Genomic DNA, 56,850 nt, shown 5'->3' on the forward strand with positions numbered 1-56,850 from the left:
GTGCTCCTGCGGTCCGCGGGCGGTGAGCCGCTTGGCTTCTGCAGCAATGTCGTGGTCACCCGCGACGGCACGATCTACGTCAGCGACGCCAGTCGGCGGTTCGGCATCGACCACTGGCTGGGCGACCTGCTCGAACACTCCGGAACCGGCCGGCTCATCCGCATCGCGCCCGGTGCCGTCGAGCCCGAAGTCGTCCTGGACGGGCTGTACTTCGCCAACGGCCTCGCGCTCCCGGCCGACGAGTCGTTCGTCACCGTCGCGGAGACCGGAGCGTACCGACTGACCCGGCTCTGGCTGACCGGCCCGCGCGCCGGGCATCGAGACACCTTCCTCGAAGATCTGCCGGGCTTCCCCGACAACCTGACCACCGGGCCCGGCGGGCTCATCTGGATCGCCTACGCCGCACCGCGCGACCCCCTGATGGACTGGCTGCACCGCACGCCCCCGGTGCTGCGACGGGCGCTGTGGAAGCTGCCCGAGTCGATGCGGCCGGGACCGCGCCGCACGCTGCGGGTCACGGCGGTGGACAGCGCGGGACGCACCGCCCACGACCTGCGATGGCCACGCGCTCGCTACCGGACGGCCACCAGTGCGTGCGAGCACGGCGGGCGGCTCTATCTGGGCAGCCTCGTGGAGGACGCCATCGCCGTGCTGGAGCTGCCGGAACGCTGACGACACGGCCGCCCGGTCAGCTGAACCGGGCGGCCAAGTGGCGGAACAGCGATGGGGCGGCGCCTCTCAGGCGGGCCGGGAACCACAGCCATCCGGGTACGAAGGCCTCGCTGCGGTCGTGCGCCACGGCGTCCCAGACGGCGTCGGCGACCCGCATCGGCTCGACCGGCCGGGGGTGGGAGCGCTGGTAGAGGCTCCCGCGACGGGCGAAGAACGGGGTCTTCACGGCCCCCGGCACCACCATGGAGATCCGTACCCGGCTGCCCATGAGTTCGTAGCGCAGGCTGTCCGCGAACGTGGTCAGCGCGGCTTTGGCGGCCGAGTAGACGGCTTCCTCCCGCACCCCCACGGATCCGGCGATCGATCCCACCAGCACCAGGTGCCCGGTGTTGCGGTGCATCATCTGCGGCAGCACCAGACGGACCAGGTGCACGACGGCGGCCAGGTCGACGGCGAGGATCTCGTCGATCGCCGCGTCGGGCATCTCCGCGAAGGGACCGGCCCAGCCGATGCCCGCCGCGGCGACCAGCAGATCCACCCGTCCGCTCACGCCGACGGCGGCCTCCACCAACCGCCTGCATCCGTCCCGGTCACTGAGGTCGCCGGGTACGGGATGGCCGCCGATGGCCGCGGCGACCTGGTCCAGGCGGGTGTGGTCACGGCCGTTGAGCACCACGCGCCAGGTTCCCTCGGTGGCGAACCGGGCGGCGACCGCGGCACCGATCCCCGACGACGCCCCGGTGATCAGCGCCACGGGTGTGCTGGCAGGGTCGGTCATGGAACGTTCCGTGGTCCGCCGGGCCACCGGGTTCCCGCCGTGCGGCAGCGCACTGCCCGCAGACGCTCGGGCGGCTTCCATCAGGAGCCCTCCTCGGATATGCGATCAACAGCAGGCTCTTGTGCTGCCAGGCAGAGGGTCGTCCGGCCATCGTCCGTGTTCCGGCACGTGCCACGGTCATTCTTCCCCAGGCGTGTCATAACGGACAGTTGGGCGGGCCGTCAGGGTTCAACCCTTCTGTTCTGTGCCACCGACACCGGACGACGGGTCCGCCGAGCGGATGAGTGGACTGCGCGCGACGGGTGCTGACGTCGTGCTGACGTCGTCACCCAGGACCGCCCGGCACCCGGTCGCGCACCGGCGCGCCCTCCCGCGCGGCCGTCGCGACGATGTCCACGGCGTCCGCGGTGAACAGCGCCCGTCCCGCGTCGATCCGCGCCTGCCGGACCGGCCCGTCGCACCCCAGGTCACTCAGCGCCTGGAGCAGCTCCCGTGGCGAACGGGCGTAGGCACACAGCCCGGCCTCGGCCATGCCGCGGGCGCTGTGCACGCCGTGCCCCGCGATCGGCCGGTAGCTCACCACCGGCACCCCGGCCGCCAGCGCCTGCGCCGCGGTCTGTCCGGCGGCGTTCATCACCAGCACACCGACGGCGGACATCAGCGCCGGCACATCGCTCACCCAGCCGAGCGCGACCGCACCGGACACCCGCTGGAGCCGCCGCCGCAGTGCCCGCCCGCGGCCGCACATGACGACCGGCAACCAGCCGTGGCCGCTGAGCAGGGCGGCGGTCTCCGCCAGCTGCGACCCCAGCCCCCACGCACCGGTGGAGAGCAGCACCGGGACGCGGCCGGGTCCCCGCGCCGCGAACTCACGGGCGAAGGCACCGACCCGCGCCGGTCGCGACGGGGTGTGGAAGGCCTCGGGCACCACCGGTCCGACCGCCAGAGCGCGTCGGCCACCGCCGCGCCGGACGTCCTCGGCGGTCTGAGGGGTCGGGCACAGATGGATGTCGTTGCCAGGGTGGAGCCACTGCCGGTGCACGGCGAAGTCGGTGATCACCACGACACTGGGCACCCGCAGCGCCCCCTCGTCCCGCAACCGGCCGCCGATCTGCGCGCCCAGGTGGAACGTGGAGACCAGCGCGTCCGGCGGATCGGCGGCCAGGCGGCGTCGCAGCGCCCGGGCCGCGGGCACCACAACGGGGCTGGTGTCCAGGTTCGGCCGCCCCTGGCCAGGCGGCGACGACATGAAGTACGCCTGGTAGATCGCGTCGTAGACGAACGGGGCATGGCGGATGGTCGCGGCGTAGCAGCCGCGCAGCGCGGTCCCCAGACGGACCGGCAGCAGGTCGAGCACGTCGATGGTCTGCGTCAGATGCCCGCGATCCGACAGCCGCCGCGCCAGCTCGGCGGCCACCGTGTCATGCCCGGCCCCCATGGCTGCGCTCAGGATCACGAATCGCCGGCCCACACTCTCACCGCCCTTTCGGGAAAACCCTTCACGCTGCGGCGGACTTCCGCCAGTGCTGCGGCGACCTTCCCGCTCAGGGAGACGCGGCGCGTCCCGCGCTACCGGTGTCCGCCATCCGGGCCGCCACTACCTCCTGTCAGGTGACCGATCCGGATCGGCTCCGGTCGCAGGTGGCCGCCGCGGCGCGGGAGACTGGTCACCGTGCGTGCCGACCGCCCACCATCCACGTTCCCGGCCCGGTGCGCGCTGTCAACGTGCGCGCTCGCCGGGGCGGCCGCGCACATCGGCCCGGCCGGCACCTGGCTGGCGCCGGTGCGCCGGGTGCTGTTCCCAGCACTGGACGGCCGCGGTCACCCGGAGCACATCGCCCTCACCTTCGACGACGGCCCCGACCGAGCCAGCACGCCGTACTTCCTGGACGCCTTGGACCGGCTCGCGGTCCGCGCCACGTTCTTCGTCCTCGGCCGCGCCCTGCTGGAGGCCCCCGAAACCGGCCGGGAACTGGCCGCCCGGGGACACGAGGTCGCCGTGCACGGCTGGGACCACCGCCGCCCCTGGTGCCCCACGCCGCTGCGCGATCTGCGTGAGCTGCGGCGCACCGCCGAGGCCGTCACCGTCGTGTGCGGCAGCCGGCCCCGGTGGTACCGGCCGCCGTACGGCGTCCTCACCGGCGGCCGGTGGGCCGCGGCCCGTCATGTGGGGCTGCGGCCGGTGCTGTGGTCCGCGTGGGGCCGGGAGTGGGAGGCCGGGGCCACCGCCCGCACCGTCGTCGGCAACGTGGGTCGCGACCTGCGTGGTGGTGGCACCGTCCTGCTGCACGACACGGATCGCGCGGCCGCCCCCGGCTCATGGCGGGTCACCCTCCAGGCCCTGCCGGAACTGGTGGAACGCTGCCGCCGCCAGGGCCTCACTGTGGGACCGCTGCGCGATCACGGCATCGCGGGGTAGCGCGGGGGCCCGTCAGATCCGCTGCCCTACCGGGCCCCGCGACGGCAGCCTCGCCCCAGGGCCACCCTGCGGACGGCGCGCAGGCGTAGGCGCGCGTTTGACCTGGGCGGTTTCCTGGGACTGGTGGTAGCGGCGGAATCCGGCAACGGGGACACCAACGGGCAGGAAGCAGTTGATCAAGGTGAGCATCGCTCGCCCCGCGGGCGTGTTCGGGAGCGAATGGGACCCTCGTGCTGACATATGTGTTGGCCGTCCTCGCTGCCTGTGCCAATGCGGCGGCGTCTGTGCTGCAGCGTTGGGCCAGCATCGGACTTCCCGCGCAGGACAGTCTGAGTCTGCGGCTGATCAAGGGGCTGTTGCGACGCCCGGTGTGGTTCGCGGGGGTCCTTGGCGTGACGGCGGGCTTTGTGCTGCAGGCCGCGGCGCTGTCCGTCGGTGAGCTGTCGGTCGTGGAGCCGATCCTGGTCTTCGAACTCCCGCTGACCCTGATCCTCGCCGCACGGGTGTTCCACGCCCCGCTGCACCGGCGTGAATGGCTCTCGGTCGGCGGGATGACCCTCGGCCTCGCCGTGATGCTGTTCTCCCTCGCGCCGTCGGGCGGCGACCCGCGGGCGGCCGACTGGATCGTCTGGTCGACCGGCATCGGCGTGAATCTGGCGGTGGTGGTGGCAGCGGTGCTGTGGGGGCGCACCGGAAAGGTGGCGCCGCGGGCGGAGCTCGGGGGACGGCGAGCGGCGTGCCTCGGTGCGGCGGCGGGCTGCCAGTTCGGGCTGACCGCCGCGTTGATGAAAGGTGCGGTGTCCGAAAGCCCACACGGCATCGCTGCCGTCTGCACCTCCTGGCAGCTCTACGCCATGATCGCCGCCGGTATCACGGCGATGTTCCTGCTGCAGTCGGCGATGCATGCCGGAAGACTGCTCGCCGCCCAGCCGGGCCTGACGTTGTCCGATCCGCTGATCTCCGTCCTGTGGGGCGTGCTCGCCTTCCACGAACAGGTCCGGGACGGCCTGTGGTTGCTGCCCGCACTCGCCGGTGCTGCCGCCGTCACCGTCTGTGTGGCCCTACTGGCTCGCTCCCCGTTGCCGGGAACCGAAGACCGTTCCGCGGCGCCCAGCCGACCGGGCGAGTCAGCGAGCCGGGGGTGTTGAACCCGCCCCAACACACCGTCAACCACTGGCTGAGAAGGCGTAGATCCAGTATCCCCGCGCGGGGCCATGCCGGTCACCGTTCCGCGGAATGATCTTTGTGGCGGCTTGCGGCCCTACCGTTGCGGGGACAGCGCAACGCACCGATCTGACCCCTGGAGTACGAACAGTGGCGCACGACATGGCCGTTGCCGCACTGGCAGCGGAACTGGTGAGCATGGCGGCGGCGGACCACCAGACCTCGCCCCGCGCGAACAGTTCAGACCCGGCAGAGCAGTTGGCGTGGCGTCGGCTGACCGCACGACACGGTGACCGGCTCAACGAGATCATGGATGAGTACGGCTGGCCGACGACGGAACTGGTCGGGGCCGAGGCGGCGCGCGGCGCATGGCTGATCGCACAGCACGCCGACCGGCAGCTCGATGTGCAGCGGCGCGCGGTCCAGCTGCTGCGACAGGCGGTGGAGGCGGGCTCGGCCAGCCCCCGCGAGCTGGCCTTCCTGCGCGACCGGGTGCTGGTGAACGAGGGGCGCGAGCAGATCTACGGCACGCAGATCGCCGGGGTGCGGGACGGCTCGCCCGTGCCCTGGCCCTGTCAGGATCCCGAGCGCGTGAACGAACTGCGGGCGGAAGTCGGCATCGAGCCGTTCGCCGCGTACGTCGCCAAGTTCCCCCTGACCTGACGGCGGCAGCTGACCTGACGGCGGCAGCGGGACCCGCAGCGGAAAGCCGCACAGGGGGTGAACGGTAGAATATGGGGCAGCGTGTGAGGGAGATCCCGCACGTCCAGCGCTGAGCTTCGTGCCTGCGGCTGTGGCGGAGGCCGACATGAAACGGCACAGCATCTCGTACCGGCGGCAGAGTCCCGGTGGGTCCGGTCGGACGATCCCGCGTGCCGCCAGCCCTGGAAGCGTCCGGGCGACCCTGGCCCTGAACGGCATGGGCAGCTTCGAGTGGGATCTGGATGCCGAAGCCTTCATCCTCGATGCTGGCGGACTCGCCGTGATGGGGCTGCGCGCCGGTGAGTACGACGGCCGTACCCGCACCCTCGGCCGCCGGATCCTGCCCGACGACCTGCCCGGCCTGGAGGCGGCCATCGGGCGTGCCCTGGCATCCCACCCGAGCTACGGCGGCTACTTCCGCGTACGTCACCCCGACGGAACGGTTCGCTGGACCCATGTCCAGGGCCGCATCCTGCGTGATGCCAGCGGGCGGGCCCGGCGCGTGGTGGGAATCGTCCGGGACGCAAGCGAAGAACTTCAGCACTTCGCCGAACAGACGGCGCTCAGAGTCGACCGGCAACGCCAGGCCGACGTCGTCCAGGGACTCACCTACGCACTGTCCCAGGCGCTCAGCGTCGAGGACGTCACCATGGCCGTGACCAGCGAGGAAACCCGCAGACGCATCGGCGCCACGGCCATCGCCCTCGGCATCGTCGAGCAGGGCCACACCCGGGTGGTCGGCGCGGCCGGCCTGCCCGAGGGGCTCGTCCGCGACATGTCCGTGTCCCGGCTGAACGCCGCCACGCCCTTCGCCGAAGCCGTGCGCAGCCGCACCCCGCGCTTCCTGAGCCGCCACGAGCTACGCGACCGCTACCCGAGGATGTGGCCCTATCTGAAGGCCACGGCCTTCACCAGGGCCGCCATCCTGCCGCTGGTCGCCCAGGCGCAGCCGAACGGCGCCCTCGCGATCGCCTTCCAGGACCGCCCCGGATTCACCTCCGGAGAGCGCAACCTACTCCTTGCCCTGAGCTCCACCATCGCCCAGTCGCTCCAGCGTTCCGTGCTGTACGACCATGAACACGAACTGGCCGTCGGCCTGCAGCACGCCATGCTGCCCGCCCGTATCCCCGACTGCCTGGGTGCCCGGATCGCCGTCCGGTACCGACCCTCGCAAAGGGGCCGGGAGATCGGAGGCGACTGGTACGACGTCATCTCGCTGGCCGCCAACCGCATCGGCATCGTGGTGGGCGACGTCGAAGGCCATGACGTCCATGCGGCCGCCATCATGGGACAGTTGCGTATCGTCCTGCGCGCATACGCCGCCGAAGGCCACTCGCCGTCCACCGTGATCGCCCGCGTATCCGCGTTCCTGCGCGATCTCGACACCGAGCGCTTCGCCACCTGCATCTACGCGGACCTCGACACCGCCACCGGAAACGCCAGCATCGTACGAGCCGGGCATCTGGGGCCGCTCGTCAGACGTGCGGACGGCACCTGCGGCCGTCCCCCTGTCCCCGGCGGTCCACCGCTCGGACTGCTCGACAACGCCGACACCTCCCCGTACCCGACCGTCCCGTTGCAGATGCGGCCCTGGGACATGCTCCTGTTGTGCACCGACGGACTGGTGGAGTTCCACGGCATGGACCTCGACGAGGGCGTGCAGCAACTCGAAACCGTCGTCCTCGACGGGCCGAGTTCGTTGGAGGATCTCGCAGACCACATCATCGACACCATCGAAGCCCGGTCGGAACTGCTCGATGACGCGGCCCTGCTCCTCGCCGAACTCGGATCGCCGGGCCAGGGCCTGACCGGCCGCTTGCCGAACTGCTGATCGCGGAAGTCCCGGAACCACATGGGCCTGTTGCGATGTCCCGATGGGCAAGATCTTGGTCGTTGTGTGAAGGAGAAGCCGATCGTGGATGCGCGCCGAGCCCGTCCGACCCGTCGTAGGATCCTTGGCATCGGAGCCGGGACCACGCTGGCAGCCTGTGTTCCCGCGGGTGGCACGGCATTCGCGGCCTCGCCGGTCGGTGAGGGGATCCGTCGACGGCTGAGAGAGCTGGAGCGCGCGCACTCGGCCCGTCTGGGAGTCTTCGCGCGCAACCTGGCCACCGGCGCAACGGTGTTGCATCGTGCCGATGAGCTCTTCCCGATCTGCTCGGTATGGAAGCCGCTTGCCGCGGCGGCCGTGCTGAGAGACCTTGACCGGCACGGAGAGTTCCTTGCCAGGAGGGTTCACTACACCACAGCGGATCTGGTGGCCTACTCCCCGATCACGGGGACGGCCGAGCACCTCGCGGACGGGATGACCGTGTCGGAACTGTGCGCCGCCGCCATCTGCTACAGCGACAACACCGCGGGAAATCTGCTGCTGCGCGAAATCGGCGGCCCCTCGGGGATCACCCGCTTCTGCCGCTCCATCGGGGACCCGGTCACCCGGCTCGACCGCTGGGAGACCGAGTTGAACTCGGCGGAACCATGGCGGCTCACGGACACCACCAGCCCCCGCCACATCGCGCAGACCTTCACGAAGCTCACCGTCGGCAATGCGCTGGGACAACAGGACCGGCGGCGGTTGACCGAGTGGCTGCTGCACAACACCACCAGCGGCAAGCAGTTCCGCGCCGGACTCCCCAAGGACTGGACCGTCGCCGACAAGACCGGCGCCGGGGACTACGGAACCGACAACAACGTGGGCATCGCCTGGCCCCCGGACCAATCACCGATCACATTGGCCGTTCTCACGACCAAGCCGGATCACCCCAAGGCACCGGCGGACAACCCGCTGGTCGCACAGACCGCCGCACTACTGGCGACGGCACTCACCTGACCGGTACCGGTAGCTGGTGGTCAAGGCCCGGTTACCACCTCGGGCCTTGACCCGCGCATCACATCACGGACTTACGAGATCGAAGCCCGGGAGCGGTCGCTCGGCATTTCCTGTTGCGCTATGCGCTGGGTGTCAACGACCTGGCGCTGTTGCTGAACCGCGGGGGCGGCCTTTCCGCAGAACACTGGTTCCAGAGCCTTTCGTTCGGCGCTGAAGATGTCGCTGTTGTTGGAGGCGTTGGCGGAGATGGTGACCTGTCGTGTGCCGTCCTTGGTGGTGTAGGTGTAGGTCTGGTAGCCCTCGATGATGCCGTCGTGGCCGATGACGCTGGTGCCGCAGGAGAGGTCGTACTGGCGTAGGCCCAGGCCATAGTGGGACGTCGGGCTCACCGACTCCATGGTCTCCATCTCGGCGAGCTGTGCCGGTGGCAGCAGATGACCGGTGGCGAGCGCACGGAGGAAGCGGTTGAGGTCCGAAGTGCTGGAGATCGCGGCGCCAGCGGTCCAGATCCATGAGGCGGTCTGGTTGGTCGCGTCGAACAGCGGCTTGGACCGGTCGTCGTTGGTGAGATAGCCGATGGCGTGCGGGCTGTCGATCGTCGTGTGCGGCACGACGAAACGGGTGTGGGTCATCCCGAGCGGCGCGATGATGCGCTGGTTGAGCACCTGCGCGTACGGCTTGCCGGTGATGTGCTCGATCAGCATGCCGAGGACGACGAAGTTGGTGTTGGAATAGCTGTACCGGGCGCCCGGCGGGAACTGCTGCCCGTGCTTGAGGGCGTCCGCGACGAGGGCCTGTGGCCGGAACGTCTGGTACCGGAACTTCTGGTAGCCGGTGACGGTGTCGCCGGTCAGCAGGTCGTTCGTGTAGTCGTAGAGGCCGCTGGTGTGGTTCAGCAGCTGGCGTACGGTGATGGTGGAGTTGGCGGGCAGCACGCCGGACGGCAGGTAGTGGATCGCCGCGGTGTCCAGGCTGACCTTGTGCTGCGCGACCAGTTGCAGGACGAGCACCGCGCTGAAGGTCTTGGTGATGCTGCCCACCCGGAAGACCCCGTTGGGGTTGACGGGGGCGTGCGTGGCGATGTTGCCCGTGCCCACGCTCACCGTGCTGGCGGAGCGCCCGCTGTTGTCCTCCACTCGTGCGAAGACCCCCGGGGCGCCAGCGGTGACCACACCTTCGAGTGCCTGCTTCAACGCTCCCAGGTTGGGAGCGGGAGCCTGCGCCTGGTTGGCCTGCTGGGTGCTGGCAACGGTGGGCTTGCCGGGGGCCGCGCTGGCTGGCGCGGCTGCGGCGAGCAAGGAACCGAGTGTTCCCGCAACCACCGCCGCTGCCAGTGGGCGTCTGGTGGAGCGGGCGAGAGATCGAGTCATGAAGTCTCCGGTGTTCCTTTCTGCCTGTGTCATGGAGCAATGCCGAGTCGGCAACGGAAAGGCCTCGGGCGACCGTTGAAGTCTCATGCCCACCTCTTTCGGTCACCTGGGCGAGCATATTTCTATCGCACCGGACTGTGCCCTGGCAGCACGGCCCGCGCCAGGGGCCGGGCTCACTCTCGTGGAGCAGGCGCGTCGCGTCCCGGACGGCTCAGTCGCGTGGGCTGCCGCGCCGAGCCGCCGAATAAGTCGGTTGTCCCTCGGGGCACCATCTGTTGCACTTCCCAGCTACAGCCCGTCGATCAGGGGAGACCGTAATGCGCAAGGCGTTCATGTCCGCCCAGCAGGAAATCACCACCTCTCCAAAGGACATGACGCTCAGTGCACACGTTGAACCTGGGAATTTTGGCGCACATCGACGCCGGTAGGACCAGCCTGACCGAGCGGCTGCTCCACACCGCCGTCAACAAGATCGACCGCAGCAGAGCGCGGATCGAACACGTGCTGCGCGGCATGGCTGAGAAACTCACCCCGGCGACGCCGCGATCAGACCACGTTTCTCCACTTCGGCGAACAGCTGGGCGGCCTTCGCCTGGGCGTCCAACAACCGTGCCGCGCGTGTGGATTCGTCAGACATACCGCCGACCGTATGGACCAACTCGATTGTGGGCAACCGGAATTGATCTCTTTCGGTCCGCTGTCAGCAGACATGGAGTTCGGGCGGGAAGCCGGTGTGGGACCTCTTCGCGCCAACTCGGGTCCGTCTTCGGGGGATTCGGCCGAGAGGCTGGGCCAGGCGGTCGAGCATGGCCTCGGCCTACTGCGAAGGCAGCTCATGTCTTCGCGGTAGACAGGGCACGTAATCTCCGGCCAGTTCAGACGATTGCAGGGGAACGCCGTCGAGTTGGTCGCAGATCAGCCGGGCGGTTTGCTCCGCTCGCGGGAGCGGGCCGTGGTAGATCGCCGAGAGGGGACTGCGCTTGAGCCGCTCACCAAGCAACATGGCCTGACGGCGACCATTGTCCGTCAGCGTGCTCTCGTCTGGTGAAGCCTCACCATGCCGCGTGAGGCAGAGGTAGCGGGTAGCAGACTCAGGCATATCCAAGTTCCTCTGCCAGCGTATGTGATCTCCGGACGCTCGGACGGACGCTGACTATTGCCGGGCGGTTCCGCCGGCGACCGGCGCCGGACCGCACCTCAGCGTGAGCGCGGTGCGGCGCAACGCCAGTCAGCATGGGCCGGGTCGCCGGGGTGGCGCCGGGGTGCGAACCTGGTGGGAAGGCTGTGGTGGCTGGCGGTGGGGGTGCCTTTCGGGGGCCGTGCCAGCCGCGAGGGCCTGTCCGGCAGCCTGCTGCGGAGTGTGTCATGCCGACGAGGATCCTGCTTGAGGGGCGCCCTGGCGTGGGCAAGACGACAGCTGTCCGTCGAATGGCCAGCCTGCTGTGTACGCGTGAGGTCGGGGGGTTCACCACGGAGGAGATACGGGACGCCGGCGCGCGAGCCGGTTTCGCGTTGGAGACGTTGGCGGGTCAGCGAGCCGTGCTCGCCCATGTGGACTTTCCGGGGCCGCCGCGGGTCGGGCGCTACGGCGTTGACCTGCAGGTCATGGAACAGCTGGCGCTGCCCTCGCTGAACGCGGCGTCAGCGGGTCCGGCCGCTGGGCGTCTCGTACTCATCGATGAACTCGGGCGGATGGAACTGGCCTGTACGGCGTTCAAGGACGCGGTCCGGTCCCTGTTCCGAGGCGACGTCGATGTCGTCGCCACCGTGCAGGCGCACCACGACCCGTTCACCGACGCCCTCAAGCGGCGTACCGACATCGAACTCATCCACCTGACCGTGGCCAATCGCGATTCCATGCCTTCGGAGCTGGTGGCACGGCTGGAGATGCGTTGAGCCGTAGGCCCTGGTGAGGTCCCAGAACGACCGAATCCGGGCCGGAGAGTTAGTTTGGGAGAAGCAACTGATTCAGCCTCCTCGTTTGAGGACGTGCCCATGAATGCGACGTCTGCCGTGTCCCGTGCGGCGCGGCGGCGGGCCAGGGCCGCCGCCGACGTCTCCCGTCCGCGTTACAAGTGGATCGCGCTGTCCAACACCACGCTGGGCGTGTTGATGGCCACCATCAACGCGTCGATCATGCTGATCGCGCTGCCGGACATCTTCCGGGGAATCCGGATCGACCCGCTGCAGCCAGGGAACACGAGTCTGCTGTTGTGGCTGATCATGGGGTATCTGGTGGTCACCGCCGTACTCGTGGTCAGCTTCGGCCGGATGGGCGACATGTTCGGCCGGGTCCGTATGTACAACGCGGGGTTCGCGATCTTCAGCGTGTTCTCGGTGCTGTTGTCGGTGACATGGATGCACGGCACGGCGGGCGCGCTGTGGTTGATCCTGATGCGGGTGGCCCAGGGAGTCGGCGGCGCGATGCTGATGGCCAACTCCAACGCGATCATCACCGATGCGTTCCCCGTCGACCAGCGCGGCCTGGCGCTGGGGCTCAACCAGGTCGCGGGCATCGCGGGCTCGTTCGTGGGGCTGGTGCTCGGAGGGCTGCTCGCCCCGGTGGAGTGGCGGCTGGTGTTCCTGGTGTCGGTGCCGTTCGGGGTCTTCGGCACGTTCTGGGCGTACCGGAAACTGCACGACACCGGTGTCCGGCGGCCCGCCCGGCTGGACTGGTGGGGCAATGTGACCTTCGCCGTCGGGCTGATCGCGGTGCTGGTGGGCATCACCTACGGCATCCAGCCGTACCGCGGGCACACGATGGGCTGGACCAACCCATGGGTACTGGCCGCCCTGCTCGGCGGTGTGGCCGTGCTGGTGGTCTTCGGCATCGTGGAGACCAGGGTGGCCGAGCCGATGTTCCGGATGAACTTGTTCCGCATCCGGGCGTTCACCGCCGGGAACCTCGCGAGCCTGCTGTCCGGGATGGGCCGCGGCGGGCTGATGTTCATCCTGATCATCTGGCTACAGGGCATCTGGCTGCCCCGGCACGGCTACGGCTTCACCCAGACCCCGCTGTGGGCGGGGATCTACATGCTGCCGCTCACCGTGGGATTCCTGGTCGCCGGACCTGTCTCCGGGTGGCTGTCCGACCGCTTCGGCGCACGGCCGTTCGCCACCGGAGGCATGGTCGTGGCCGCGGGCAGCTTCGTGCTACTCGCGCTCCTGCCGGTCGACTTCCAGTACTGGGCCTTCGCCGCGATCCTGCTGCTCAACGGAGTGGGAATGGGACTGTTCGCCTCGCCGAACCGGGCCGGGATCATGAACAGCCTGCCCGCGGACCAGCGCGGTGTCGGCGGCGGTATGAGCACCACCTTCCAGAACTCGGCGATGGTGCTGTCGATCGGCGTGTTCTTCAGCCTGATGATCCTCGGTCTGGCCGGCACCCTGCCGCACACGCTGTCCAGCGGCCTGGTCGCCCAGGGTGTGCCCGCCGCCGACGCGAACCGGCTCGCGGCCCTGCCGCCGGTCTCGGTGCTGTTCGCCACCCTGCTGGGCTACAACCCGGTCCAGACACTGCTCGGCCCGAACGTGCTGGCCCACCTGCCCGCGAACCACGCCGGCTACTTGACCGGCCGCGCGTTCTTCCCCGCCTTGATCTCCGGTCCGTTCGCGAAGGGCCTTGACGCCGCCTTCGCGTTCGCCATCGCCGCCTGCCTGGTCGCCGCCGTCGCCTCCTGGCTTCGCGGCGGCAAGTACGTGCATACCGATCAGCCGCCCGTCCTGGCCGCCGCGGGTACGGGCACGGCACGCACCAGCGTCGGGGCACCGGAGCCAGCGGCCGTCCCGCTCCGGGCCGACGGCCGTGCCCCGGGCGCCGTACGGTCGTCCGCGCCCTCGGCAGTCGGCCCCGGTATCGCGCGGGCCATTCAGCGCGGCGACCAGCCGCCCGCCACCGGTGACCCGCCTCCCGACGGGTACACGGTGATCGTCACCGCGCACGGCTACCGCCCGGCCAGGTACGCCATGATGATCAGCGGCAACGGCCAACCCACCACCGAGTACCCGGATCCCCGGGGGAACGGGCAGATCAGCGGCGTGGTCTGCGGCCCGAGCCCGGACCGCCCGCTGCCGGGTGCGGTGCTGCGGGCCGTCGATCCGACGGGCAGGGTGCTGGCGGACACCACCACTGACCGCGACGGCCGGTTCCAGCTCACCGCCCTGCCGCCCGGCCTCTCCGCGGTGACCAGGGCCGAAGCCCCGCCGACCGAACCGGACACCCACGGCAGGGCCGGTGCCACCCTGCACCTCACACTGGACGGAATGTGGCCATGACCGGGCCCACGCAGGCAGCGACCGGACAGGCGGCGCCGTCCTCCGGCCGCGACGAGATCGCGGCCCGACTGCGGATGGCGGCCCTGCGCCTGGCCCACGGGCTGCGCGCCCCGGCAGGGCGGTACGACCTGACGCCCAGTCGTCTGACCGCGCTCGGCGTCCTGTCGGTGCACGGCCCGCTGCGAATCGGCAGCCTGGCCCGCCATATGGGCATCAGCATGCCCAGTGCCTCCCGACTGGTCGACATCCTGGTGGCCACCGATCTCGTCGGCCGCCGCCCCGACCCGCAGGACCAGCGCGCCTCCCTCCTCGCCCTCACCCCGAACGGCGCGGCCGTCCTGGACAGCATCCGCCGCGAAAGCCTGCACAGCCTGACGAGCCGCCTCGCCGCGCTCCCCGACGACCAACTCGGCACGCTCGCCGCCGCCCTGCCCCTACTGGAGACACTGGCCCACCAACTGGCCCCCGGTGACCTGCCGCCACCCGAACTCCACGCCCGCCGCGAACCGACCGCATCACCGCGTGGGGAGCGCTGAACCCCACCACGGCGGACAGTTGACGCGTCCGGCTCGCACGCGATCCGTGCGGCCGCCGATCAGCGTCACGAGTGAACCCGGCGGACCCCGAGCGTCCGCGGGGCGCGGCGCACAGGATGCGTCCGCGGGCCGCGGCAGCCATCGTGGAATGACCCGGCCGCTCCGCCCCCGGCCGCACCGCCGGGCACGGCCACGACCGGAGGGAGCGTGCCATGGCACCGTGGCAGCGGCGCCACGGCATCGCGGCGGCCGAGCCCCGATCCACGGGCCTTCCGCGCGCCGCGCGCCGCACCCGGGCGACATCACCCGCCGAGAAAGGCACTACATGACAGATCTGAAGGACGTGGCCCGGATCGCCGCGGCCGACCACAACCTGGCCGTCGTGGCGACGACCCGCGCCGACGGCTCGGTCCAGGCGTCGGTGGTCAACGCCGGGATCACCGACCACCCGGTGACCGGCGAGCCCGTGGTCGCGCTCGTCACCTACGGCCGTGCCAAGCTCGCCAACCTGCGTGCCCGACCGCGTGCCACCCTCACCTTCCGCGCCGGGTGGAACTGGGCCACCGTCGAGGGGCGCGCCGAGATCGTCGGCCCCGACGACCCGTTCGAGGGCATCGACGCCGAACGGCTCCGCCTGCTGCTGCGCGAGATCTTCACCGCCGCGGGCGGCAGCCACGACGACTGGGCGGCGTACGACCGCACGATGGCCGAAGAACGCCGTGCCGCCGTCCTGGTCCACCCGGAGCGCGTCTACAGCAACTGACGCCGAGGACGTCAGGAACGGCACCCCGCGAGCAAGACCAGCACCAGGCCAGCGAGGAGCCCCCCATGGCTGAGCGCACCACATCCCCGCCCGTCGATCTGCCCGCCCTGAAACAGCGACTCGGCCGCACCGGCGTGTGGCTCTCATCGCTGTCCACGGTGGCCGCGGACGAGGAACGGCGCGCCGTCGCCGTCATCGAGGAACTCGGCTACGGGACACTGTGGTTCGGCGAGGGACCCACCGGAAAGGAGGCGCTGACCCATGCGGCCGTGCTGCTGTCCGCAAGTCGGCGCCTGATGATCGCCACCGGCATCGCCAATATCTACGGACGTGACGCGACGGCCGCGGCCAGTGGCGCCAACACCCTGTCCGAAGCGTGGCAGAGCCGATTCCTGCTGGGCCTCGGCGTCAGTCACCTGCCGTTGGTGAGCGGCCGCGGACACGACTACGGCAAGCCGGTCTCCACCATGCGGGCCTACCTCGACGCCATGGACGCCACCCCCTTCGACGCGCCGTTGCCCGAGCCGGTGCCGCGGGTGCTCGCCGCGCTTCGTCCGAAGATGCTGGAGCTCGCCGCCACACGGGCCCAGGGCGCCCACCCCTACTTCGTCACCCCCGAACACACCCGCAGGGCCCGGGAGGTCCTCGGCCCCGATCCCCTCCTCGCCCCCGAGCAGGCCGTGGTGGTGGACACCGACCCCGAGCGGGCGCGGGCCACCGCCCGCGACTACGCGGCCAGCTACCTGGCCCTGCCCAACTACCTGAACAACCTGCGCACGCTGGGCTTCTCCGACGCCGACTTCGAAGACGGAGGCAGCGATGCGCTCATCGACACCGTGGTCGCCTGGGGCGACCTGGCGAGCTTGCGCGAGCGCGTCCAGGAGCACCACCGGGCCGGTGCTGACCATGTCGCCGTGCAGCCCATCGCACAGACACTCGACCGGCAACTCGACGACCTGCGCCTACTCGCTCCCGTTCTGATCCCCTGACCCGTTCGGCTCAGACCCGGCCGCCGGTGCGAGTGCGACGCCGGGCTCGCCCGGCCTGGTGCTCCAACCTGTCGTTGCTCCATCAATTTCCGCGATGACGGCTCACAACGTCATGCCGCCGTCGACCGGCAGGGTCACCCCGGTGACGTAGGAGGCGCGGTCGCTCAGCAGCCAGGCGACGGCCTCGGCGATCTCCTCGGGGTCCGCCACGCGGCGTAGCGCGGTGCGGACGCTGAACTGGTCGGCGGCGCCGGGCTCCTGGGTGATGAACTCCTGGAACATCGCGGTCATGGTGGTGCCGGGGGCGACGGCGTTGACGCGAATGCCCTGCGGCCCGTACTCGACAGCGGCGGTCTCGGTGAGGCTGTTGACCGCCCGCTTGGCCGCGGAGTAGGGCCCGAGCCGCGGATAGGCCGCCAGGCTGGCGCCACTGCTGTTGTTGACGATAGCGCCGGTTCCGGCCGTCGCACGGATGGCACGGACTTCAGCGGCCATGGCCAGCCAGACACCCTTGTAGTCGATCGAGGTGACGCGGTCGAAGGTCTCCTCGGGTACGTCGGCCAGCGGAGCGGGCGGACCGGAGATGCCCGCGTTGTTGAAGGCGACGTCCAGCCGTCCATGGCGCTCCGCCACCGTGTCGACCGCCTTCTGGACGCTCGCGGCGTCGGTCACGTCGGCGACCACGTAGTCCGCGGTGCCGCCCGCCTTCCGGATCCCGTCGGCCACGGTGCTCAGTTCGGACTCGGTCCGCGAGGCCAGGACGACCGTTGCGCCCTCCTGGGCGAACAGCCGAGCCGCGGCGGCGCCGATGCCTCGTCCCGCGCCGGTGATCAGTGCGACCTTGTGCGCTAGCAGCCCGACGGGGGCATGGTCCGGTGAAGTCGCATCGCTCATGCGTACAAGCCTTTGTCAGGTCGCCCACACCCGCCACACGGGGCGCGGTGCGGGCCGCCCCGCCGGACGGTCAGCCGGTCGCGCTCGGCGTTCCGCTACATCGCTGGACCAGCAGGCTTCCCAGAGCGGTGCGCTGGTGCAGGACCGATCGTCCGGCGCGGACCGTGGTGATCAGGCCCGCGCCGCGCAGTGCGGCGGTGTGCGCGGAAGCGGTGGCATTGCTGACCTTCAGCCGACGGGCGAGCTCGCTGGTGGTGTGCTCCGCCGCGAGCAGCAGCAGTGTCTCGACGCGGGTCCGCCCGCGGGGACCAGATCCCTCAGCGGCCCGACGCTGGTCGGCAGGGAGTGGAGCAACCGCCTTCTCCAGCGGCCGAAGAGCAACTCCTCATCGGGGTGGCACATCTTCATGAGGGCCGCGTTCAGCTCCTGCAATGGTGCCGGACGGTCCGCGGACCGCACGCGGGCGGACGGGTGAGGTGATCGGCGCATCGGCGCGCGCCGAGCGGGTGGCCGCCGCGCCCGCACCGCGCCCCGGGGGACGGTTTTCCACAGTGTGGACCACTGACCGACCGGGGCGTTGGATCGGCTTCTTCGTGGTGTCCAAGACGCGGATCATCGCGCGTCCCGAGGTGGTGTGCGCCTCCTCGCCCCGTCGTCGCACCGCTCGGTACCGCGATGGTCCTACGGCTGTCCGCCGTACCCGAGTGGAGCGACCGCCCTCATCGGCGGTAGGCGCGCCCGCCTCGCCGCCGTACGAGGCGTCCAACGCCGCGGCCGTTGGCGGCCGACAGGCGCGGACGCGGCCACCCGGCCCGTGCGGTGCGGCTCGCCCGTGCTCCTGTGCCCACTTGTGTGCTCGGACCCCGTCGAACCTGATGGTGCGTCAATTCGCGCGGCGGTGGAACACGGCAGCGCACGGTGGCCTGTGAGCTCTTCGCGCCTTGTGACCGGCCGGGTGGCGCTGCGGTACTTCCTAGAGCCCCGCCGGGACCGCCGGTGGGCGAGTACCGCAGTGGAGAGGAACAGGCTCATGAGCGCACCAACGCGTCACCGCCGTACCGCGACTCCCGGGTGCCTGCCGGCGCTACGCAACGTCCTCGTCGCGGGCAGCGTCGGTATCTTCCTGCCGCTTCTCGGCGCCGGGGTCAGCGGCGCGGCCTCGGGCACCACCTGGGACCGTGTCGCCGGATGCGAGAGCGGCGGCAACTGGAGCATCAACACCGGCAACGGCAACTACGGCGGCCTGCAGTTCACTCAGCCGACCTGGGTGGCCTTCGGCGGGACCGCGTACGCCGCCCGGGCCGACCTGGCGAGCAAGGCGGCGCAGATCGCCGTGGCGGAAGCGGTCCTTGAGCGTCAGGGGCCGGGGGCCTGGCCGGTCTGCTCGGTCCGGGCGCACCTCACCCGCGGCGGGCAACCCGCGCTCCCGAGGCCACGAGGCGGCGCCACCCACCACGCGACCACCGGATCCCACCAGGTGCCCCACTCGCTCAGCCACACGGACCGTCGCCGTGATACCGGCAGCCCCAAGACCGCCGACGCCTCTCATCCGGCCGCACCCGCCACGTCGTACACCGTGGGCAGCGGCGACACGCTGTCCAGCGTCGCGCTGCGGATCGGCGAGCACGGCGGCTGGCGGTGGCTGTACGACGCCAACCGGGATGTCATCGGCGCGGACCCGGACCTGATCTACCCCGGTCAGCGGCTCGCGCTGCCCGCCGCTCGGTAGCTGTCGGACCACCGCGAGCGGCGTCGGCCGACGCCCTCGCGGTGGGACTCGCCGCTCGGCCACGGCGGCGGAAACCGCTGTAGCCGGAACGCCGGACTTATGGTGTGAAGTGATCGGCTGCCCACCAGGCCGCCGTCGGCATCGCCTCGCACGAGGGAGCACCGCCGCACAGGAAGGGCTGGGCCAGGCATGGATTCGGAACGCGCCAACCGGCTGGTGTCGGCGCTGCGCGCCCGCGGGGTGATGGCGCACCTGGCCGAGGTGGGCGTCTACGAGTTCGGCGTCCGCGTCGTCCTCGACGAGGACATCGAGGCGCTCTGGGACACCGACGGCGCGGCGGGCCTGGACGCGGAAGTCGTCAGCGAGGGGGTACTCGTCGGCTACGTCCCGCACATCGCCGGGTCGGCGAACTTCACCGAACAGCAGCTCGTGGACGCCATCGCGACAACGAACTATTCCGTGGAAGGCCTCCACCCGCCGGCGGACGCTCCCGATCAGCCCCGGTCCGACGCCGGTCAGCAAGCCCCGGCCACGCCGCCCGCGGAACAACCCGCCCCCCGGCATCGCCGCAAGCCTCCCTGGTGGCGTCGCTGACCGCGGGCCCTGAGCAGTGCGACACCGTCGGCCGGGAAATCAGCACGACGTCCCAGAGGCGTACGGTTCCGTCGTTGCTCGCGGTCGCCATCGTGTGGCCGTGGGCGCCGAGCGCCACCGCGGCGAAGGCGTTGACGTCGATGCGGCCGGTCAGCAGGGTGGCGTAGGGCGTGGCGAAGGTGCTCAGCAGACTGCTGCGGGTCTGGGCGGTCGGGGCGATGCGGTAGGCGGCCAAGGCGAGTTGGGCGGCCAGGGCGGGAGAAGTGGCGCGTAACGCGGTGGTCTCGGCGGCCACTTGCTGGGAGACCGCGATGTCGCGCTGCTGGTCCGAGGTCCGTTGCGCCCGTACCGCCAGCACGGTGGAGGCGGCGGCCACCAGGAACGCGGCGGTGAGGAGGGCGACGAGTTGTCGTAGCCGACGGGTACGGCGGCGGACGGCGGTGCGTTCGGCTTCCTCGGCGGCCGTGCTGGCGTCGATGAACTCCTGTTCCTGGGCAGACAGCGAGTCCGCGGTGGCCGCGGACCATTCGTGGGCGAGGGCGAGCCGGGTGCCCCGGTAGAGCGCGCCCGGCTCACGATCGAGGTTCTCCCAGGTCCGCGCGGCCTCGCTCAGCTGGCTGTGGATCCGCGGGCTGTCGCGGTCCCTGACCAGCCAGTCCCGTAACCGCGGCCAGGCGCGCAACAACACCTCGTGAGCCAACTGCACATGATCGGCGTCCAGGGTCAGCAACCGTGCCTGGGCGAAGACGTCCAGGACGGCGGCGGTGGTCTCGGGAGTGGCGCTGCCTGCCACGAGACGGCGGCGCTCGGCGCGTCCGCTTGTCTCGGTGTCCTCGCCGAAATGGACCAGCCGCAGCAGAACCCTGCGGGCCACCACCTGTTGGTCGACCGGCAGCGAGGTGTAGACCCGCTCGGCCGTGGCGGCCACCGCGCCCGCGATGCCGCCGGTCAACTGATATCCGGCCACTGTGAGTACGTTGTCGGCGCGGTGCTGCCAGGTGCTCAGCAGCGCGTGCGAGAGCAGAGGCAGGACTCCGGGACGCGCGGCGCCCGCGCCGGAGTCCTCGGCATGCGGCGCAAACCCCGCATCGCGCAGCAGGATCTCCACCAGACTATGCTCGATGTGCAGACCCGTTGCCGCGGCGGGTCGTGTGACGGCCTCGCGCAACTCGGCCAGGCTCATCGGCCCCACCGGGCCATGGCCGTGCCGCAGTGTCTCCACCAGTTCGGGATAGGCCAGGCACCGGCCGTAGAAGTCGGCGCGCACACCCAGCACGACCATAGCCGTCGAACCTGACTGCGCGTTCCCAGCGCGCTGTTCGGCCGACAGGGCGTGCAGGGCACGGACGAAAAGCAACCGATCGTCCTCGTGCTGGCACAGCGTGAACAACTCCTCGAACTGGTCCACCACGACGATCAATCAGTGGCAGGACGGCCACATCATCAATGCGGTGTCCGGGGGATGCCTGGACAGCGCAGGCGACGGCAGCATCGGCGTCAACCCCTGCAATGACGGCGACTACCAGAACTGGCACTTGGGCTGACCGCGGCCAGGCCCGGTCGGCAGGCCGTGGGTTACCGCTTCATTGCCGTTTCCCTCCGGCCCTATGCCGGGGATGGGTGCGACGGCATACTGCGGGGTCATGACGGTCTTGGCTGAAACCATTCCCCTCGAACGGCTTGAAGAGCTCCTCGCCGACGACTCCATCGACGCCGTGCACCGGGCGCTGTGGCTGTTGCTGTGGGAGGGCGAGATGCGGGTCATGGACCTGCTCTCCCTAGACGTGTGCGACGTTCACCTCGATGAGGGGCGGGTCGGCACCCTGACGGGGCAGGCCGAGCCCGACGGGCAGATGGTGCTGAGCGAACGAGCGGTCCGGTTGCTGCGTGAGCTGATCGGTGATCGGGAGGCCGGGCCGCTGTTCGCCGTCGGCGACCGGGCGTTGAGCTGGGAGCAGGCGACGCAGGCCGCCCAGGAACAGGGCCATGGCATCCACGCGTTCCGCACCGGCGGCAAGCGCCTACGCCAGGAGCCCGAGTAGCGGCCGAGGTACACCGACCCCAACATCGGCGGCTGCAACGACTGTTGCCGTCCGGTACGGCCGAGGTCCGGGCTGTTGGGGGGGGGGAGGGGCAGTGACCAAGCCCACGGCCTCGCGCCGGTGCCGCCGTCGGGCACACCCACTACAGTCGGCGCCGTGGACTTCCGTACCGACATCCTGGGCGAGCCCTACCAGGCCGTTGACCTGCCGCTCGCCGCCGATGAGGAGGGCGAGGTCGTCGCGACCCTCGTCCGTCGCCGGGCGCGTCCCGCCAGCACGGCCGAAGGCGGCCGCCGGGCCGTGCTCTATGTCCACGGATACGTCGACTACTTCTTCCAGACCCATCTGGCCGACTTCTATGTCGAGCGCGGCTATGACTTCTACGCCCTCGACCTGCGCAAGTACGGCCGCTCGCTCCGTCCCCACCATTCGCCGAACTTCACCCGGACCCTCGACGTCTACGACGAGGAACTGGACGAGGCCGTCCGGGTCATCCGCGAAGTCGACGGCCATGACACGCTGCTGCTCAACGGCCACTCCACCGGCGGCCTGGTCAGCGCCCTGTACGCGGACCGGCGCGCCGGGCACGGGACGATCGACGGGTTGTTCCTCAACAGCCCGTTCCTGTCCATGCCCGCCGCCTATCTGGTACGGACCCTCGGCGCCCCCGTCGTCGACGCCCTTGGGCGGTTCGCGGCCACCCGCAAGCTTCCGGCGCCGCTCAACCCCCACTACGTACACAGCCTGCACAAGAGTTTCCGCGGCAGTTGGGAATTCGACCTCACGCTCAAGCCCGCCGAGGGCTTTCCGCTGTACGCCGGTTGGCTGGCCGCGATCCAGCAGGGTCACCGCCGGGTCCGCGGCGGGCTGCGCATCGATTGCCCGGTCCTGCTGATGGCGTCCACCGCCAGCACGGTCACCAGCAGATGGGACGACGCGCTGCACCGCGCCGACGGGGTACTGCGCGCCGACGACATCGCCGCTCTCGCCCCGCGGCTGGGTCCGCATGTCGCCACCGTGCGCATCCAGGGCGGCGTGCACGACCTGGTGCTCTCCGGCCCCGAGGCGCGAGAGCAGGTCTTCAACGAGCTTGACCGCTGGCTCACCACGTACCTGCCGGTGAAATCCGTGTGACGGTCCACCAGGCCGGCTAGCTGACGGCCCGGTGCCACCGGTGGAACGGGGCCGTCCAGTTCAGCATGATGGGTAGGGGGCTCTTCACCACCTCCGGCCTTCGGAGCGCCGAGCACGAGATGAGCGACAAACCCACCGATGCCCCGCATCCTCCGCCGACCGGTTCCGGCGGCGGGCGGCCAACCCTGTCGCGCCAGGAGTTCGACGACCTCTTCGCTGCGGTCCGCACGTGGGGGCGCTGGCGGCCGGCCGACCGCGGTGCCTGGAACCGGGTGACCGAGGACCATGTACGGCGGGCCGCCGCCCTGGTCCGCTCCGGCGTGGTCGTCCCGATGGCGCTGCCCTGGAACACCGAGCCCGGCCCGGACAACCGCAGGCCCGCCCTGCACTACATGTCCGACCTCGGCGATGTGGAGGCGCCGGAACCAGCCACCCACAAGGACTTCATCGCGGTCGACTACCACGGCAAGAGCGTCAGCCACCTCGACGCGCTGTCGCACATCGCCTACCGGGGACAGCTCTACGACGGCCGTGCGGCGCGCGAGGTCGTGGACGCCGGGGGTGCCCGCTTCGGCGCCGTCTCGGCCCTCGGCCCCCTCGTCACCAGGGGCGTACTCCTCGATCTGCCCGCCGCGCTGGGGGTGAAATGGCTGGAGCCGGGACAGGCCGTGCACGCCGATGACGTCATCGCCGTGGAGAGGGCGCTCGATGTGACGATCGGCGACGGCGACGCGGTGCTGCTGCGCTCCGGTCACTTCCGACGCCGCCGGGAGCTCGGTGCGTGGGACCCCGACGCGGCGAGCGCGGGGTTCCACGTGGACGCCATGCCCCTGCTGGCCGAGCGCGGCATCGCCCTGCTCGGCGGCGACGGCGACAGCGACGTACGGCCCTCGCCGGTCGACGGCGTGCACTCTCCCGTCCACGCGCTCGCCATCGCCGCGATGGGGGTGCCGCTGCTGGACAACCTCGACCTGGAGGCGCTCTCCGCCGCCTGCGCCGAGCTGGGTCGCTCTGCGTTCCTGCTGGTCGTGGCGCCGCTGAAGGTGCCCGGCGGTACGGGCTCGCCCGTCAACCCGGTCGCGGTCCTGTGACGGCCGTCCGGCCCCGGCCGCTGCCGGATCCCCGTCGAACATCACCGCACCAGCCGGCGGCGAGGCCGTAGTGCCCTTCTGCGGCTAGCCTGGCGTCATCGGCAAAGTAGGATAAACGGTGCATTTGCTTGAGGGTGAGTGTGTGGCGGCCGTGACGTGTTCCGGTGAGGGAAGTGGTCCGGATGGGGCTCGCGGGGACCGGCATCGGGCCGGTGCGTGTCCGTGAGCGGTTCCTGCGTGGCGGGCCGGTCGAGAAAGGCGTACGGGGCCCGATCCTGAGCTCCTGGCAGCGCTGTCGGATGCTGGGGATCTCGCCGGACCGGTCCGACCTTCCCTATCGGTCGGATCTTGATTTCGACGGGCGGCTGGTCCGTGCGGCCCAGCCGGTGCTCGACTGGCTGGAAGCCAGGTTCGCGGGCAGCCCGGTCAATGTGTCCCTGGCCGACGGATACGGGGCGGTGCTGCAACGCCGTTTCGGCGAGTCCTCCTTGCCCAGGCGACTCCCCGAGATCCAGGTCGTTCCCGGTTTCGTGTTCGCCGAGCAGTACGCCGGGACCAACGGCATCGGTCTCGCGCTCGCGGAACGCAAGCTCTGCCATGTCTACGGCGCGGAGCACTTCGCCGAGCGCGCGCAAACGAATGCCTGTTCGGCTATTCCCGTCCGTGACCTGCTCAGCGGGCGCATCGAGGGCGTCCTTTGCTTCGGCTACCCGCCCAGCTACGCCGACCCGCTGATGGAGTCCCTGATACGCAAAGCGGCCGAAGCCATCGAAGGGCAGCTGCTGGAGCAGAGCACTGCGCGGGAGCGCGCCTTGCTGGAGGCGTACCTCGACGGCAGGAGCCGCGCACAGGCCGGTGAGCAGGCCGGGAACGGGCATCCGATCGGGGTGGACGAGCTGGTCCGCGGCGGAGTGGACTGGCGCGACCAGATGATCCTGCGGGAGAAGGCCGCCGAGCTGATCTCCTTCGCCCAGCGGGCTGCCGTCGAGGTGTCCCTGTCCGGTGATCGGTGGGTCACCCTGCTGAGCCGCCCGGTGACCAGCCCCTCCGGGGTGGAGGGCGTCGCCATCGAGGCGGTCCTGCCCATCACCTCGCCGCAGCCGCGTCCCGCTGTCGCCACGCACACCGGCGGGTCGCCCGGCTTCTTTGCGCAGCACGTCGCGGCACACGCCGTCGTCCCGCCGACGGCCCCTGTCGCCGGCGTACCCGAGGCCACCGTCGGCGCTGACAACGGCGGGGCCGGCGGACTGCTGCTGGTCGGCGAGCCGGGCGTGGGCAAGTACGCCGTCGCGGCACGAAGCCGCCTGGAGCTGCTGTCCGAGGCCAGCACCCGCATCGGCACCACCTTGGACGTGAGCCGCACCGCCTGGGAACTCGCCGAGATGGCCGTGCCGCGCCTGGCCGACTTCGTCACCATCGACCTGCCCGAAGCCGTACTGCGCGGTGAGGAGTCCGCCGACCCGTACACCGACCTGCTCCGTACGGTGGTGCACGGCATCCATGACGACTGCCCCTTCTACCCGGCGGGGGAGCGGGTCGACCTTCGCCCCACCACGCCGCAGCTGCGCTGTCTGGCCAGCCGGCAGGCCGTGCTGGAGCCCGACCTTCGGGCTGCCGCCGGTTGGCTGGCCCAGGACCCCCAGCACGCAGAGGACCTCCTCGCGCACAAACTCCACTCCCTGATCACCGTGCCGCTGCTGGCCCGCGGCGTCGTGCTGGGCATCGCCAGCTTCTACCGCGCGCTGGACCCCGCACCCTTCGGGGACGACGACCGCTCGCTGGCCCAGGAACTCGCCACTCGCGCCGCCATCTGCATAGACAACGCCCGCCGCTACACCCGCGAACACACCATGGTCCTGGCTCTGCAGCGCAGCCTGCTCCCGCACGCCCTGCCCGAGCAGAGCGCCGTCGAGGCCGCCCATCGCTATGTGCCCGCCGAGTCCGGCGTGGGCGGGGACTGGTTCGACGTCATCCCCCTGTCCGGCGCCCGCGTAGCCCTGGTCGTCGGCGATGTCGTCGGCCACGGCATGCACGCCGCCGCCACCATGGGCCGACTGCGCATCGCCGCACACAACTTCGCCGAACTGGACCTTCCTCCCGACGAGGTCCTCACCCACCTCGACAACCTCGTGGGACGCCTCGACCGGGACGAGAACAGCGACGAGACCGACGCCGACGGTGTCGGCATCATCGGCGCCACCTGCCTGTACGCCGTCTACGACCCCACTTCGCAGCAGTGCACGCTCGCCCGCGCCGGCCACCCGCCGCCCGCGCTGGTCAGCCCCGACGGCACCGTGACATTCCCCGAACTACCGGCCGGACCGCCGCTCGGGCTGGGCGGCCTCCCGTTCGAAACCGCCGAAATCGACGTGCCGGAAGGCAGCCAGTTGGTGCTGTACACCGACGGGCTCATCGAAGACCGCCACCGCGACGTCGACACGGTGCTCGACCAGCTGCGCCGCGCCCTGGCCCACCCGGACCGCTCGCCCGACGACACCTGCCGGGAGGTCCTGGACACCGTGGTTCCCGACCACCCGCACGACGACGTCGCACTGCTCGTCGCCCGCACCCACGCCCTGGACCCCGAGCGGATCGCCACCTGGGAACTGCCCAGCGACCCGGCCGTCGTCTCGGACATCCGCCGCGCCGTCACCCGCCAACTGGCCGACTGGGGCCTGGACGAGGCCTCCTTCGTCGCCGAACTGCTGCTCAGCGAACTGGTCACCAACGCCATCCGCTACGGCACCGGCCCCATCCAGGTACGGCTGCTCCATGACCGCACCCTGATCTGCGAGGTCTCCGACGCCAGCAGCACCGCGCCGCACCTGCGCCAGGCGGCCAGCACCGACGAGGGCGGTCGCGGCCTGTTCCTCGTCGCACAGCTCGCCCAGGCCTGGGGCACCCGCTACACCGCCAACGGCAAGGTCATCTGGGCGGAATGCACCCTGGACGGTCCCGGGGCCATCCCCGCAACCGCCGGGTGGAGTTTGGATCTGGAAGGTGTCGCCGACATCGAATGACCCGCCCGCCGCACCCGAAAGGTGCCGCCACAGGCCGCAGAAGCGGTGGCCAGGACACGGCACCGGCAACGGTGCACCGCCAAACCGTGCAATACGGCGAAATCGCACCGCCGCTCAGTAGTATTCCGGATGCCGTCGGGAAGAACTCGGAGCCGAACCCCGGAGAACTCTGTGCACGACGCTCCCGACACCCCCACGGGCCCGCCCGCGCGCCGCGGACCACAGCCTCTCGTGCGGATACGCGGTCTCAGCAAGCGATTCGGCGGCACCCGCGCGCTTGCCGCGGTCGACCTGGACATCAACTCCGGCAGTGTCCTCGCCCTGCTGGGCCCCAACGGTGCCGGAAAGACCACCCTGATCAAGGTACTCGCGGGCGTCCTCCGTGCCGACGAAGGCGAGGTGACGGTGGCCGGGCATCCGCTCGGCACCGAGGCCGCCGCCGGGAGCATGTCGTTCATCCACCAGGACCTCGGTCTCGTCGACTGGATGACGGTCGCCGAGAACATCGCCCTGGGTATCGGCTACCCGCGCCGCCGCGGACTGGTCTCCTGGCGGCAGGCCCGGGAACGCTGCGCCGAGGTGCTGCGGATCGTCGGCGGTCATCTCGACGCCGACGCCCGGATCGCCGACCTCGCCCTCGCCGAGCGCTCGCTGGTCGCCATCGCCCGCGCCCTGGCGACACGGGCGGAGCTCATCGTCCTGGACGAGCCGACCGCCAGCCTCCCCGCGGCGGACTGCGCCCGGCTCTTCGACGTACTGCACACCCTGCGCGACCGAGGGCACTCAATCGTCTATGTCACCCACCGGCTTGACGAGGTGTACAAGGTAGCCGACACCTTCGCCGTGCTGCGCGACGGCCACCTCATCAGCCACGGCCCGCTCGCCGGACACAGTCCCGCCCGGCTGGTGCGCGACATCGTCGGCCACGAGCCGGCCACCCACCAGCCCGCCCTCGCCCCCGCCGACGGCCCGGCCGTGCTGCGCCTCGACGGGGTGCGCACCGAGAACACCGGGCCAGTCAGACTGGAACTGCGTACCGGGGAGATCCTCGGCATGGTGGGTCTCACCGGCGCCGGCCATATGGACCTGGGCCGCGCCCTCGCCGGTGCCCGGCCGATCCTCGGCGGGCGGGTACTGCTCGACGGACGACCGTACGACCCGCACACGGTCACCGCGGCCGTCGACTCCGGCGTCGGCTTCGTCACCAGCAACCGCCAGGCGGGGGGCTGCGCGGCGGAACTGACCGTACGTGAGAACTTCCTGGCCAACCTCCGGGCAGACGGCCTGCCGCCGCTGCACTGGATCAGCCCCCGGCGCGAGCGCACCGAAGCCGCCGCGCTGATCGAGCGGTTCTGGGTGCACCCGCGCGACAGCGAGGCGCCGATCGCCACCCTCTCCGGCGGAAACCAGCAGAAGGTCATGGTCGGGCGATGGCTGCGGGTGAACCGGCGGCTGCTGATCCTTGAGGAGCCGACCGCGGGTGTGGACGTCGGCGCCAAGGCCGAGATCTACCGCCTGCTCGGGGAGGCGCTCGCCGCCGGCCTGGCGGTACTGCTCATCTCCACCGACTTCGAGGAGGTCGCCCACGTGTGCCACCGCGCCCTGGTGTTCGTCCGCGGGGCGGTCACCACCGAGCTGACCGGTGAAACGCTCACCGTCACCGAACTCACCCACACCGCCTCGGCGATGCCCGCCCTCACCGGACCCACGGCGCGGTGATGGCCCCGCCCCGCTCGCGCCGGTCCCCGCTCGGCCGTCTGCGCGGGCACCACATCGGGGCCTATGGTCTGCTCGCCCTCGCCGCCCTGCTGTTCCTCGTCTTCTCCATCATCGTGCCGAACACCTTCCCCACCCTGGAGAGCATCTCCTCGATCCTGGCCAACCAGTCGATCCCCGCGGTCCTCGCGCTCGGCGCGATGATCCCCATCACCACCGGCAAGTTCGACCTGTCCATCGGCTACGGTCTCGGGCTCGCGCACGTCGTGGTGCTGTGGCTCATCCTCGACGACGGCTGGCCCTGGCCGCTCGCCTGCCTCGTGGTGATCCTGGGCGGCGCGGTCGTCGGCGCCCTCAACGGGGTCATCGTCGAGTTCGGGCAGATCGACTCCTTCATCGCCACCCTCGGCACCGGCAGCGTGCTGTACGCCTTCACCGGCTGGATCACCGGTGGGGCCAGGGTCGTCCCCGGCGCGCGCGGTCTGCCGACCGCCTTCACCGACATCTACGACTCGAAGTTCCTCGGCTTGCCGGTACCCGCCTTCTACGTACTCGGCCTCGCCGTCGCCCTCTGGCTGATCCTGGAGCGGCTACCGCTCGGACGGTACCTGTACGTCATCGGGTCCAACGTCCGCGCCGCCGAACTCGTCGGCATCCCCACCCGCAAGTACTCCGTCTACGCGTTCACCGGCGCCGGCCTGGTGGTCGGCTTCGCCGGTGTGCTGCTCGCCGCCCAGCAGCAGATCGGCAACCCGAGTGTCGGCATGGACTACCTGCTGCCCGCCTTCGTCGGCGCCCTGCTCGGCTGTACGGCCATCAAACCCGGCCGCGCCAACGCCCTGGGCACCCTCGTCGCCGTCGCCGTCCTCGCCATCGGACTTGCCGGCATCGGCCAACTGGGCGCCGAGTTCTGGACGACCCCGCTGTTCAACGGAGGCACCCTGCTCATCGCCGTCGGCCTGGCCGGGTACTCCGCCCGCCGTCAACTGCGCGCCGGCGCCAGCGCGACCCGCCGGACCTCGGCGACGACGAACGGCGACCCATCGGAGAACACACCATGACCCGCCCCGCGTCATCTCCGTGCCCGCGACCACATTCCGCGCTGCCATCCCCTGTGCAACGGAGCACCCGTGTACCCGAACCGCAAGACCGCCCTCAGAGCAGCAGCCCTGCTGGCAGCGGCAGTCGCTGTCATCGGCGGCTGCCAGCGCGGGGTGACGACCGGTGAGAGGTCGCCCTCCACCGGTCCGTCGAGCCCGGGCTGCCCCACCACCCTGGCCAGGGCCAAGGCAGCCGTCCAGCAGGCGGAGAACACCAACGCCCGCTGGAACGGGCCCACCAGCGGCCCGACCGCGGTCTCCGGCAAGACCGTCGTCTACGTCGCCCAGACCATGACCAACCCCGGTGTCGCAGGCGTCACGAACGGCGTGGCGGAAGCCACCAAGGTCATCGGCTGGAACACCCGGGTGATCGACGGACAGGGCACACCCGCCGGCCTCCAGGCAGCCCTCAGTGAAGCCGTCGCCCTCAGGCCCTCCGGCATCGTCATCGGCGGCTTCGACCCCGATCTGACCTCGCGGCAGGTCGCGCAGGCCGACGCGGCGCACATCCCGCTCATCGGCTGGCACGCGGTCGAGGCGCCCGGGCCGAGCCGGCGACCCAAGCTCTTCAGCAACATCACCTCCAAGGTGCAGGACGTCGCGAAGGCCAGCGCTGACTGGATCATCGCGCGTTCCGACGGCGACGCGGGAGTCGTGGTGTTCACCGACGCCTCGATCCCGTTCGCCAGGAGCAAGTCAGAACTCATCACGAGGGAACTCACCACCTGCTCCGGTGTGCAGCTCCTGGCCTACGAGAACATCCCGATCCCGGACGCGGGTAGCCGCACCCCCCAGGAGGTCTCCTCCCTTCTCTCCCGCTTCTCGAACACGTGGACCTACTCCGTCGCCATCAACGACCTGTACTTCGCCGACGCCGCCCCGGCCCTGCGCGCGGCAGGCAAGCAGGGCGACGCGGCCCCCTTCAACATCGGTGCGGGCGACGGCGACCCCTCGGCCTTCCAACGCATCAACAGCGGCCAGTTCCAGGCCGCCACCGTTCCCGAGCCACTCACCGAGCAGGGCTGGCAGATCATCGACGAGTTCAACCGCGCCTTCTCCGCCAAGCCGGCCACCGGATACACCGCCCCGGTCCACATCGCCACGGCCGCCAACAGCCACGGCACCACGACCTGGGACCCGGCGGGCTACCGCGAGGCGTACCGGAGGATCTGGGGTAGGTAGTCCGGCCTGGCGCGACCGCCGAAGCTCCGGATCTCCCGCCAGTGACCGATGCCACCGCACAGCGCAGCCAACGGCGTGATCGAATTCAGGCACAGGACCGGCCAACGGGCGCCGGTCGCCGGAGGACAGGAGCGCACATGCCCACGACCGCCATGACAGTGGCCATCCTCGGACCGGGCGGCGTCGGTGGCCTGATCGGCGGGCTGCTCGCCCGCGACGGACACCGCGTCATCTGCCTGGCGGGCGAGGAGACCACGGCCGTGCTGCGCCGCGCGGGCCTGCGCGTCCAAAGCGCGCAGTACGGCGACTTCACGGCGCAGGTCGAGGCCGACACCGAGTTGCGCGAGCCGGTGGACGTCGCCTTCGTGACGGTCAAGCAGACCGCGCTGTCCGCCGCACTCGACCGCGTCCCGCCGCAGATCCTCGGCGACGGGATCGTGCTGCCGCTGCTCAACGGCTTGGACCACCTCGCGGCGCTGCGTCAGCGCTACCGGGCCGAGCGGGTCGTAGCCGGAACCATCAGGGTCGAGGCCACCCGCACTTCGCCCGGACACATCGCGCACACCAGCCCCTTCGCGGCCCTCGAACTGGCCGCCCCGCTCGACGACCTCGCAGCCCGACTCCGGCACGCCGGCCTTGATGTGACCCTGCGTACCGACGAGATCGCGATGCTGTGGGACAAGCTCTCCTTCCTCGCCCCGTTCGCGCTGCTGACCACCCGCTATCAGGCCGCCGTAGGAGCCATTCGTAACGAGCGGCGGGCCGAACTGCTCGCCGTACTCGGTGAGATCACCGCGGTAGCCCGCGCCGCGGGCGCTCCGGTGACCGCCGAGGCCGTGCTCGCGTTCTTCGACCGCGCGCCGGAGACGATGAAGTCCTCGATGCTGCGCGACGCGCAGGCAGGCCGCCCGATCGAACTCGACGCCATCGGCGGCGCGGTCCTACGGGCGGCGGCCGCGCACGGGATCGAAACCCCGACCACCGCCCGCCTCGTCGCGGAACTGGCCACCACCGCGGACTAGTTGCGTTGCTCGACCGTCTGCCCACCGGGAACTGGGCGGCCGATCGACGATCGGTGGACGCCTTGCGGCGGAGTGCACCGGGTGTGCCCCCTCCGCACGGCTGCGGGGCTATCTGTCGTCGCCGGTGGGCGGGTGGTCGGTGCCCAGTTGCTCGTTGACCCTGCGCTGGGCTTCGTCGACCTGGCTCTGGTACTTGTTGCCCGTCCGCGCGTCGAACGCGTCGCCGGCCTTCTCCACGCCTTGCCGGGCCGTGTCCTCGTGTCCTTTGAGCAAGCCCTTGAGCTTGTCGAGCATGGACATGGGTGGACCTCCTCACGGTTGCCTGGCGTTTCCAGCATCTCCAAGATGGCCGACGTACGCATCCGGAGCGCCCGTACCCCAGGAGCAAACCGTTCCGGGCCCGGAGCCGCCGTACGGGGTCAATGGGTCGTCAGGCGAGTTGGAGATGATGGCCGCGGGCATCGTCAACTACGGCACGGAGCTGAAGAACCCCGACTTCGCCGCCCAGGCTCGCGCCGCCGGTCTGCTCGGCGCCCGCGTCGAGCGCGCCGAGGAACTGGAGGACGCCCTGCGCGCGGCCTTCGCGCACGACGGGCCCGCGCTGGTCGATGCCAGCACCGCACGCCAGGAGCTGTCGCTGCGCCCGAAGATCACCCTTGAGCAGCTCAAGGGCTTCACCCTGTTCGCGACCCGCGCCATCCTCTCCGGCCGGGGAGACGAGATCCTCGAACCGACCAAGACCAACCTGCGCGAACTCAGCCTGGAATAGGGCACGTTGGCCAGCTCACGCGGAGGAGTGGCCCCTGACCTCGCCCGCATACCGCATGCCATTCGTGGCCCCGGGAGGCCGGGGGCGGTACCTCGTCGGCGTCGCCGCGCTCCGTGGTCGGACGGGAGAACGCCCCGGCGTGCTATTGCTCGGTCGGCTCGCAGATGGCCTGGAGCTGCTCGCGGACCTGGGCGCGCAGCCAGGTATGGGCCTTGTCGGTGTCATAGCGGTGGTGCCAGGCGTGGTTGACGCGGGCGGGGGCCAGGTCGAGTGGGATGGCCAGCGTGCGCAGGCCGAGCGCGGTCACAGTGGGGCGGCACATCCGCTCGGGGACCGCGACGACCAGGTCGCTGTGGCGGACGAGGTGCAGGGCCGCCGCACTGGTCGGGGCCGCCACGACGACCCGGCGGTGCAGACCGCGGGCGGTCAGGGCGTCGTCGACGGCGTCCTGCGGGCGGCCGCGGCGGGAGACGGTGATGTGGCGGGCCTGCGCATAGCGGTCGACGTTCAACTCGCCCCGGGTCAGCGGGTGTTGCGGGCGGACGGCCGCGACGAGGTGGTCGTGTCCGAGGGCCTCGAAGTTGATCTCCGGGAGATCCGGTTCGGTGCCGCCGATCTCCAGATCCACTCGACCGCGACGCAGGTCACCGGTGTCGACGGGAGCCTCGCCGAGCAGCCTCAGGGTCACACCGGGAGCCCTGGACTCGATGGCCGCCAGGAGCCCCGGGCCGATCGCGGTGGTCACGGCGTCGTGGCACTGGAGGGTGAAGGTGCGCTCCAGCGTTCCCAGATCAAGGGCGTGATCAGGGCTCAGTACGTCGTGGGCGCGCTGAACCAGGCTGTGCACTTCGTCGCGTAGGGCGAGGGCGCGAGGTGTGGGGGTCATGGTCCTGCCCGTGCGGACCAGGATCTGGTCACCGGTGGCGCGTCTGATCCGGCCGAGCGTGCGGCTCATGGCGGGCGCCGACAGGTGCAGACGGTCCGCCGCCCCGGCAACGCTGCCCTCTTCGAGCAGCGCGTTCAGGGCGGTGAGCAGATTGAGGTCCAGTTGCATGGGGGTAATCCTTGACGTGCACAACATGCATTTGAAGTCGTATGCGCTGAAGCCTACCGTCGGATGACGTCAGCGGTTCGGCGCGGCAGCAGGCCCGCGGACCGTGCACTTCCCGAGAGGCGACCGATGTCCACCGATGCCGACAACCGGGGCCGCACCATGCCCGGAACCCACCACTCCGCTGGAGCTGGAGCCGCAGCCGCCGACCAGGCCCTGCTGCCCGCCGTAGCAGCCGCCGTCCAGGCCGCCGGGGCCCGTATGCTCCAGGACTTCTCCTACGATGCCCGACCGCAGGACCGAACCGCGGTCGCCCAAGCGATCCAGGCGGGCGACGCGGTGTCGCTGCAGGTGCTACGTGACGCGTTGCTGGCGGCGCGCCCAGGGGCCGGATGGGTCGAGGACGAGTTGGAGTCCGGTGACCTGCCCGAGGGCGAGTGGTGGATCTGCGACCCGGTGGAAGGCGCCATCAACCACGTCCACGGGATGACCAACTGGTGCGTGACGGCCACCCTGGTGCGCGACAACGTGCCCGTCGTCACCGCGGTGAGCCAGCCGACCACCGGAAACCTCTACACCGCCGTCCGAGGCGGCGGCGCCCATCTCGACGGGGTACGGCTGCGTCCGTCGGCCAAGACCGCTCTGGACGCCGCCTACGTCTCCACCGGCCAGGCCGCACCTGGCGAGGGCAGCGAAACCCACCGCCGTATCGGCCAGTCGGTCACCGCGATGCTGGCGGACGCTCTGCTGGTGTGCGTCGCCGTGCCCGCCACCTCGCAGCTGGTACACGTCGCGGCCGGGCGGATGGACGCCTTCTGGCAGCACAGCCAGGTGCGCTCCGGCCTGGTGCCGGGCGCGCTGCTGGTCTCGGAGGCGGGCGGCACCGTCACCGACACGCACGGGCGCCCATGGACCCTGGCCAGCCCGGACTTCCTGGCCGCCGCCCCCGGCATCCATCAGGCCGCCGTCGACATCCTCTCCACCATCGCCTGACCCGTCCGGCACACCCGCAGAAACGGAGCACACCGCCATGACCAGCATCGGCATCCTCGGATCCGGCCGAGTGGCCACCGCCCTGGCCGCCAAACTCGCCTCCACCGGCCATGAAGTGACCGTCGGATCCCGCAACCCCGCTGACACCGCGGTGCGATGGACCGGTCCGACGGTCCGGCACCGCGACCACGCCCAGACCGCCCGCCACGCCTCGATCGTCATCAACGCGACCCCCGGCGACACCACACTGCAGCGGATCGCCACCCTGCGGGGCGAGTTGGACGGCAAGATCCTCGTCGACGTCTCCAACGCCACCGTGCGCGGCGCGGACGGACTGCCGGGCGGACTGTGCTATCCGAACAGCAGTCTCGCCGAACACCTCCAGCAGGCGCTGCCCGCCACTCGCGTCGTCAAGACGCTGAACACCATGCTCTTCACGGTCATGACCGACCCGCACAGTCTGACCACCCCGCCGACGGCGTTCCTGTCGGGTGACGACGAGGACGCCAAGGCGGCCGTCGGCCGCCTGCTCGTCGACCTCGGCTGGCGACCGGAGTGGATCGAAGACCTGGGCGACATCACCACCGCCCGGGCGACCGAGTCGCTGGTACTGCTTGTCCCACACCTGTTCCGCCGCCATGGGCCCAAGCCGTTCGCCCTGACGGTCGCCCGCTGAAGCCGGTGCCCGGCTGCGGGTCTCCCGGCGGGCTCGCGAGCTGACCCGGGTCGGTGCAGTGTGGAGACGTGGATTCCCGGCAGCTGTTTGCCGGTCTGCGGCAGCCATGGCAGTCGAGCCGTGCGATGCTGATGGTCCCCCTCGTGCTCATCGTGGTGATCACCCTGGCGGACATCCGCACCCCCACGGACGTCCATCTCGGTCCGGCACTGGTCATCGCCCCCGCGATCACCGCTTCGTTCGCCGGTCCCCGGCTGACCGGCCTCATCGGCGCTCTGGCCCTTGCGGCTCAGGTGATCATCGGCGTGTTTCACGGCGGGCTGACCACAACGAACCACCTGGTGCAGATCGCCACCCTCGGGGTGCTCTCGGTGCTGGTCGTGTTCCTCTGCGCGGTACGTGAGCGACGTAGTGCGCAGTTGGCCCAGGTGCGGTCGGTGGCCGAGGCCGCGCAGCACGTCCTGCTCTGGCCGCTGCCGGAACTGATCGGCCCGCTGCGGATCGCCTGCCTGTATCTGGCCGCCGAGGACGAGGCCCAGATCGGTGGCGACCTGTACGCGGCCACCCGCATCGACGGCGGCGTCCGCGTGATGATCGGGGACGTACGGGGCAAAGGCCTGGCCGCCATCGGGGAGGCGGCCCTTCTGCTCGGCGCCTTCCGCGAGGCCGCCCACCAGCACACCACGCTGCCCGAACTGGCCGCAGCCCTGGAACAGAGCGTCTCGCGCTACCTGACCGACTTCGAGCCGGAGGACGAGGCCGGGGAACGCTTCGCCACCACCTTGCTGCTGGAGATCCCGGACGACGACAACATCACCCGGATGACCAGCTGCGGCCATCCGCCGCCCTTGCTGCTCAGCCCCGGCAGCGCCGTCACCGTTCCGAGCCTGCACCCCGCACCCCCGCTGGGGGTCGGCGCGATGGGACCGTCGGGCTACTCCCTCGACGTGTTCTCCTTCGAGCCCGGCGACACCCTGCTGCTCTACACCGACGGTGTCGTCGAAGCCCGCGATCCAAGCGGTGCCTTCTATCCGTTCGTCGAACGGGCCGCCCAGTGGACCGAGAGCAATCCCGAGACCCTTCTCCACCACGTGCGGCGGGATCTGCTCGCCCATGCGGGCGGCCGCCTCGACGACGACGCCGCACTCATCGCGGTCCACCGCACGCCCACCGCGCACTCGGCCCACCATCGCGGAAAGGTCATCCATGCCGATGGCTTCCGCCACCGTGCCGGATCCGAACCACGAAAGTCATGATCGGCAACCCGGGCGCTCGGTGAGCCGCGGCCCGCGCGGATGGCGGTGTCCGCGGCCCGGTTGAGCCGGTTCCCGGCCGGGACCGCGCTACAGCGCCGCGAGGTTGTCAGCCAGAGCGTCGAGGCCGAAGGAGCCCTGGGAGAGTGCCTTCATGTGCCAGCCTTGAGGTCGAAATCTGCGCCGTGGCGGCGTCGGGCCGCCTCGCGGCCTTGCAGCCAGGCCTGTTCTCCCAGCTTGTAGCCGATGGCCTGGCCGGGCCAGCCGAGGTAGCGGTCGATCTCGCCGGTACGGCGTGCGGCGGGGCTGCCGTGGTAGGTCGCCATGAACTCGGTGGCCAGCGCTGGGGTCCAGCGTTCGCCGGGGTGGAAGCCGGAGTCCGCGGGGACGGCCAGTTCCAGGTGCAAGCCGATGTCGGTGATCACCCGGATGATGCGGAGCATCTGCTTGTCCAGGTAGCCGAGGCGCTGGGCAGGGTCGGTGCCCGGTGACCTTGCGGAGATCGGTGGTCGGGGACGGATACCGCTCGGTGGTGGCCCGGCGAGGCCGCTGCGAGGTCAGCCGGGGACGGACGGAGCTCAGGCACGCTCGGGAGCCGCCGCCAACAGGGATTTGGCGAGGGGAGTGGTGGCCAGGACGAACGCCCCGGCCAGGGTCAGGGCGGCTCCCGACAGTTCGGGCACCAGCCACCATCCGACCCGGATCCGCTCTCCGTACAGGGTCACCCCGAAGGCGATGCTCAGCAGCGCGTCACCCATGGTGAGAGCAGGCTGGGACGCCGCCAGCGGGCCGGACTGCAGGGCGTTCTCCAGCAGGAACAACGCGGTCACGCCCACGGCCGCGAAACCGTACGTCTGCCAGCACAGGAAGAAGCCCCTGAGCCCCCCGGTGTCCATTGCGTGGGTGGCGGTCTTCATCAGCGCGGCGGTGAGCGCGTAGCCGATGGCGGCCGTCGTGGCGAAGCAGGCGGCGCGGGTCTTGCCCGCGGGGCACCGTAGTGCGGTGCAGATCAGGAAAGTGGACACGGCCACACACAGGATGAGCACGGGGAACCATCTGGCCATCGACGCCGTCCTGGCTCCGGCCGAGGGAGCGGCCGCCGCCAGCGCGGTGCCGACACCGACCACGATGCAGGCGACACCCACCCAGCCCCGGCCCGGAAGCCGACGCCGCAGAATCACACTCGCGATCATGAGGGCGAGCGGCAGCTCAAGAACGAAGATCGGCTGGACGACCGACAACGTCCCGTTGAACAGCGCCAGAGCCTGGAAGCAGGCAGCGCACATCACGACGGCCATCCCGGCCAGCCAGATGCGCCGGTGGGCGAGGCTGGTGATGAGCTTGCTGCTGAAGCCCTGGGCGAGCGGCACGGTAAGTGCGGCGCGCCGCTGGAGGACGGTGGCGAGCGCATTGCTCGCGGCCGCCAGCAGTGCGAAGACGACAGACAACGCCATCCCCACGGGCGACTCCTTCCCGTCGACGCCCACAGGTCGCACGCCGTGCGGCGCCGCTCACCACAGGTAGGCCGAACACTCACGCATGTCCACCGTAGGTGTGTCCGTCCGGTGGAACATCTGCGCGGGGATTTCTCCGTGACGGCTACTCGGCGGTATCGATCGGCGCCTCGGCTGATCGTGGGAGCAGGTCCGTCCCTGCGGGTGCACGTCCGCGTGGCTCGACTCGCCGGCCGGCCTGCCGCGTGCGACGGTGGTGGGGCCCGTAGTGCATCCGAGCGGAACGTCCCAGTGTCGCCCATCTGCCGGAGGCCCCACAGTGAGACGCGAGCGCCCAGGTCCGGGAACTGGCAGTCTGCTGCGCGGCGCGATACGGGGAGCGGCTGCGGGCGCTGCCGGTACGACCGCACTGAACGCCGTCGGCTATCTGGCACATGGCGGTACGAGGCCGCCCGGCGAGTGGCACGCCTGAGACCACCGTGGAAAGGCTGTTGGACAGGACACACCTGCGGTTGCCGGGTGCGGGCGAGGACCACGGCAACCGCGTCGCGGGGCTCGCCCCGCTGACCGGCATCGCCGCCGGTGTGGGCATCGGTGCGCTGCTCGGAGTCCTGCGCGCCGCAGGATGGCGCCCCGGAACGGCCATCGGCTGCGTCACCGCCACGGTCGGGGCGCTGCTCGGCACCAACGGGCCCATGATGGCCCTCGGCATCACCGACCCCCGCACCTGGTCAGCCAAGGACTGGGCAGCGGACGTGGTACCGCACCTGGCGTACGGCGGGCTCACCATCGGCGTGCTGCACGGACTCGACCGCTAGCGCGTCGTCCACGGTGGGCGACGGCGGGGACGGATCACTGCACCCGTGAGCTTCAGCGCTGTCCACTCTGTCTGTCGGAGATCTCCGCGCTGCCGGTCCAGGCCACGGGGGAGCGGCTCCGGGGCTCGCGTCGCCCTGGGCGGGTTTCGTAGACGCAGCGTCAGTCACCCCGCCAGTTTGCGCCCAGTGCTGAGCAGATCTGTGCGAATCTCTTGCCCGACGCCCCAGAAACTGTCAGCCTCTTTCAGAACTACGCAGAATCAACCACCAAGGGCTCTGGCAGGGCTCAGTACAACTGCCGATATCGCCCGTGCGCTACCGGGCCGTCACCAACCAACCAGGGAGTGACTCTTGGACAGGCGTCGATTTCTGGCCGTGGCCGGGCTGAGCCCGCTCGCCGCCATGGCGGTCACCGCCAATCCGGCCTTCGCCTCGGAGCCGGGCCGGACCACCAAGCACGCCTTCGGCTTCGCCACGGACGGAAGTGGCTTCCTGCTCGACGGCCGCCCCTTCCAGATACGCAGCGGCGAGATGCATCCCGCCCGCATCCCGGTGCAGTACTGGCGCCACCGCATCCGGATGGCAAAGGCCATGGGGCTCAACACCGTCTCGATCTACATCATGTGGAACCACATCGAGGAGCGGCCCGGGATCTTCGACTTCCACACCGACCGCCGCAACGTCGAGGCCTTCATCCGGCTGTGCCAGGCCGAGGGCATGTGGGTGCTGCTACGGCCGGGACCCTATGTCTGCGGCGAGTGGGACCTCGGCGGGATCCCGCCCTATCTGCTGCGCAACCCCGACATCCAACTACGGGTCAGATCAGCCGCCGACCCGCACTACATGGCGGCCGTCAAACGGTACTTCGGCCAACTGATCCAGCGCGTCAAACCGCTGATGATCTCGCAGGGCGGCCCGGTCCTGATGGTCCAGATCGAGAACGAGTACGGCTCCTACGGCAGCGACGCGGCCTATCTGGAAGAACTGCGGCAGTTGTGGATCCGCGGTGGCATCGACGGACCGTTCTACACCGAGGACGGGCTGGGACAGGTCGAAGCCAACCACACCAACGTCAGGGGCGGAGCCATCGCGCTCAGCGGCGGTGACCCCGGGTCCATCGCGGCGGCCCGCACCGCCTTCCCGGCCGTGCCCGCGATGGCCGGAGAGGTGTATCCCGGCTGGCTGACCCACTGGGGCGACAACACGTTCCAGGGCGCCGACTCCGATGTGTCCGCCAGCCTCGACGGGTTCATGAAGGGCGGGCTGTCGTTCAACCTCTACATGGTGCACGGCGGCACCAGCTTCGGGTTCTTCGCCGGTGCCAACGCCGACGACCTGTCCGGCAACTACCAGCCGGACATCACCAGTTACGACTACAACGCACCCATCACCGAACAGGGCGCCCCCACCCCCCGCTACCACAAGTACCGAACGGTGATCGGCGGTCACCTCGGCACGCCGTTGCCCACCCCGCCGCCAGCAGTCCCCACCATCACCACGCCCGGCGGACCCCCGATCGTCCCCCGGCCGTACGCCTCGCTCTGGGACAACCTTCCCAAGCCGCTGCCCACTGCCCAGACGGTCGATCCGCGGCCGTTCGAGATGTACGGGCAGAACTCGGGATTCGTGCTCTACCGCAAGCGGCTGCCCGGCTACACCGGCGGCACCCTGGACATCCGATGGGTACACGACTACGCCACGGTCTTCGTCAACGGCGCCTACCAAGGCGGCTTCTCCCGCCCCGACATCCCGGCCGGTGTCGCGACCGCGCTCAACGTCACCACCCGCAACGCCCCGCTGAAGCTGCGCCCCTCGGGCGCACCCGCGTCCGCGCCCCAACTCGACATCCTGGTCGAGGGGATGGGCCGCACCAACTACGGCCATGCGATGGTCGACCGCAAGGGCATCCTGGAGTCGGTGTCGCTGCTCGACGCCGGTTCGCAGACCGGCATGCTCACCGGCTGGGAAGTCTGCCTGCTGCCCATGGACGACGACTTCGTCCGCAGCCTGAAGCCCCGTATCAGCGACCCACGGCGCCCCGGACTGTTCTTCCGGGCGGACATCCGACTGGACTCGGTCGGAGACACCTATGTCGACATGTCCCAGTGGACCAAGGGCGTGGTGTGGGTGAACGGCCACAACCTGGGCCGCTACTGGGAGATCGGCCCGCAGCACCGGCTGTACTGCCCAGCGCCCTGGCTGCGCCGCGGCACCAACCAGGTGCTGGTCTTCGACATGCACCAGACCAAGTCCCAGCCGATCACCCTCGAACGCACTTTGCAGTGAGGCGGCGCAGGCTCCCAACCTCCGTCCACCGCAACGTCAACGCGGGCGGAGTCCGTCGGCCGGATCATCCAGGAGACTGTGCGGGAGCCGTCTCCGACCTCGGGGAACAACGGAACAGCCGTTGGCGCAAAGGGCTGATCTTGCCGTCTAGTACAGTGATCCGCGGCTGTGCTGGGGTTCGTCGAAAGCCCCGTTGAGCGGGTCGGCGCAGGGCTACGGTCCGGCGCATGCCGGTGGCATTCCTGGCTGACGAGCAGGCCGAGGCGTACGGGAAGTTCGCCGAGGAGCCGACGGGGCCCGTGAGCGTGCTGGCGCGGCAGGCCGCGGAGGTCCGCTCGATCGCCGAGCAGCGGACCTCCGCGACGGTGGCGAACGCGGCCCGCCGGGCGGACCCGTCGCTTCCCGGCGATCTGATCGCGCTGCTGGACGTGCCGGAGGGCAAGCGGCTGTCCGAGCTGGAGCGGATGCGCCGGCCGCCGACGCGGACCACCTGAGCCGGCACCGATGCGGCAGTTGCGACGGTCAGCCGACGGTGATGATGAGTTTGCCGCCCTTGGGTGTGCGGTTGCGTTCGAGCTCCGTGAGCGCCGCGATCGCTTCGGTGAGCGGAGCGGTGCGAGCGATCGGCAGCTGCAGTGTTCCCTGCCCGGCGGCTTGCGCGACCTCTTCGAGGTCCTGCGTGACGGGCTTGGCGATCATGACCTGGTAGGGCCCGGGCAGTGCACTTCTGGCGAATTTCGCGGGAGCGGGGTTGATGTCGATGATGCGGCCGCCGGGCTTCAGCAACGTCCGCGCTGCTTTGATCGGGAGCGTGCCGGCGGTGTCGAAGACGAGGTCGAACCGGCCGCTGAGCGTCGTGGGGTCGAAGTCGAACTCGGCGACCGGGTCGATGCCGAGGTCATGCGCGTCTCGCATGGCGGTTGCGCGGCAGCTGCCTCCCACCGAGGCGCCGCGTATCGAAGCGAACTGGGCAGCGGCTCGGCCGACTCCGCCGAGGCAGCCGTGGATGAAGACGGTTTGCCCGGGCTGCAGCTTGCCCCTACTGGTCATGGCCTGGAAGGCGGTGAGCCCGACGGTGGGGATCGCGGCGGCCTGTTCGAAGGAGAGGTCCGCAGGCTTCTTCACGACCGCCTTCTCCTCGGCGACGACCATCTCGGCGAACGCTCCAGCCGCCTTGAGGCCGGTCCCGCCGAGCACCGCGTCGCCGACGGCGAGTCGGGTGACGCCGTCGCCGACCGCCTCGACGACGCCTGCGAAGTCGTGGCCCAGTCCACGTGGGAAGCTCCTGCCGGTCATGATCTTCATGTCGCCGTTGCGGATCTTCCAGTCCATCGGGTTGGCTGCCGCTGCCCGCACGCGGACCAGGATCTCGCCAGGGCCGGGCCGTGCCGGCTCGAAGTCCTCAAGCCGCATGACCTCGGGCCCGCCGTACTGGTGGTACTGGATGCGCTTCATCGTCGCCATTCGAGGCCTCCACCCATTGATGTCATCTGCTGACATCACTCTATCACTATTGATGTCATCTGATGACATGGGATTGCTTTGGTGTCGCCGGCCGACGGCGAGCCGGCAACCGGGCAGCCGCGAGCGGGGTGGCATTCGGCGGCCCGCGTCCGATCGGACCAGGCCGATCACTCGGCGACCGGCGGGGAGTGTCACGCGAGCCTCTTGGGCGCCGCGGCCGACCCGGTCCGGCCGGCTGCCCGGTTGACGAAGATGCATATGGGGACTCCTCCGGTGCGGCGATGCCGCTTGGCGAGATCGCACCGGCGCGTGTTGTCATCAAATGACATCGCCTAGACTCGTGGCATGGGACGGTGGGAGCCTGGAGCCAGTGGCCGGTTGCGCGAGGCCGCGCTGGCGCTATATCTGGAACGCGGCTTCGAGCAGACCATGGTGGCCGATATAGCCGAACGGGCCGGCGTCACTGCCCGGACCTTCTTCCGATACTTCGGCGACAAGCGTGAGGTTCTCTTCGACGGGTCGTCCGAACTGGAGGAGAGGTCGCTCGCCGCCCTGGAGGCAGCCCCGGCGACAGCGTCGGCGCTGGACGCCGTCTCGGCCGCGCTGGACGCCGCAGCCGAGACCATAGGCGATAACCGCGACCTTGCCCGGGCACGGCAGAGGGTGATCACGGCCAACGCGAGCCTCCGTGAACGCGAGCTGATCAAGCTCACGTCCATGTCGGCCGCCGTGGCCGGTGGGTTGCGACAGCGCGGTATCGGCGACGCCGAGGCCAGCCTGGCCGCCGAGACCGGCATCGCCGTGTTCCGCGTCGCCTTCGAGCGATGGGTCAACGCCGCCGAAGACCGCGACTTCGGCGACGTCATCCACGAGACGCTGACCCAGCTGCGGACCCTGACCGCCGCCAGCTGATCCACTCATCGGCGATCCTCGGGGCGCCGGATGTACAGGGGAACCCGCAGCCAGCTGGTCTCGGTGACAGTGCAGCCCTCGGCGGTGGGTTCGATGTCGTACAGCCAGCGGGAGATGGGAATGCCGAGCGGTGCCGTCACCTCGTAGGCGAAGCGTCGGCCGGGGTCGGGGTCCGTGACGCGGCAGGGTGACCCGGCGGCGGAAGCCGTTGTGGTTGTAGCCGTGGAAGCGGGCGCCCACCGTCGTTGAGTTGGCACCGTCCAGCCCACGGGCCTCGCGGGCTTCCCGGCACGGGGCGCGGCGGCTGCCTCGCGCTGCTCCTTGGGGCGCGGGTAGGAAACGTGTTATCAGAGATGTCGTTCGACACGTGCCGGTCGGGCTGCATCGCAAGAAGGCGGTGAGTTGTTGGGACTGGTCGCTGTCTAGCCGTCCGAGGCTAGGCGGTCGAGCCATTCGCCGAGTAGGTGTTGCTCCGCGCTGCTCAGCGTTGTCTGTTCGGGCAGCAGGGCGCGCAGGGTTCGGGCGGCGCCGGCGGGGCCCGCGTCTTGGACGGCGGGTTTCTCGTGGGTGACGGCGGCGACCATCGATTCGCGCATGGCGGTGAGCAGGGCCGGGTCGCGTTGGTCGTCGGGCAGTGACAGCCAGGTGAGCACGGCGCCGCGGGCGGTCGCGTGGATGAGGGCGGCCGCGAGCTTCTCGTCGACGCGGAGCCAGCCGCCGGCGGCGAGGCGGCGGATGCGTCCCACCAGAATCTGCATGCCGGCGTGGAAGGCGGCCGAGGTCGTGCCACGTTTGGGCTCGCCGTACATCAGCGCGTACAGCTCGGGATTGGTGAGCCCGAACTCGACGGCGAGGTCCCAGCCCGCGCGCAGGTCCTCGACAGGATGCCGAGAGTGGGCGTCCACATGCTTGGCCGCGAGGAATGCGTCGTAGCCGTGCTCGGCCACCGCCTCCAGTAGCCCGTCCTTGTCGCCGAACAGGCGGTAGATCGCCGGGGCTTGCACTCCGGCGGCCGCCGCGACCGCGCGGGTGGTCACCGCGTCGCGCCCCTCGCGCGCGAGCAAGTCCGCCGCGGCCTCAACGACCCGGTGCCGGGTGAGCTCGCGGGCGTCAGCCGCAACCTCCGACTCTGCGGCGGAAGGGGTGTCGACCTTCGGTCCATCAGGCATGAATCAATGATATCGCCAACCTGGTTCCACTGATGATATCTGTGTTATCGTCCTTGAGGTATCACCGGAAACAGCGAGGCGAGAGGAACGCGACATGCCGGAGAAGTTGCGAATCGTAGGACTCGAGGAACACGTGGTTCTGCCAGTCCTGCTCGATGCCTGGGCGAGGGCGGGGGTGCCGCAGATCCCGCAGCTCGGCTACGGCGACGAGCCGTTCGCGCAGCGGCTGCGAGACGTCGGCGATCGGCGCCTGGCCGACATGGACGATCAGGGCGTGGACGTCGCGGTGCTGTCCCTGGCCTCACCGGGCGTGCAGAACCTCGCGGCGGCGGACGCCATGAGCGTCGCGCGTGAAGCGAACGACGCGCTCGCTGAGGTCGTCGACGCCAACCCGCAGCGGTTCCAGGCGCTTGCGGCCATCCCGACGCCGTCACCCGAAGCCGCCGCGACCGAACTGGAGCGCGCGGTCACGCAGCTCGGCTTCCGCGGTGCGATGCTGTACGGGCGCACCGGCGCCAAACTGGCCGACGCGCCGGAGTTCGACGACCTCTACGCCACCGCCGAACGGCTCCGGGTGCCGCTGCACTTCCACCCGCAGACCCCGGTGCAGGCGGTCCAGGAGGCGTATTACTCAGGACTCCCCAACGGAGTGGGCCCAGCGCTCGCGACCGCCGGGCTGGGCTGGTATTACGACCTGGGCGTGCAGTACCTGCGGATGATCTTCTCCGGCGTGTTCGACCGTCATCCCCATCTGCAGGTGATCGCGGGGCACTGGGGCGAGGTCGTCCTGTTCTACCTGGACCACATCGGGGTCCTGCAGAACATGGCGAAGCTGGAGCGGCCTCTGGCCGACTACTTCCGCGAGAACTTCTGGGTGGCGGGCAGCGGCACGGTGAGCGAGCGCTACCTGCGGTGGACGGCGGAGGTCGTCGGGACCGACCGCATGTTGTACTCGACCGACTACCCGTACACCTTCGGGACACGGCCCGGTGGCTTCCCCTTCCTGGACACCAGCGGCGGGGTCGCCCGGTCGTTCCTCGAGCAAGCCCCGTTCACCGAGGAGGAGAAGGCCGCTATCGGGTCCGGCAACTGGGAGCGGCTGACCGGTCACGCCGCAGCCAGCCGCGGACGTCGGCAGACGGTCTGATCCGCATGGCTACTGGAGGCGACCAGAGTTCCCCACGGCCTTCATGCTGTCAGGTGGGTCTTGGCCACGGCCGGCGTGGTTCGGGAGGATTTCGGTAGCGCGCTCGCACTGGTGCGCTCCTGCGCCCTCGGCGACATGCGGGGGCGGGTGCCCGATTCCGGCCCCGCCCCCATGCGCCCGGAGAAACCCTGTGGTCTCGGCCTGCCTGGGTCCGCCCCTTGCTGTCGTCACCGAGAGATCCCGCCCCGGCGCCGGGCCTCGCCCAAGGCCCGCTCCGGGGGCTCGCGACGTTCGGTCACGCCCAGGGCGCTCGGTACGAAGGCCGCCTTGGTGCCCTCCCGCTCCAGCAGCGAGAGCAGTAGGCGCTCCTCGGTGACGTTCTCGGAGACCGACCCGCTCGGCGTGCCCGTACGCGCCCTCCACGACATCGCGGGCGCTCTTGGTGAACCGCTCGAACATCGTCCAAGTGCGGCTCCCCGTATGTCGACTACAACGCGGTCGGAAACCTCGGTGTCAAGGTCGAGACCGGCTTCAACGTCGACGAGCACGTTTGGCGGCATGACCGGCGGGGGCCTGATGCTACGTCAGCACTGGTGCTACAGCGTCAGATCCTGATGTTGCGATCGGCCGGTTTCGCGTTGCCGCCCGGGGCGAAGGCGGGTAGGCAGCGCTGCCGAGCCCGGGCTGTGCGTTCACGCCCTGTGGTGGCCCGCCTCGCCCAACCATCGCGTGAGGGCCTTGCGCGCCTCATCCGGGGTGGGGTCCTCGGCCACCCAAGCGGCATATCCGTCGGGCCGGACCAGTAGTGTGGGGTGCAGGCTGGCCGCTGGGGAGGCCGCCACTACCCGCCCCGCCCACGGCGCGGCAACCGCAGCGAACCCGTGGCCCACCAGCACGAACTTGCCCTGGCGTAGCGCCTCATACAGCCGAGCCGGATCCCCTGCCAGGCGAAGGTCCGGCACCCGGCGTCCAGTGAGCGGATGAGAGCCCCGAGGGGCACGGTAGGCGATCCCGATGCCGGAAATGCCGCGTGCTGCGCACGCCTCCACCACACCTAGCTGATGCGCGACGGCGGCCACTGAAGCCCGCAGCGCGCGGACTAGAGGTGACCGGGTGATGAGGGCCGTGAGGAGTGCGTGACTAACGCGCAACACCATTCGCCCCACCGGGTGCCGCTCCGTGTGGTAGCTGTCCAGTAGCGCATCACCAGCCCAGCCCTGCAGAACGGCTCCCAATTTCCAGCCGAGGTTGGCGGCGTCCTGGATCCCGGTGTTCATGCCCATGCCGCCGGCGGGCGAGTGGATGTGTGCGGCGTCGCCCGCGAGGAACACCCTTCCTTGCCGGTAGCGGGGTACCTGCCGTTCGTCGCTGTGGAAGCGGGAAAGCCAACGCGGGTCGTGCATCCCGAGGTCATCGCCGATAGTTCGCCTCGTGATGTCCCGGACTTCCTCCAATGTGACCGGCGCATCGTCGGGCAACTGCCGTTGCCGGTCCCAGGCAATGACCCGGTACCAGCCGTCTCCAATGGGTGCGAAGAAGGTAAAACCATGTTCGTTTGAGGCGAAATTAAGAGGTTGGTCTGGGGTGCGCTCGAGCAGCACATCGGCCAGCATCACGGAGCTGATGGCCGACTTGCCGGGGAATGGCATGCCCAGGTTTTGCCTGACGGTGCTGCGTGCCCCATCAGCACCGACCGCATAGCTGGCCCGAAGTGTGGCCGTGGCGCCGTCTGGATGGCGCACGTCCACGTCAACGCCGTCCGGGTCCTGCCGTAGCCCGATGGCCCGAGCCCCGCGCAGTATCGTGGCACCCGCTTCCTCGGCCCGGCGCAGCAGGAACCGCTCAACCTGCCACTGAGGAGTAATAAGCATGAAAGGGAAGCGTGTTCGGAGCCTGGAGAAGTCAACACTGATGGGGCCGAACGGACGCAGCCCCCGGACTGTTGTCCCGGTACGGATCAGTTCGTCGGCCAGGCCTCGGGCGTCGAGCTGCTCCAGGGTTCGTGCGTGGATGCCGAAGGCGCGACTCAAGTTCGATTCGCGATCGCGTCGTTCCAACACCGTGACATCGGCTCCGGACCTGGCGAGATCACCCGCGAGCAGGAGCCCGGTCGGGCCTGCCCCGACCACCAGAACGTCCATGACTGGTGCCCCGCGTTCGTTCGAAGAACCACTAGTGGGCATGCCTCTTATGTCTACTTTTCCCAGTATCGTTTCCAAGTATCGGCCTTGCTTGAAGGTGCCGCTCGGTGAGACTGCGAACCGCGAGCCCTGGCCGGGCGCGACCCAATGACCACCCCGCTCTGTCAAGCTCGGAGGGTGCGGCCTCGCTACTGGACGTGTCGGGACAGCCGGGGCGTGAGTTCTACGTGCGTACGCTTCGTGTTGGCGGCCAAGTCTGCGGATAATCAGCGGAGTTGGCGCTCCCCTGGCCGGAGGTGTGCAGTGCCTGCTCGGCAAGTGGGTCAGAGCGTGCCTGCACCCTACCGTCAGGCGCGCGCCCGGGGTCCTGTCTTCTCGTGTACCGCCTGCCAGGCCGCTTGCTTGAGTTCCATCCGGGCCGCTGGCACTGAGCCGGGCAGGCTCGCCCAGTACGGATGCGTCGAGATCCGTACCGAAAGCCGCTGCAGCGTGCGCCGCAGGACCGTCGTCTGGGACTCGTGCTCGGCCCCTGCGAGCTGGTGGTACACGGCGTACCAGTCGAGCTGGGCCTGCATGAGGTCGTCGGGGAAGGTGTACAGCATGCGCAAATTCAAGCACGTGTTCGAATTATCGCGCAGCGCCCGATCGGGTGAATCCGGCACCGTTGTTGTTCGGTCTCAGCGAACGTTGATCGTCGGACCGGCCTCGCGTCCGCGGGTCCCGGAGCCGCCCCGGAAGATCCTCAAAAAAACTTCCCCGGAGCTGTCGAATCGGACGTCTCTCGTTCGACGCAAGGGGTGAGAGCAGGGAAAGACCCTGCCCCCGACCTGGGAGTCTCACCATGCCGCGTTACCTGACGATGATCCGTATCGACGAGCAGAACCACCCCGCCGAGAGCGCCAGCCCCGAGTTCGGTGAGCGTATGGGCGCGCTGTTGGACGAGGTCACCAAGGCCGGCGTCATGCTGGACACGGCCGGACTCACTCCGACCTCCGAGGGCACCCGGGTCACCTGGTCCGGCGGCAAGCTCAGCTACACCGACGGCCCCTTCATCGAGAGCAAGGAAGTCATCGGTGGCTACGCCATCCTCCAGGCCAAGGACAAGGCCGAGGCCCTGGAGTGGACCCGGCGGTTCCTGGAGATCCACGACGAGCACATGACAGTCACCGCCGAGGTCCGGGAGATCGCCCAGGGCTGATCCGTCCGCGCTCGCCCTGCCCTCGTACGGCGCAGAGCGCGCCCGGGGCCGGCTGTGCCCCGCGTACCGCGTACAGCTGGCCCCGGGCGCGGGCGGTCAGAGGTGGTGTGCCACGAAATCGGCCACCCGCGTGCCGAGTTGCTGGCCCGCGCGGTTGTCGAGGGAGGTGTGCTGGCCGGACCAGATTCGGCTGAGCCACGCTTCGGTGGCGGCGTCCTGGAAGCCGGCGAAGGTTCGGCTGACGCCCTTCGACGTCACCGTGAGAGGGTGCCGCGCACCGTAGAACCCGGCCAGCGTCGTCGCCGCAGCCTGGCTGAGCGCGCCGTGGGCGGCGGGGTAGGACGGATCCGGGGCGGTCGGCAGCAGGGGCGTCCAGGCGGGATCGCCGACGATGCTCGGGTTGTAGTGCGTACCGCCGAGCCGGATGGCGGTGATGGGCCGCCACACGCGGTAGTGGTACTTGGCGTCGTACATAGCGATCGCGGTGTCGGCGAGGGACAGATCGAGCGCGGCGAAGACCTTCACCGCCTCCTCCAGGTTCGCGCTCCGGGAGGTGACAAGGCCCTGCGCCACCTGGTTCCAGACGTTCCAGACGGGGGCTGCCGCCCAGAACTTTCCGGCCGCGGTCTGATCGGCGGTGCGGGTGGTGCTGGTCTTCCGGCCCAGGCCTTTGACCTCGTTCAGGGCGGTGGCGTACGCGGCGCTGCTCACCGCTGGGGGCGCTGCCGGGCGGAACTGGCTTCCGCTGTCCAGCACGAAAGGCTTCACCGAGCCCCAGTTGGTGAAGACCGGCGTGGGGAAGTCGGGCGGCGTGGGCCGGTAGTCGCCGGCCGTGTTGCCAGGGGCGAACCGCGGCGGCTTGGCCGAGGACCCGTCACGGGACCGCAGGCTGATCAGCCGGCGGGCGACCACGGCTCCGACGCGCATCCCCGTCCGCTTGCCCGGGCCGTTGGGAATCGCGGACAACTGGCTGCTGAGCCGCTGGTCCACGCTGGCGCGCTTGCCCGGGTACAGGGCGACCAGCACATCGTGGGCCGCCTGGTCCGCCGCGGCGTCCGCGCGGGCGGCGCGGGGCGCCGACACCGAGAACAAGTAGGCGGGGTCGGCCCGGGTGATCGACACCACCGCGTCGTACTCGGCGGCCTGGAGGATCGCGAAGCTGCGCGTGGGGTGGACGGTGGACGGTTGGGCCTTCGGATCGCTCAGGATGGAGATGAGCTCGCGGTTCCACTCCACCACCGACATCCCGGACCCCGTGGCTGCGGTGCGCAGGGTTGGCGGGTGGGCGGCGGTGGTGGCGATGGCCCCGAAGGCCTGGCTGGTGAGTCCGGCTGCCAGCGCGGTTCCGGTCAGTACGGCGAGTGTCTTTCGCTTTCCACCCATGTCCTGTGGCTCCTTTTCGCTGGTGGCGGGCTGTGGCCACAGGTGGTCATACGCTTCGACCACTTGGGCCACCGCGGACCAGACGGTCAGCGGACAACACGGATCGAGCGAGGAGTCCGCAGCGCGTGCCGCAAAGAAGTACTCCGGACACCTGATCCGGAGCTGGACGGAGGTTGCGAAACCGGTACCCGTCTGCCTGATTCCTTTGCTGGGGCCGGTCGTTGGGGAGCCGCGACGGGACTCACCGGATGCCGGCCCATGAGGCGGCACGCGTCACCCACACCAACGTTTCGGAAGGTTGACCGGGCGTGAATGGTCCTGCAACCTGATCACCTCTTTGCGTCATCAAGGTCGCCTGCCAGATACAGCCTGCGGGTACCCGATGTACGCCGCAACTCCGGTCCTGCGGTGATGGGCCTACCGTCGGGTACCGCGGTCGCGGGTGCGAACCCTACCTCCGCACGGCCCACATGGCATGTCGCCCGCTCAGAGCGGGGGATCCGCCGGGGCGGGCCCGAGGGTTGTGGTGCCAGGAGCGGCGCGGTGGCCAAGGCCTGTCCGGTAGATGTCAAGTGCCGCCTCGGTGCGGCCGGTGCGGCGTAGCAGGTCGCCGAGGAGGCGGCACAGATCGGCGATGTCCCCTACGGCACCGGCCTGTTCGAGCAGGGCGAGCGCCGCCCGGTAGTGCTCCTCGGCGTCCTGTGGGAATCCGCGTTCTTCGGCGATGAGCCCGAGCAGCCGGTGGGCGCCGCCCGCGTGCACCGCTCCACGCCCGGTGCCGAGTTCGCCGAGGAGGTCCGACAGGAGCTGCTCGGCTTCGTCGTACTTCCGTCGGCGACGCAGCACATCGGCAAGCTCGACGTTGATCTGGACCGTGTACAAGGTGGCCTGGCGGTCGGCCAGCATGGTGCGTGCGATGCGCAGTTCGTCCTCCGCCCGCGTCAGGTCCCCGTCTTGAGCCCGCACGTAACCGCGCATCCAGTGGCAGTGGGCGAGTTCGGTACGGATGTGCAGTTGCAGGTAGAGCTCCTGGGCCTTGGCCAGCGACGCGTCCGCGTCGGCGGTACGGCCCTCGGCCAGCAGCGTGCGGGCGACACCTCGGTGCATACGGGCCACCAGCGCGGGATCGGTGGCCTGCGGAGCCAGCGCGAGGGCCAGTTCGGCGGCCCGGGCGGCCCGGGCCTGTGCGCCCATGTCCATGTACGGGGCGATCACGGCCGAGTACAGCAGCAGCAGGGCGTTGGGGTCATGAAGCCCGGCGGTGTTGAGCTCGTCGATGGCGTTCTCCAGCAGGTAGCAGGAGTACCGCAGGTCGCCGGCGAGCAGATGGGCGACGGCCCGACCGCGCACGGCCGGGACGCGCTGCGGGAGCGGGGCGTCGGCCAGCAGTTCCTCGGCGGCCTGGAACCGCTCGATGGCTTGGTCGAGATCACCGGACTCCAGAGCGCAGTCACCCAGACCCACCAGGGCGGCAGCCCGTTCCGCGGGCAGACCGAGGCGGCCCGCGTCATGGTCCAGCAGCGTGTACCGCTCTACCGCGTCCCGCAGGGCGCCGGTGCAGAACGCCTGCCGTGCGTCGGCGAGTCGCATACGCACTTCGGTTGCCAGATGTGCCGGTTGCCCGGTGGACAACTCCTCGAAGGTGACGCCGAGTCGGTCGGCGAGGTAGCGCAGCGCGGTCTCCGACGGGCGAACCTTGCCCGATTCAAGGGTGGAGATATAGGCGGCGGTGTACTCGGGTTCCGCCAGTGCGCGTTGGGTGAGTCCGCGTTCGGTGCGCAGTCGCAGGACGCGCTGGCCGATTCCGGCAAGGCCGGGCGGTACGTGCGGCTCGGCCTGCCGCGTCGGCTTCGGCATCGTGCTCCTCTTCTCGTCATCTCCGCAGCCGGCGCCGCGACTTGACGGCTGATCCGCCCAGGGGACCAAGCCGGCAGGGCCGGACCGGTCCAGCAAGTCAGGGTATTGCGCGGCCTGTTGTGGCACCGCTAGCTTAACTGGTCACGTAAGCACAGTTACACGTTCACTTACACCGCCATGCCGGTCCGGACTCCCCACTTCACCGTCCGCGGCATGTCCGCCCTGATCGGAGCTGTCCATGCGAATACGAGGAACGATCCGCTACGGTGTGACCACCCTCGTCGCGGCCGCGCTCGGCCTGCTGTGCACGGGTACGCAGGCCCAGGCCGGCACCATCCATCGGCAACCGCGGCCCGCACCGTCAACGGCCACGGGCTCCGGGCCGATCTGCTGGTACGGCGCGTGCTACGACTACGTCTCCGGTCGGCAGATCACCGACGCCTCGGGAGCCAGTGTGCGGATGCTCCAGGCGGCACCGCGTATCAAGGCCGGTGACCAGCAGTCCCACTCCCTGCAGGAACTGGCCCTGCAGTCCACCGACCGCAAGTCCACCGTGGAGATCGGGTGGACCGTCGACCTGGGCCTCAACGGCGACACACGTCCGCACCTGTTCGTCTACCACTGGGTGGACGGCGCCGAGAGCTGCTACAACGCCTGTGGATTCGTTCCCGTCTCGGGCCAGATCAAGGCTGGCATGGCGGTACGGGCCGGGACGTCCGCCCGGTTCACCATCCGGAACCTGGCCGGCGACTGGTGGCTGTTCTACAACGAGCGGGCAGTCGGCTACTTCCCCGGCTCGCTGTGGCACGGTGGCTTCAACCGTGCGCAGGTCATCACCGCTTTCGGTGAGGTCGCCCACGCCAACGGCACGTCCTGCGAGGAGATGGGCGACGGCCGTCCCGGCACTGCCCGGGGCTCCTCCTGGATCAGAGGCTTTCGCCTCATCGGCTCGTCCGACGCACCCGGCATGACCGTCACCTCAACCAGCCCCGCCCTCTACGACGCGGGCCATGTCGCTCGCACCGCCTTCCACCTGGGCGGCGCGGGCACCGGCCCCTGCGACGCGGGGCACCGGACCGACGTCAGGTGAGGTTGCGGACCAACAGGTCAGGGCAGAGTCGGCGGACGGGGGCGACGGCTGAGCGCCGAACTCGCGTACCGCCTCGTCCACGATCGCGTTCAGTCGGGCGTGGTGAGCGCCTCGCCAGTAGGCCTGTCCGCAGTCGGTGCACTGCGCGAACGTGTCGTACGAACGCCGCGTGCCGTCCTGCAACTGCCCATGCACGGACGCTTTTTCGGCGTCGCGCAGGGTTCCGTTGCAGGCCGGAGAGGGACGGTACAGCTGGAAGCCGTGGGGAAGAGCATCCCCGGGCCCGGGAGGGGCCTGCCGACGACCTGGACCCGGGTGGTCGCGGGCCAGGTGGGCTAGCAGTGCGCTGCGCATCCGCCGCCGATGGAGTTGGTCGGTGCTCCCGACGCGGAGGCCGGGAGCACCGCGACCGCGAGACTAGTTTCGGCTTGCGCCACTGTCTAGACCCCCTGTGATCCATGTCATATCCACGCCTGGCCGCCTCGGCTGGGAAGTGCGCCTGCCGGGAACTTGTCCGCGCAGGTCGCGCGGCATGTCGGTAAGTGTGAAAGGCGCCGCTGAGTGAGTCGCGCCGCGCGGGGGATGTCGGGACCGGCGGTCGGTCCCGACACCTGGGGGCGTCATACGTGCTCGTGTTCGCATGCTTCGTCGATGTCGTACGTGTCCCACGCCGGGAATGGGTCTGCGACGGTCGCCCACTGGCCCTGCCCCGCTGCGCGTTCGGCGTCCGTGACGAGACATGCTTCCAGTGCCCTGCTCAGGGCTGCGGACTGGAGACCGGTTCCGATGAAGACCAGTTCCTGGCCCTGGTCGGTCGAGGCCGTGCGCGCGCCGGAGGGTTCGAAGCGGGCGACCGCGCCGGCCTGCGACCACAGCCCCGTCACGTGCGGCCGGGTCGCGAGGACGAAGAACCCCTTGGAGCGCAGCACGCTGCCGTACTCGCCGCTGTCCAGGCCGCCGGTCACGAAGTCCCACAGGCGACCGGGGTGGAAGGGGCGCTGGGAGCGGAAGACCGTGGAGGAGATGCCGTACTCCTCGGTCTCCGGAGTGTGGTCTGCGTTGAGTTCCATCACCCAGCCGGGGGCCTGCTGTGCGCGCTCCAGGTCGAAGCGGCCGGTGCCGAGGATCTCGTGGGGCGCGACACGGCCGTGCCGCGCGGTGATGATCCGGGCGGGCGGGTTGAGGCGGGACAGTGTGGCGCGCAACTGCGCCGATTGCGCCGCGTCCACGAGGTCGGTCTTGTTCAGCACGATGACGTCGGCGAACTCGACCTGGTCCATGAGGAGATCGCTGACGGTGCGCTCGTCGTCCTGGTACTGGTCGAGACCGCGCGCGGTCAGTTCGTCGCCGTCCGCGAGCTCCGGCAGGAAGTTGGCGGCGTCCACGACGGTGACCATGGTGTCGAGCCGCGCTATGTCGCCGAGGGTGGCGCCGTCGTCGCGGGGGAAGGCGAACGTGGCGGCGACCGGCATCGGCTCGGAGATGCCGCTGGACTCGATGAGCAGGTAGTCGAACCGGTCCTCGCGCGCCAGCCGGTCGACTTCTTCCAGTAGGTCGTCGCGCAGGGTGCAGCAGATGCATCCGTTGGTCATCTCGACCAGCCGCTCCTGTGTCCGCGAGAGGGCGGCGTCGCCGTCACGCACCAGTGCGGCGTCGATGTTGACCTCGCTCATGTCGTTGACGATCACCGCGACGCGCAGGCCGTCGCGGTTGTTCAACACGTGGTTCAGCAGCGTGGTCTTCCCCGAGCCGAGGAATCCGGACAAGACGGTGACCGGAAGGCGTTCTCCCATGGTGCGATCAGGCCTCGGGGAGGAGCAGGCCGCGCTCGTACGCGCGCACGAGGCGGCGCGGGACCTGGTACTGGCGCCCGTCGATGGTGATCGTCGCGAGGTCGGGCCGGACCGCCTTCCATTGGGCCCGCCGGTGGCGGGTGTTGCTGCGGGACATCTTGCGCTTCGGCACGGCCATGTCAGAGGCCTTTCGGGGTCTCGGGGGCGGGTCACCCCAGGCTATATGCAAGTGGATTTCATTTTCAAATTGTGGGCCTGTTGGGGATGGGTCCCGCTGTCCGGGAGCGCGCTTCGTCGGGTAGCGAGAACCGCACCGTCCCCGCCTGCGGCTTTTCTCGTTGTTCAACTACCGGTCGGTCGCAAGGTATTCACGAGTCGTCAGGACTGTGCCTTACTGAAGGGCGCTACGCGCGTTGCGCGTACCCGACTTCGTCAGGAGGCCCTGATGAGTGCCACCCGCCGTCTGAGACGCGTCCTGGTTGCAGGCGCCATAGCTGCGGCCAGCGCGCTCGTACCCACCACCGCCCACGCGGCCAGCGCCTACTCCCTGGTGATCCTGCCGGATCAGGGTGAGAGTGCGATCTACAACTTCGTCAACTCGGCGACGAAGTCGATCGATGTGACGATCTACGAGCTGCGCGACACCACACTGGTCAACGACCTGGTGAACAAGGAGAAGGCAGGCGTCCAGGTCCGCGTGATCATGGATGCCCAGCACACGTCCGTCAACGGCGCCGCGTACAGCGCACTGTCCGCAGGCGGCGTCGGCGTCACCTACTCGTCCTCGGCCTACGTCTACACGCACCAGAAGACGATCACCGTCGACGGCGCCAAGTCCTACATCAGCACGGGCAACTTCGACACCACCTACTACTCCACCTCGCGCGACTACGGGGTCTTCGACAGCGACAGCAACGACGTCGCCGCGATCGAGAACGTCTTCAACGCCGATTACGCGAAGACCTCGGTCACCCCGACCGACGGCGATGACCTGGTCTGGTCGCCCACCGACTCCCAGAGCCACCTGCTGTCGCTGGTCAACGGCGCGCAGCACAGCCTTGACGTCGAGCAGGAAGAGTTCGGCGACCCCGCCCTGGTCAACGCGATCGTCGCGGACGCGCAGCGCGGCGTGGCCGTCCGTGTCGTCGCGGAGAACCAGTCGTCGAAGTACAACACCCAGCTCAACCAGGTGACCGCCGCGGGCGGCAAGGTGACCACCTACACGAGCTCGACCGGCTTCTTCGTACACGCCAAGGCGATCGTGGCCGACTACGGCACCTCGACCGCGAAGGTGTTCGCAGGCTCGGAGAACTTCTCCGACAACTCGCTCAACCACAACCGCGAGCTGGGTCTGATCATCAACGACCCGAGCGT

General features: G+C 70.1%; 51 protein-coding genes and 4 pseudogenes (2 of these 55 cut by a window edge). 33 read left to right on the forward strand and 22 right to left on the reverse strand.

Annotated features, from left to right (window positions below; genetic code table 11):
• On the forward strand, positions 1–672 hold the 3' portion of the coding sequence (locus tag P2L57_RS04935; protein WP_275808783.1) for an SMP-30/gluconolactonase/LRE family protein. 333 nt of this gene lie to the left of the window's left edge; the window shows 672 of its 1,005 coding nt (coding positions 334–1,005); its start codon lies beyond the left edge, outside the window; it ends in the stop codon at positions 670–672.
• Between the two features lie 16 nt (positions 673–688).
• Here P2L57_RS04935 and P2L57_RS04940 read toward each other — a convergent pair whose 3' ends face one another.
• Positions 689–1,450, reverse strand: coding sequence for an SDR family NAD(P)-dependent oxidoreductase (locus P2L57_RS04940; protein WP_275808786.1), 762 nt, complete (start codon positions 1,448–1,450; stop codon positions 689–691).
• A gap of 325 nt (positions 1,451–1,775) precedes the next feature.
• Positions 1,776–2,888, reverse strand: coding sequence for an MGDG synthase family glycosyltransferase (locus P2L57_RS04945; RefSeq protein ID WP_303655923.1), 1,113 nt, complete (start codon positions 2,886–2,888; stop codon positions 1,776–1,778).
• 234 nt (positions 2,889–3,122) lie between these two features.
• Here P2L57_RS04945 and P2L57_RS04950 point away from each other — a divergent pair, with 234 nt between their 5' ends.
• The 5 genes from P2L57_RS04950 to bla all read left to right on the forward strand — a co-directional run bounded on the left by P2L57_RS04950 (position 3,123) and on the right by bla (position 8,565).
• A complete protein-coding gene (locus P2L57_RS04950; RefSeq protein WP_275808792.1) occupies positions 3,123–3,869 on the forward strand; it encodes a polysaccharide deacetylase family protein in 747 nt (248 codons plus the stop codon).
• Positions 3,870–4,099: 230 nt separating this feature from the next.
• On the forward strand, positions 4,100–5,017 hold the full coding sequence (locus P2L57_RS04955) for a DMT family transporter (RefSeq protein WP_275808795.1): 918 nt from the start codon (positions 4,100–4,102) through the stop codon (positions 5,015–5,017).
• 166 nt (positions 5,018–5,183) lie between these two features.
• A complete protein-coding gene (locus P2L57_RS04960; protein WP_275808797.1) occupies positions 5,184–5,696 on the forward strand; it encodes a DUF6624 domain-containing protein in 513 nt (170 codons plus the stop codon).
• A 145-nt stretch (positions 5,697–5,841) separates the two neighbouring features.
• On the forward strand, positions 5,842–7,566 hold the full coding sequence (locus tag P2L57_RS04965) for a SpoIIE family protein phosphatase (protein WP_275808800.1): 1,725 nt from the start codon (positions 5,842–5,844) through the stop codon (positions 7,564–7,566).
• A gap of 84 nt (positions 7,567–7,650) precedes the next feature.
• A complete protein-coding gene (bla, locus tag P2L57_RS04970; protein WP_275808803.1) occupies positions 7,651–8,565 on the forward strand; it encodes a class A beta-lactamase in 915 nt (304 codons plus the stop codon).
• 71 nt (positions 8,566–8,636) lie between these two features.
• On the opposite strand, the gene P2L57_RS04975 is transcribed toward bla, so the two are convergent.
• Together P2L57_RS04975 and P2L57_RS04985 are read right to left on the reverse strand one after the other, a co-directional pair.
• Entirely contained in the window at positions 8,637–9,863 is a 1,227-nt protein-coding gene (locus P2L57_RS04975) for a serine hydrolase domain-containing protein (protein ID WP_275808806.1), read from the reverse strand.
• 816 nt (positions 9,864–10,679) lie between these two features.
• A pseudogene (locus P2L57_RS04985) lies at positions 10,680–11,034 on the reverse strand (histidine phosphatase family protein); the annotation flags it as partial.
• 266 nt (positions 11,035–11,300) lie between these two features.
• On the opposite strand from P2L57_RS04985, the gene P2L57_RS04990 reads away from it, so the two are divergent.
• The 5 genes from P2L57_RS04990 (at position 11,301) to P2L57_RS05010 (ending at position 16,498) form a co-directional block, all read left to right on the forward strand.
• On the forward strand, positions 11,301–11,831 hold the full coding sequence (locus P2L57_RS04990; RefSeq protein ID WP_275808809.1) for a nucleoside-triphosphatase: 531 nt from the start codon (positions 11,301–11,303) through the stop codon (positions 11,829–11,831).
• A gap of 216 nt (positions 11,832–12,047) precedes the next feature.
• On the forward strand, positions 12,048–14,210 hold the full coding sequence (locus tag P2L57_RS04995; protein WP_372515617.1) for an MFS transporter: 2,163 nt from the start codon (positions 12,048–12,050) through the stop codon (positions 14,208–14,210).
• Entirely contained in the window at positions 14,207–14,746 is a 540-nt protein-coding gene (locus P2L57_RS05000; RefSeq protein ID WP_275808812.1) for a MarR family winged helix-turn-helix transcriptional regulator, read from the forward strand. The genes P2L57_RS04995 and P2L57_RS05000 overlap by 4 nt, the downstream gene beginning before the upstream one ends.
• A 325-nt stretch (positions 14,747–15,071) precedes the next feature.
• Positions 15,072–15,509, forward strand: a complete 438-nt coding sequence (locus P2L57_RS05005; protein WP_275808815.1) for a TIGR03618 family F420-dependent PPOX class oxidoreductase — start codon at positions 15,072–15,074, stop codon at positions 15,507–15,509.
• 65 nt (positions 15,510–15,574) lie between these two features.
• A complete protein-coding gene (locus P2L57_RS05010) occupies positions 15,575–16,498 on the forward strand; it encodes a TIGR03620 family F420-dependent LLM class oxidoreductase (RefSeq protein WP_275808818.1) in 924 nt (307 codons plus the stop codon).
• 102 nt (positions 16,499–16,600) lie between these two features.
• Here P2L57_RS05010 and P2L57_RS05015 read toward each other — a convergent pair whose 3' ends face one another.
• On the reverse strand, positions 16,601–17,392 hold the full coding sequence (locus P2L57_RS05015) for an SDR family NAD(P)-dependent oxidoreductase (protein WP_275808821.1): 792 nt from the start codon (positions 17,390–17,392) through the stop codon (positions 16,601–16,603).
• Between the two features lie 70 nt (positions 17,393–17,462).
• Positions 17,463–17,693: pseudogene (locus P2L57_RS05020) on the reverse strand (ArsR/SmtB family transcription factor); the annotation flags it as partial.
• 729 nt (positions 17,694–18,422) lie between these two features.
• On the opposite strand from P2L57_RS05020, the gene P2L57_RS05025 reads away from it, so the two are divergent.
• Positions 18,423–19,121, forward strand: a complete 699-nt coding sequence (locus tag P2L57_RS05025) for a LysM peptidoglycan-binding domain-containing protein (RefSeq protein ID WP_275808823.1) — start codon at positions 18,423–18,425, stop codon at positions 19,119–19,121.
• A 412-nt stretch (positions 19,122–19,533) separates the two neighbouring features.
• On the opposite strand, the gene P2L57_RS05030 is transcribed toward P2L57_RS05025, so the two are convergent.
• On the reverse strand, positions 19,534–21,123 hold the full coding sequence (locus P2L57_RS05030; protein WP_275808825.1) for an nSTAND1 domain-containing NTPase: 1,590 nt from the start codon (positions 21,121–21,123) through the stop codon (positions 19,534–19,536).
• Between P2L57_RS05030 and P2L57_RS05035 the strand changes: the two genes are divergently transcribed.
• From P2L57_RS05035 to P2L57_RS05075, 9 genes are all read left to right on the forward strand, one after another.
• Complete coding sequence (locus P2L57_RS05035; protein WP_275808827.1) at positions 21,098–21,259, forward strand: ricin-type beta-trefoil lectin domain protein; 162 nt, start codon at positions 21,098–21,100, stop codon at positions 21,257–21,259. The two genes, P2L57_RS05030 and P2L57_RS05035, sit on opposite strands and share 26 nt — an antisense overlap.
• A 99-nt stretch (positions 21,260–21,358) precedes the next feature.
• On the forward strand, positions 21,359–21,757 hold the full coding sequence (locus tag P2L57_RS05040; protein WP_275808829.1) for a site-specific integrase: 399 nt from the start codon (positions 21,359–21,361) through the stop codon (positions 21,755–21,757).
• 156 nt (positions 21,758–21,913) lie between these two features.
• Positions 21,914–22,891, forward strand: a complete 978-nt coding sequence (locus P2L57_RS05045) for an alpha/beta hydrolase (protein WP_275808831.1) — start codon at positions 21,914–21,916, stop codon at positions 22,889–22,891.
• Between the two features lie 119 nt (positions 22,892–23,010).
• The gene (locus tag P2L57_RS05050) at positions 23,011–23,982 is read left to right on the forward strand and encodes a cyclase family protein (protein WP_275808833.1); all 972 of its coding nucleotides are present in this window, start codon (positions 23,011–23,013) and stop codon (positions 23,980–23,982) included.
• Between the two features lie 182 nt (positions 23,983–24,164).
• Positions 24,165–27,002 carry a SpoIIE family protein phosphatase gene (locus tag P2L57_RS05055; protein WP_275808835.1) on the forward strand — a complete coding sequence of 946 codons (2,838 nt, stop codon included), beginning with the start codon at positions 24,165–24,167 and terminating at the stop codon, positions 27,000–27,002.
• Positions 27,003–27,173: 171 nt separating this feature from the next.
• Positions 27,174–28,721 carry a sugar ABC transporter ATP-binding protein gene (locus tag P2L57_RS05060; protein ID WP_372515607.1) on the forward strand — a complete coding sequence of 516 codons (1,548 nt, stop codon included), beginning with the start codon at positions 27,174–27,176 and terminating at the stop codon, positions 28,719–28,721.
• Positions 28,721–29,779, forward strand: a complete 1,059-nt coding sequence (locus tag P2L57_RS05065) for an ABC transporter permease (protein ID WP_275808840.1) — start codon at positions 28,721–28,723, stop codon at positions 29,777–29,779. Before P2L57_RS05060 ends, P2L57_RS05065 begins: the two co-directional genes overlap by 1 nt.
• A gap of 69 nt (positions 29,780–29,848) precedes the next feature.
• The gene (locus P2L57_RS05070) at positions 29,849–31,000 is read left to right on the forward strand and encodes a substrate-binding domain-containing protein (protein WP_275808842.1); all 1,152 of its coding nucleotides are present in this window, start codon (positions 29,849–29,851) and stop codon (positions 30,998–31,000) included.
• 137 nt (positions 31,001–31,137) lie between these two features.
• Positions 31,138–32,022 (forward strand): ketopantoate reductase family protein, encoded by an 885-nt coding sequence (locus P2L57_RS05075; RefSeq protein WP_275808845.1) that lies wholly within the window; start codon positions 31,138–31,140, stop codon positions 32,020–32,022.
• 108 nt (positions 32,023–32,130) lie between these two features.
• Here P2L57_RS05075 and P2L57_RS05080 read toward each other — a convergent pair whose 3' ends face one another.
• The gene (locus P2L57_RS05080) at positions 32,131–32,322 is read right to left on the reverse strand and encodes an antitoxin (protein ID WP_275808847.1); all 192 of its coding nucleotides are present in this window, start codon (positions 32,320–32,322) and stop codon (positions 32,131–32,133) included.
• Between the two features lie 145 nt (positions 32,323–32,467).
• Here P2L57_RS05080 and P2L57_RS05085 point away from each other — a divergent pair, with 145 nt between their 5' ends.
• A complete protein-coding gene (locus P2L57_RS05085; protein WP_275808849.1) occupies positions 32,468–32,791 on the forward strand; it encodes a thiamine pyrophosphate-dependent enzyme in 324 nt (107 codons plus the stop codon).
• A gap of 142 nt (positions 32,792–32,933) precedes the next feature.
• On the opposite strand, the gene P2L57_RS05090 is transcribed toward P2L57_RS05085, so the two are convergent.
• Complete coding sequence (locus P2L57_RS05090; protein ID WP_275808851.1) at positions 32,934–33,845, reverse strand: LysR family transcriptional regulator; 912 nt, start codon at positions 33,843–33,845, stop codon at positions 32,934–32,936.
• A 126-nt stretch (positions 33,846–33,971) separates the two neighbouring features.
• On the opposite strand from P2L57_RS05090, the gene P2L57_RS05095 reads away from it, so the two are divergent.
• From P2L57_RS05095 to P2L57_RS05105, 3 genes are all read left to right on the forward strand, one after another.
• A complete protein-coding gene (locus tag P2L57_RS05095; protein WP_275808853.1) occupies positions 33,972–34,835 on the forward strand; it encodes an inositol monophosphatase family protein in 864 nt (287 codons plus the stop codon).
• 37 nt (positions 34,836–34,872) lie between these two features.
• A complete protein-coding gene (locus tag P2L57_RS05100) occupies positions 34,873–35,511 on the forward strand; it encodes an NADPH-dependent F420 reductase (protein WP_275808855.1) in 639 nt (212 codons plus the stop codon).
• Positions 35,512–35,636: 125 nt separating this feature from the next.
• Positions 35,637–36,767, forward strand: a complete 1,131-nt coding sequence (locus P2L57_RS05105) for a PP2C family protein-serine/threonine phosphatase (RefSeq protein ID WP_275809208.1) — start codon at positions 35,637–35,639, stop codon at positions 36,765–36,767.
• Positions 36,768–36,854: 87 nt separating this feature from the next.
• On the opposite strand, the pseudogene P2L57_RS05110 reads toward P2L57_RS05105, so the two are convergent.
• Both P2L57_RS05110 and P2L57_RS05115 read right to left on the reverse strand, forming a co-directional pair.
• Positions 36,855–37,246, reverse strand: a pseudogene (locus tag P2L57_RS05110) (DUF885 family protein); the annotation flags it as partial.
• A gap of 96 nt (positions 37,247–37,342) precedes the next feature.
• Positions 37,343–38,218: a DMT family transporter gene (locus P2L57_RS05115; protein ID WP_275808857.1), complete on the reverse strand. Its 876-nt coding sequence runs from the start codon at positions 38,216–38,218 to the stop codon at positions 37,343–37,345.
• A gap of 491 nt (positions 38,219–38,709) precedes the next feature.
• Between P2L57_RS05115 and P2L57_RS05120 the strand changes: the two genes are divergently transcribed.
• The 3 genes and pseudogenes from P2L57_RS05120 to P2L57_RS05130 all read left to right on the forward strand — a co-directional run.
• Positions 38,710–39,036: a hypothetical protein gene (locus P2L57_RS05120; protein ID WP_308292432.1), complete on the forward strand. Its 327-nt coding sequence runs from the start codon at positions 38,710–38,712 to the stop codon at positions 39,034–39,036.
• A gap of 351 nt (positions 39,037–39,387) precedes the next feature.
• The gene (locus P2L57_RS05125; RefSeq protein ID WP_275808860.1) at positions 39,388–41,322 is read left to right on the forward strand and encodes a beta-galactosidase; all 1,935 of its coding nucleotides are present in this window, start codon (positions 39,388–39,390) and stop codon (positions 41,320–41,322) included.
• Between the two features lie 299 nt (positions 41,323–41,621).
• A pseudogene (locus P2L57_RS05130) lies at positions 41,622–41,813 on the forward strand (hypothetical protein); the annotation flags it as partial.
• A 31-nt stretch (positions 41,814–41,844) separates the two neighbouring features.
• Here the strand turns inward: P2L57_RS05130 and P2L57_RS05135 are convergent.
• On the reverse strand, positions 41,845–42,786 hold the full coding sequence (locus tag P2L57_RS05135) for an NADP-dependent oxidoreductase (protein WP_275808867.1): 942 nt from the start codon (positions 42,784–42,786) through the stop codon (positions 41,845–41,847).
• Positions 42,787–43,131: 345 nt separating this feature from the next.
• On the opposite strand from P2L57_RS05135, the gene P2L57_RS05140 reads away from it, so the two are divergent.
• Positions 43,132–43,698 (forward strand): TetR family transcriptional regulator, encoded by a 567-nt coding sequence (locus P2L57_RS05140; protein WP_275808870.1) that lies wholly within the window; start codon positions 43,132–43,134, stop codon positions 43,696–43,698.
• 5 nt (positions 43,699–43,703) lie between these two features.
• Here the strand turns inward: P2L57_RS05140 and P2L57_RS05145 are convergent, their stop codons facing one another.
• Both P2L57_RS05145 and P2L57_RS05150 read right to left on the reverse strand, forming a co-directional pair.
• Positions 43,704–43,838 (reverse strand): hypothetical protein, encoded by a 135-nt coding sequence (locus tag P2L57_RS05145; RefSeq protein ID WP_275808873.1) that lies wholly within the window; start codon positions 43,836–43,838, stop codon positions 43,704–43,706.
• Positions 43,839–44,120: 282 nt separating this feature from the next.
• Entirely contained in the window at positions 44,121–44,867 is a 747-nt protein-coding gene (locus tag P2L57_RS05150) for a TetR/AcrR family transcriptional regulator (RefSeq protein ID WP_275808876.1), read from the reverse strand.
• A 133-nt stretch (positions 44,868–45,000) separates the two neighbouring features.
• Here P2L57_RS05150 and P2L57_RS05155 point away from each other — a divergent pair, with 133 nt between their 5' ends.
• Complete coding sequence (locus P2L57_RS05155; protein ID WP_275808878.1) at positions 45,001–46,014, forward strand: amidohydrolase family protein; 1,014 nt, start codon at positions 45,001–45,003, stop codon at positions 46,012–46,014.
• Positions 46,015–46,241: 227 nt separating this feature from the next.
• Here P2L57_RS05155 and P2L57_RS05160 read toward each other — a convergent pair whose 3' ends face one another.
• The 3 genes from P2L57_RS05160 to P2L57_RS05170 form a co-directional block, all read right to left on the reverse strand.
• Complete coding sequence (locus P2L57_RS05160) at positions 46,242–46,442, reverse strand: hypothetical protein (RefSeq protein WP_308292433.1); 201 nt, start codon at positions 46,440–46,442, stop codon at positions 46,242–46,244.
• 264 nt (positions 46,443–46,706) lie between these two features.
• On the reverse strand, positions 46,707–48,155 hold the full coding sequence (locus P2L57_RS05165) for an FAD-dependent oxidoreductase (RefSeq protein ID WP_275808882.1): 1,449 nt from the start codon (positions 48,153–48,155) through the stop codon (positions 46,707–46,709).
• Between the two features lie 347 nt (positions 48,156–48,502).
• Positions 48,503–48,757, reverse strand: a complete 255-nt coding sequence (locus P2L57_RS05170) for a DUF8825 domain-containing protein (protein WP_275808885.1) — start codon at positions 48,755–48,757, stop codon at positions 48,503–48,505.
• Between the two features lie 239 nt (positions 48,758–48,996).
• Between P2L57_RS05170 and P2L57_RS05175 the strand changes: the two genes are divergently transcribed.
• A complete protein-coding gene (locus P2L57_RS05175) occupies positions 48,997–49,353 on the forward strand; it encodes a YciI family protein (protein WP_275808888.1) in 357 nt (118 codons plus the stop codon).
• 96 nt (positions 49,354–49,449) lie between these two features.
• Here the strand turns inward: P2L57_RS05175 and P2L57_RS05180 are convergent, their stop codons facing one another.
• A complete protein-coding gene (locus P2L57_RS05180) occupies positions 49,450–50,736 on the reverse strand; it encodes a vanadium-dependent haloperoxidase (protein ID WP_275808891.1) in 1,287 nt (428 codons plus the stop codon).
• Between the two features lie 486 nt (positions 50,737–51,222).
• Positions 51,223–52,593, reverse strand: a complete 1,371-nt coding sequence (locus P2L57_RS05185; protein WP_275808894.1) for a helix-turn-helix domain-containing protein — start codon at positions 52,591–52,593, stop codon at positions 51,223–51,225.
• A 238-nt stretch (positions 52,594–52,831) separates the two neighbouring features.
• Here P2L57_RS05185 and P2L57_RS05190 point away from each other — a divergent pair, with 238 nt between their 5' ends.
• Positions 52,832–53,683 (forward strand): neprosin family prolyl endopeptidase, encoded by an 852-nt coding sequence (locus P2L57_RS05190; RefSeq protein ID WP_275808897.1) that lies wholly within the window; start codon positions 52,832–52,834, stop codon positions 53,681–53,683.
• Here the strand turns inward: P2L57_RS05190 and P2L57_RS40550 are convergent.
• From P2L57_RS40550 to rpmF, 3 genes are all read right to left on the reverse strand, one after another.
• Entirely contained in the window at positions 53,573–54,037 is a 465-nt protein-coding gene (locus P2L57_RS40550; protein ID WP_372515609.1) for a Mut7-C RNAse domain-containing protein, read from the reverse strand. The genes P2L57_RS05190 and P2L57_RS40550 overlap by 111 nt on opposite strands.
• 266 nt (positions 54,038–54,303) lie before the next feature.
• A complete protein-coding gene (locus P2L57_RS05200; protein WP_275808899.1) occupies positions 54,304–55,476 on the reverse strand; it encodes a GTP-binding protein in 1,173 nt (390 codons plus the stop codon).
• Between the two features lie 7 nt (positions 55,477–55,483).
• Positions 55,484–55,654 (reverse strand): 50S ribosomal protein L32, encoded by a 171-nt coding sequence (rpmF, locus tag P2L57_RS05205; RefSeq protein ID WP_275808902.1) that lies wholly within the window; start codon positions 55,652–55,654, stop codon positions 55,484–55,486.
• Positions 55,655–55,921: 267 nt separating this feature from the next.
• Here rpmF and P2L57_RS05210 point away from each other — a divergent pair, with 267 nt between their 5' ends.
• On the forward strand, positions 55,922–56,850 hold the 5' end (the start) of the coding sequence (locus tag P2L57_RS05210) for a putative Ig domain-containing protein (protein WP_275808905.1). The gene runs 1,075 nt beyond the window's last position; the window shows 929 of its 2,004 coding nt (coding positions 1–929); it begins with the start codon at positions 55,922–55,924; its stop codon lies off the right edge, out of view.

The sequence above is a fragment of the Streptantibioticus ferralitis genome, assembly GCF_029223525.1.
GTDB classification, from domain to species: Bacteria; Actinomycetota; Actinomycetes; order Streptomycetales; family Streptomycetaceae; genus Streptantibioticus_A; species Streptantibioticus_A ferralitis.

What these genes read in the sequence shown, in the direction of transcription:
- P2L57_RS05050 (WP_275808833.1), top strand. Translation starts at nt 23,011, where the DNA reads ATGAGCGACAAACCCACCGATGCCCCGCATCCTCCGCCGACCGGTTCC.
- P2L57_RS05040 (WP_275808829.1), top strand. Translation starts at nt 21,359, where the DNA reads ATGACGGTCTTGGCTGAAACCATTCCCCTCGAACGGCTTGAAGAGCTC.
- P2L57_RS05140 (WP_275808870.1), top strand. Translation starts at nt 43,132, where the DNA reads ATGGGACGGTGGGAGCCTGGAGCCAGTGGCCGGTTGCGCGAGGCCGCG.
- P2L57_RS05165 (WP_275808882.1), bottom strand. Translation starts at nt 48,155, where the DNA reads ATGGACGTTCTGGTGGTCGGGGCAGGCCCGACCGGGCTCCTGCTCGCG.
- P2L57_RS05095 (WP_275808853.1), top strand. Translation starts at nt 33,972, where the DNA reads ATGTCCACCGATGCCGACAACCGGGGCCGCACCATGCCCGGAACCCAC.
- P2L57_RS05065 (WP_275808840.1), top strand. Translation starts at nt 28,721, where the DNA reads ATGGCCCCGCCCCGCTCGCGCCGGTCCCCGCTCGGCCGTCTGCGCGGG.
- P2L57_RS04995 (WP_372515617.1), top strand. Translation starts at nt 12,048, where the DNA reads ATGGCCACCATCAACGCGTCGATCATGCTGATCGCGCTGCCGGACATC.
- P2L57_RS04990 (WP_275808809.1), top strand. Translation starts at nt 11,301, where the DNA reads ATGCCGACGAGGATCCTGCTTGAGGGGCGCCCTGGCGTGGGCAAGACG.
- P2L57_RS05005 (WP_275808815.1), top strand. Translation starts at nt 15,072, where the DNA reads ATGACAGATCTGAAGGACGTGGCCCGGATCGCCGCGGCCGACCACAAC.
- P2L57_RS05200 (WP_275808899.1), bottom strand. Translation starts at nt 55,476, where the DNA reads ATGGGAGAACGCCTTCCGGTCACCGTCTTGTCCGGATTCCTCGGCTCG.
- P2L57_RS04940 (WP_275808786.1), bottom strand. Translation starts at nt 1,450, where the DNA reads ATGACCGACCCTGCCAGCACACCCGTGGCGCTGATCACCGGGGCGTCG.
- rpmF (WP_275808902.1), bottom strand. Translation starts at nt 55,654, where the DNA reads ATGGCCGTGCCGAAGCGCAAGATGTCCCGCAGCAACACCCGCCACCGG.
- P2L57_RS05055 (WP_275808835.1), top strand. Translation starts at nt 24,165, where the DNA reads ATGGGGCTCGCGGGGACCGGCATCGGGCCGGTGCGTGTCCGTGAGCGG.
- P2L57_RS05170 (WP_275808885.1), bottom strand. Translation starts at nt 48,757, where the DNA reads ATGCTGTACACCTTCCCCGACGACCTCATGCAGGCCCAGCTCGACTGG.
- P2L57_RS05015 (WP_275808821.1), bottom strand. Translation starts at nt 17,392, where the DNA reads ATGAGCGATGCGACTTCACCGGACCATGCCCCCGTCGGGCTGCTAGCG.
- P2L57_RS04945 (WP_303655923.1), bottom strand. Translation starts at nt 2,888, where the DNA reads ATGGGGGCCGGGCATGACACGGTGGCCGCCGAGCTGGCGCGGCGGCTG.
- P2L57_RS05000 (WP_275808812.1), top strand. Translation starts at nt 14,207, where the DNA reads ATGACCGGGCCCACGCAGGCAGCGACCGGACAGGCGGCGCCGTCCTCC.
- P2L57_RS05160 (WP_308292433.1), bottom strand. Translation starts at nt 46,442, where the DNA reads ATGTCGTGGAGGGCGCGTACGGGCACGCCGAGCGGGTCGGTCTCCGAG.
- P2L57_RS40550 (WP_372515609.1), bottom strand. Translation starts at nt 54,037, where the DNA reads ATGCGCAGCGCACTGCTAGCCCACCTGGCCCGCGACCACCCGGGTCCA.
- P2L57_RS05075 (WP_275808845.1), top strand. Translation starts at nt 31,138, where the DNA reads ATGCCCACGACCGCCATGACAGTGGCCATCCTCGGACCGGGCGGCGTC.
- P2L57_RS05025 (WP_275808823.1), top strand. Translation starts at nt 18,423, where the DNA reads ATGAGCGCACCAACGCGTCACCGCCGTACCGCGACTCCCGGGTGCCTG.
- P2L57_RS05175 (WP_275808888.1), top strand. Translation starts at nt 48,997, where the DNA reads ATGCCGCGTTACCTGACGATGATCCGTATCGACGAGCAGAACCACCCC.
- P2L57_RS05115 (WP_275808857.1), bottom strand. Translation starts at nt 38,218, where the DNA reads ATGGCGTTGTCTGTCGTCTTCGCACTGCTGGCGGCCGCGAGCAATGCG.
- P2L57_RS05135 (WP_275808867.1), bottom strand. Translation starts at nt 42,786, where the DNA reads ATGGCGACGATGAAGCGCATCCAGTACCACCAGTACGGCGGGCCCGAG.
- P2L57_RS05185 (WP_275808894.1), bottom strand. Translation starts at nt 52,593, where the DNA reads ATGCCGAAGCCGACGCGGCAGGCCGAGCCGCACGTACCGCCCGGCCTT.
- P2L57_RS05105 (WP_275809208.1), top strand. Translation starts at nt 35,637, where the DNA reads ATGCTGATGGTCCCCCTCGTGCTCATCGTGGTGATCACCCTGGCGGAC.
- P2L57_RS05080 (WP_275808847.1), bottom strand. Translation starts at nt 32,322, where the DNA reads ATGTCCATGCTCGACAAGCTCAAGGGCTTGCTCAAAGGACACGAGGAC.
- P2L57_RS05090 (WP_275808851.1), bottom strand. Translation starts at nt 33,845, where the DNA reads ATGCAACTGGACCTCAATCTGCTCACCGCCCTGAACGCGCTGCTCGAA.
- P2L57_RS05085 (WP_275808849.1), top strand. Translation starts at nt 32,468, where the DNA reads ATGATGGCCGCGGGCATCGTCAACTACGGCACGGAGCTGAAGAACCCC.
- P2L57_RS05100 (WP_275808855.1), top strand. Translation starts at nt 34,873, where the DNA reads ATGACCAGCATCGGCATCCTCGGATCCGGCCGAGTGGCCACCGCCCTG.
- P2L57_RS05010 (WP_275808818.1), top strand. Translation starts at nt 15,575, where the DNA reads ATGGCTGAGCGCACCACATCCCCGCCCGTCGATCTGCCCGCCCTGAAA.
- P2L57_RS04965 (WP_275808800.1), top strand. Translation starts at nt 5,842, where the DNA reads ATGAAACGGCACAGCATCTCGTACCGGCGGCAGAGTCCCGGTGGGTCC.
- P2L57_RS05150 (WP_275808876.1), bottom strand. Translation starts at nt 44,867, where the DNA reads ATGCCTGATGGACCGAAGGTCGACACCCCTTCCGCCGCAGAGTCGGAG.
- P2L57_RS05180 (WP_275808891.1), bottom strand. Translation starts at nt 50,736, where the DNA reads ATGGGTGGAAAGCGAAAGACACTCGCCGTACTGACCGGAACCGCGCTG.
- P2L57_RS05190 (WP_275808897.1), top strand. Translation starts at nt 52,832, where the DNA reads ATGCGAATACGAGGAACGATCCGCTACGGTGTGACCACCCTCGTCGCG.